Annotated in this window: 45 protein-coding genes and 4 pseudogenes (1 of these 49 running past the window's edge); 30 read left to right on the forward strand and 19 right to left on the reverse strand. The window is 46.1% G+C overall.

Features of this window, described 5'->3' with window-relative positions; translation table 11 throughout:
• Positions 1-646: 646 nt before the first annotated feature.
• Together I6E38_RS03635 and I6E38_RS03640 are read left to right on the forward strand one after the other, a co-directional pair.
• Positions 647-991, forward strand: a pseudogene (locus I6E38_RS03635) (glycoside hydrolase family 97 catalytic domain-containing protein); the annotation flags it as partial.
• A gap of 252 nt (positions 992-1243) precedes the next feature.
• Entirely contained in the window at positions 1244-2806 is a 1563-nt protein-coding gene (locus I6E38_RS03640) for an ATP-binding protein (protein WP_235392730.1), read from the forward strand.
• A 282-nt stretch (positions 2807-3088) separates the two neighbouring features.
• On the opposite strand, the gene I6E38_RS03645 is transcribed toward I6E38_RS03640, so the two are convergent.
• Both I6E38_RS03645 and I6E38_RS03650 read right to left on the reverse strand, forming a co-directional pair.
• Positions 3089-4024, reverse strand: coding sequence for a YitT family protein (locus I6E38_RS03645; RefSeq protein ID WP_235392731.1), 936 nt, complete (start codon positions 4022-4024; stop codon positions 3089-3091).
• A 123-nt stretch (positions 4025-4147) separates the two neighbouring features.
• Positions 4148-4771, reverse strand: a complete 624-nt coding sequence (locus tag I6E38_RS03650; RefSeq protein ID WP_235392732.1) for a lipoprotein — start codon at positions 4769-4771, stop codon at positions 4148-4150.
• Positions 4772-5561: 790 nt separating this feature from the next.
• Between I6E38_RS03650 and hsdR the strand changes: the two genes are divergently transcribed.
• The 7 genes and pseudogenes from hsdR (at position 5562) to I6E38_RS03685 (ending at position 12377) form a co-directional block, all read left to right on the forward strand.
• A complete protein-coding gene (gene hsdR, locus I6E38_RS03655; RefSeq protein ID WP_235392733.1) occupies positions 5562-7925 on the forward strand; it encodes an EcoAI/FtnUII family type I restriction enzme subunit R in 2364 nt (787 codons plus the stop codon).
• A gap of 14 nt (positions 7926-7939) precedes the next feature.
• Positions 7940-9451, forward strand: coding sequence for a class I SAM-dependent DNA methyltransferase (locus I6E38_RS03660; RefSeq protein ID WP_235392734.1), 1512 nt, complete (start codon positions 7940-7942; stop codon positions 9449-9451).
• Positions 9452-9493: 42 nt separating this feature from the next.
• Positions 9494-9862: pseudogene (locus tag I6E38_RS03665) on the forward strand (DNA-binding protein); the annotation flags it as partial.
• A pseudogene (locus tag I6E38_RS03670) lies at positions 9859-9996 on the forward strand (death-on-curing protein); the annotation flags it as partial. The pseudogenes I6E38_RS03665 and I6E38_RS03670, both read left to right, overlap by 4 nt.
• A 96-nt stretch (positions 9997-10092) precedes the next feature.
• The gene (locus I6E38_RS03675) at positions 10093-11250 is read left to right on the forward strand and encodes a PDDEXK nuclease domain-containing protein (protein ID WP_235392736.1); all 1158 of its coding nucleotides are present in this window, start codon (positions 10093-10095) and stop codon (positions 11248-11250) included.
• Positions 11251-11313: 63 nt separating this feature from the next.
• A pseudogene (locus I6E38_RS03680) lies at positions 11314-11523 on the forward strand (restriction endonuclease subunit S); the annotation flags it as partial.
• Positions 11524-11669: 146 nt separating this feature from the next.
• Complete coding sequence (locus tag I6E38_RS03685; protein WP_235392738.1) at positions 11670-12377, forward strand: restriction endonuclease subunit S; 708 nt, start codon at positions 11670-11672, stop codon at positions 12375-12377.
• Here I6E38_RS03685 and I6E38_RS03690 read toward each other — a convergent pair.
• Positions 12357-13742: a restriction endonuclease subunit S gene (locus I6E38_RS03690; protein WP_235392739.1), complete on the reverse strand. Its 1386-nt coding sequence runs from the start codon at positions 13740-13742 to the stop codon at positions 12357-12359. The genes I6E38_RS03685 and I6E38_RS03690 overlap by 21 nt on opposite strands.
• Positions 13743-13803: 61 nt before the next feature.
• Here I6E38_RS03690 and I6E38_RS03695 point away from each other — a divergent pair, with 61 nt between their 5' ends.
• A complete protein-coding gene (locus I6E38_RS03695; RefSeq protein ID WP_235392740.1) occupies positions 13804-14610 on the forward strand; it encodes a tyrosine-type recombinase/integrase in 807 nt (268 codons plus the stop codon).
• A 114-nt stretch (positions 14611-14724) separates the two neighbouring features.
• Here I6E38_RS03695 and I6E38_RS03700 read toward each other — a convergent pair whose 3' ends face one another.
• The 7 genes from I6E38_RS03700 to I6E38_RS03730 form a co-directional block, all read right to left on the reverse strand.
• Entirely contained in the window at positions 14725-15519 is a 795-nt protein-coding gene (locus tag I6E38_RS03700; RefSeq protein WP_235392741.1) for a gluconate 5-dehydrogenase, read from the reverse strand.
• A 17-nt stretch (positions 15520-15536) separates the two neighbouring features.
• Complete coding sequence (gene kduI, locus I6E38_RS03705) at positions 15537-16454, reverse strand: 5-dehydro-4-deoxy-D-glucuronate isomerase (protein WP_235392742.1); 918 nt, start codon at positions 16452-16454, stop codon at positions 15537-15539.
• 23 nt (positions 16455-16477) lie between these two features.
• A complete protein-coding gene (locus I6E38_RS03710) occupies positions 16478-17839 on the reverse strand; it encodes a PTS galactitol transporter subunit IIC (protein WP_235392743.1) in 1362 nt (453 codons plus the stop codon).
• A 38-nt stretch (positions 17840-17877) separates the two neighbouring features.
• Positions 17878-18552: a bifunctional 4-hydroxy-2-oxoglutarate aldolase/2-dehydro-3-deoxy-phosphogluconate aldolase gene (locus I6E38_RS03715; protein ID WP_235392744.1), complete on the reverse strand. Its 675-nt coding sequence runs from the start codon at positions 18550-18552 to the stop codon at positions 17878-17880.
• 101 nt (positions 18553-18653) lie between these two features.
• A complete protein-coding gene (locus tag I6E38_RS03720; protein ID WP_235392745.1) occupies positions 18654-19676 on the reverse strand; it encodes a sugar kinase in 1023 nt (340 codons plus the stop codon).
• A gap of 95 nt (positions 19677-19771) precedes the next feature.
• Complete coding sequence (locus I6E38_RS03725; RefSeq protein WP_235392746.1) at positions 19772-21001, reverse strand: DUF4861 family protein; 1230 nt, start codon at positions 20999-21001, stop codon at positions 19772-19774.
• A 698-nt stretch (positions 21002-21699) separates the two neighbouring features.
• A complete protein-coding gene (locus I6E38_RS03730; RefSeq protein WP_235392747.1) occupies positions 21700-23223 on the reverse strand; it encodes a sulfatase family protein in 1524 nt (507 codons plus the stop codon).
• Positions 23224-23521: 298 nt separating this feature from the next.
• Between I6E38_RS03730 and I6E38_RS03735 the strand changes: the two genes are divergently transcribed.
• From I6E38_RS03735 to trxA, 14 genes are all read left to right on the forward strand, one after another.
• Positions 23522-23926 (forward strand): hypothetical protein, encoded by a 405-nt coding sequence (locus I6E38_RS03735; RefSeq protein ID WP_235392748.1) that lies wholly within the window; start codon positions 23522-23524, stop codon positions 23924-23926.
• A gap of 62 nt (positions 23927-23988) precedes the next feature.
• Complete coding sequence (locus I6E38_RS03740; RefSeq protein WP_235392749.1) at positions 23989-24531, forward strand: DUF1599 domain-containing protein; 543 nt, start codon at positions 23989-23991, stop codon at positions 24529-24531.
• Positions 24532-24580: 49 nt separating this feature from the next.
• On the forward strand, positions 24581-26659 hold the full coding sequence (locus I6E38_RS03745; protein ID WP_235392750.1) for a BT_3928 family protein: 2079 nt from the start codon (positions 24581-24583) through the stop codon (positions 26657-26659).
• A gap of 74 nt (positions 26660-26733) precedes the next feature.
• Positions 26734-27432, forward strand: a complete 699-nt coding sequence (locus I6E38_RS03750; protein ID WP_235392751.1) for an SPOR domain-containing protein — start codon at positions 26734-26736, stop codon at positions 27430-27432.
• Positions 27433-27657: 225 nt separating this feature from the next.
• Positions 27658-28248 (forward strand): GTP cyclohydrolase I FolE, encoded by a 591-nt coding sequence (folE, locus tag I6E38_RS03755; RefSeq protein ID WP_235392752.1) that lies wholly within the window; start codon positions 27658-27660, stop codon positions 28246-28248.
• A 134-nt stretch (positions 28249-28382) separates the two neighbouring features.
• Positions 28383-29069, forward strand: coding sequence for a DUF4840 domain-containing protein (locus tag I6E38_RS03760; RefSeq protein ID WP_235392753.1), 687 nt, complete (start codon positions 28383-28385; stop codon positions 29067-29069).
• A gap of 40 nt (positions 29070-29109) precedes the next feature.
• Positions 29110-29859 (forward strand): exodeoxyribonuclease III, encoded by a 750-nt coding sequence (locus tag I6E38_RS03765; RefSeq protein ID WP_235392754.1) that lies wholly within the window; start codon positions 29110-29112, stop codon positions 29857-29859.
• Positions 29860-30061: 202 nt separating this feature from the next.
• A complete protein-coding gene (locus I6E38_RS03770) occupies positions 30062-30754 on the forward strand; it encodes a phosphatidylserine decarboxylase family protein (RefSeq protein WP_235392755.1) in 693 nt (230 codons plus the stop codon).
• 91 nt (positions 30755-30845) lie between these two features.
• Entirely contained in the window at positions 30846-31571 is a 726-nt protein-coding gene (locus I6E38_RS03775; RefSeq protein WP_235392756.1) for a CDP-alcohol phosphatidyltransferase family protein, read from the forward strand.
• 61 nt (positions 31572-31632) lie between these two features.
• Positions 31633-31905, forward strand: a complete 273-nt coding sequence (locus I6E38_RS03780; RefSeq protein WP_235392757.1) for a DUF4834 family protein — start codon at positions 31633-31635, stop codon at positions 31903-31905.
• Between the two features lies 1 nt (position 31906).
• A complete protein-coding gene (locus tag I6E38_RS03785) occupies positions 31907-32962 on the forward strand; it encodes a M20 family metallo-hydrolase (RefSeq protein WP_369681290.1) in 1056 nt (351 codons plus the stop codon).
• A 31-nt stretch (positions 32963-32993) separates the two neighbouring features.
• Positions 32994-34184 carry an ROK family transcriptional regulator gene (locus tag I6E38_RS03790; protein ID WP_235392759.1) on the forward strand — a complete coding sequence of 397 codons (1191 nt, stop codon included), beginning with the start codon at positions 32994-32996 and terminating at the stop codon, positions 34182-34184.
• Positions 34185-34226: 42 nt separating this feature from the next.
• Positions 34227-37967 (forward strand): DNA polymerase III subunit alpha, encoded by a 3741-nt coding sequence (gene dnaE, locus I6E38_RS03795; protein ID WP_235392760.1) that lies wholly within the window; start codon positions 34227-34229, stop codon positions 37965-37967.
• A 91-nt stretch (positions 37968-38058) separates the two neighbouring features.
• Entirely contained in the window at positions 38059-38373 is a 315-nt protein-coding gene (gene trxA, locus I6E38_RS03800) for a thioredoxin (RefSeq protein WP_235392761.1), read from the forward strand.
• 154 nt (positions 38374-38527) lie between these two features.
• Here trxA and I6E38_RS03805 read toward each other — a convergent pair whose 3' ends face one another.
• Positions 38528-39538, reverse strand: a complete 1011-nt coding sequence (locus tag I6E38_RS03805) for a class II fructose-bisphosphate aldolase (protein WP_235392762.1) — start codon at positions 39536-39538, stop codon at positions 38528-38530.
• A gap of 269 nt (positions 39539-39807) precedes the next feature.
• On the opposite strand from I6E38_RS03805, the gene I6E38_RS03810 reads away from it, so the two are divergent.
• The 3 genes from I6E38_RS03810 (at position 39808) to I6E38_RS03820 (ending at position 43128) form a co-directional block, all read left to right on the forward strand.
• Positions 39808-40764, forward strand: a complete 957-nt coding sequence (locus I6E38_RS03810; protein WP_235392763.1) for a glycosyltransferase family 8 protein — start codon at positions 39808-39810, stop codon at positions 40762-40764.
• Positions 40761-41870, forward strand: a complete 1110-nt coding sequence (locus tag I6E38_RS03815; RefSeq protein ID WP_235392764.1) for a glycosyltransferase family protein — start codon at positions 40761-40763, stop codon at positions 41868-41870. The genes I6E38_RS03810 and I6E38_RS03815 overlap by 4 nt, the downstream gene beginning before the upstream one ends.
• A 121-nt stretch (positions 41871-41991) precedes the next feature.
• Complete coding sequence (locus tag I6E38_RS03820; RefSeq protein WP_235392765.1) at positions 41992-43128, forward strand: hypothetical protein; 1137 nt, start codon at positions 41992-41994, stop codon at positions 43126-43128.
• Here I6E38_RS03820 and I6E38_RS03825 read toward each other — a convergent pair.
• From I6E38_RS03825 to porZ, 5 genes are read right to left on the reverse strand one after another with little or no spacing between them, the layout of a single operon-like run.
• A complete protein-coding gene (locus I6E38_RS03825) occupies positions 43082-44194 on the reverse strand; it encodes a glycosyltransferase family 4 protein (RefSeq protein ID WP_235392766.1) in 1113 nt (370 codons plus the stop codon). The genes I6E38_RS03820 and I6E38_RS03825 overlap by 47 nt on opposite strands.
• A 24-nt stretch (positions 44195-44218) precedes the next feature.
• Positions 44219-44932 carry a glycosyltransferase family 2 protein gene (locus I6E38_RS03830; RefSeq protein WP_235392767.1) on the reverse strand — a complete coding sequence of 238 codons (714 nt, stop codon included), beginning with the start codon at positions 44930-44932 and terminating at the stop codon, positions 44219-44221.
• 1 nt (position 44933) lies between these two features.
• Entirely contained in the window at positions 44934-45842 is a 909-nt protein-coding gene (locus I6E38_RS03835; protein ID WP_235392768.1) for a glycosyltransferase family 2 protein, read from the reverse strand.
• Positions 45839-47113 carry a hypothetical protein gene (locus tag I6E38_RS03840; RefSeq protein WP_235392769.1) on the reverse strand — a complete coding sequence of 425 codons (1275 nt, stop codon included), beginning with the start codon at positions 47111-47113 and terminating at the stop codon, positions 45839-45841. The genes I6E38_RS03835 and I6E38_RS03840 overlap by 4 nt, the downstream gene beginning before the upstream one ends.
• Before the next feature lie 11 nt (positions 47114-47124).
• Positions 47125-49191, reverse strand: a complete 2067-nt coding sequence (porZ, locus tag I6E38_RS03845; RefSeq protein WP_235392770.1) for a type IX secretion system anionic LPS delivery protein PorZ — start codon at positions 49189-49191, stop codon at positions 47125-47127.
• Positions 49192-49329: 138 nt separating this feature from the next.
• On the opposite strand from porZ, the gene I6E38_RS03850 reads away from it, so the two are divergent.
• Positions 49330-51612 (forward strand): GH92 family glycosyl hydrolase, encoded by a 2283-nt coding sequence (locus tag I6E38_RS03850; RefSeq protein WP_303645738.1) that lies wholly within the window; start codon positions 49330-49332, stop codon positions 51610-51612.
• 262 nt (positions 51613-51874) lie between these two features.
• Here I6E38_RS03850 and I6E38_RS03855 read toward each other — a convergent pair whose 3' ends face one another.
• From I6E38_RS03855 to I6E38_RS03865, 3 genes are all read right to left on the reverse strand, one after another.
• Positions 51875-52126, reverse strand: a complete 252-nt coding sequence (locus tag I6E38_RS03855) for a type B 50S ribosomal protein L31 (protein WP_235392771.1) — start codon at positions 52124-52126, stop codon at positions 51875-51877.
• A 137-nt stretch (positions 52127-52263) separates the two neighbouring features.
• A complete protein-coding gene (locus I6E38_RS03860) occupies positions 52264-54765 on the reverse strand; it encodes a TonB-dependent receptor (RefSeq protein WP_235392772.1) in 2502 nt (833 codons plus the stop codon).
• A gap of 386 nt (positions 54766-55151) precedes the next feature.
• Complete coding sequence (locus tag I6E38_RS03865; RefSeq protein ID WP_235392773.1) at positions 55152-56228, reverse strand: AI-2E family transporter; 1077 nt, start codon at positions 56226-56228, stop codon at positions 55152-55154.
• Between the two features lie 112 nt (positions 56229-56340).
• Between I6E38_RS03865 and rsmI the strand changes: the two genes are divergently transcribed.
• The gene (gene rsmI / locus I6E38_RS03870) at positions 56341-57150 is read left to right on the forward strand and encodes a 16S rRNA (cytidine(1402)-2'-O)-methyltransferase (protein WP_235392774.1); all 810 of its coding nucleotides are present in this window, start codon (positions 56341-56343) and stop codon (positions 57148-57150) included.
• A gap of 41 nt (positions 57151-57191) precedes the next feature.
• A protein-coding gene (locus I6E38_RS03875) for a Cbp1 family collagen-binding glycoprotein adhesin (RefSeq protein ID WP_235392775.1) crosses the window boundary here: on the forward strand, positions 57192-57671 show its 5' portion. Its footprint extends 375 nt past the window's final position; 480 of the gene's 855 nt are visible here — the first part of the coding sequence; the start codon lies at positions 57192-57194; its stop codon lies off the right edge, out of view.

Below are 57671 nucleotides of genomic sequence, written 5' to 3' on the forward strand. Positions count from 1 at the left end.
TAGATGATGCCAGCTTTATTTTTATCATAATATAAATATTTTTTTTCTATCTATGCATTTAACGGAAGAACCTTTTTTCTTATACGAAACGCTGACTTTTTACGTATTAGTGTTATGACGGTCGTATTATATTCAAAAGATACATCCGAAAAAACAAAAATCAATGAAACAGAGTTTAATATATGTAGCTGTATTGCTGCTAAGTTTATGCTCAACAGCATCGGCTAAGAAAAAGACCGACAACCCAGAAACTGTCAAGCTGAAGAACAAGATAGAGAATGTAATGCTGAAGGTGGATGCCCAACCCGATTGGCTCTACTCTCGTCTGCAGATGTTCTGGAACACGCATGCCACCGATGTATTCATCAATGGCGAGCGGTTTGACCATCCTGGTGGTGAGCGTGCAGCAGAACCTACGGTGAAATACAACGGCACGCGAGGAACGGAGTCGCAATACAATCGTCCGCGACTTGAAGATATGGTGCCTTACGACGATGACGAGCAGGGCAATGTGACCTATATAAATAAGGTAACAGGCAAGATGGAGAAGACTTCGCCTGCCAAGACGAAGTTCGTAACTAAAATAGAAGACGAGAAGGTGATTGAGGCAATGAACGGCCAGCGCAAGATAACCATGACAATGTGGATGAAGGTCGACACCGACCGTGTGTGGACAAAAGGGATGAAGGTGATAAACGTGTCGCGCCGAAGCGAGGACAACACTTGGAAACCGACGTATGGCGAATATGCACAGATACGCGACCACTACAACGAGATGACTATCCACCTTATGAAGGGTGGCTTCAGCGGCATCAAGTTTGGCTTTGTTCAGATAGGTTCGCAGGAGTGGACAACATGGCTGCATCGCGCCGTGCGCAAGTGTGCCGACCACCACATAATGGTAGACATTCACGACGAATATCGTACTACGGGATGGAGCCGCACCTACCCCAACCTCATGACTCAGGAAGGAATAGGCGGCAACGAGGACGACCTGCCCAATGTATATAAGGGTGAGACCCCACGCTCAATACACGCACCAATGTGTCGTCTGCCGTCATGAACATAAAGGCTGGCAAGACCCTGCGTCTGCATCTGCAGGCATCGGGAGGAGCAGCCTTGCGCTTCGTATTAATGGACAAATGACCCCTTGCGACCATAAAATAAGGAAGATAAGTCAACTATTCTTTGCTCTTCTAACTTTTTATTCGTAACTTCACAGCGCATTAAAGACAAGATTACAATGGAAGAGATAAGGAAATATCCTGTGGGCATACAGACCTTCTCTGAGATACGTGAGGAGAATTATGTTTATGTAGACAAGACCAAGTATATTGTGGATTTCGTAAGGAATGGATCCAAATATCTGTTTCTGAGTCGTCCAAGACGATTCGGCAAGTCTCTTTTTGTCTCAACGCTCCAAGCTTATTTTGAAGGAAGAAAGGAATTGTTTGACGGTCTTGCTCTTGGTGAATATGAGAATGAATGGACAAAACATCCTGTTTTTCACTTTGACATGAGCACAGCAAAGCACATGCAACCCTCCAACTTGATTAATGAGATAGAAGGCAAGCTGAGCCAGTTGGAACAGATATACGGAACGGAAGAATGGGCCATCAGTACCAACCAGCGTCTGGAGTGTCTTGTCAAACTTGCCTATAAGCAGACCGGACAAAAGGTAGTACTGCTTATCGACGAATATGATGCACCATTGCTTGATGTCGTACACGAAAAGGACAATCTGACAAAGTTAAGGTCGATAATGCAGAACTTCTATAGTCCTATCAAGTATCTTGACCCTTGGTTGCAGTTCGTATTTATCACTGGTATTACAAAGTTCTCGCAGTTGAGCATCTTCAGCGAAATAAACAACTTGGACAATATCAGTATGTACGACCATTATTCAGCCATTTGCGGTATCAGCAAGACAGAATTGCTTGACGACATGAAGCCTGACGTTGAGCAACTGGCAAAGCATTTGGGCAAGACAACAGACGAGACTGTCGACGAGTTGAAGTCGTATTATGACGGCTATCATTTCAGCGAAAAGTCGGAAGACATCTTTAATCCGTTTAGTCTTGTCAAAGCATTAAGAAATAAGAAGGTTGCTGCTTATTGGTTCAGTTCCGGCACTCCAAGCTATCTAATCAAGACCTTGCAGAAATATCATGTAGGCGTAATGGATATTGAGCAGAAGAGTGTTGGCGTGGACGACTTTGATGTCTCGCCAGAACAAATGACTTCGGCTCTTCCTTTACTATATCAGAGCGGTTATCTTACCATAAAGAAATACAACCCGTTGTTTCAGAGCTATCAGCTCGACTATCCTAACAAGGAAGTCCGCATAGGAATGTTAAAGTCGCTGGCACCAAACTATCTGTCGCCAGTACAATTAGCCAACAACAGTTTCATCTTCGACTTCCTGGAACAGCTCTATAATGACAATCTGGATGAAGCGTTGCGTAAGATGCAATCGTATCTTGCCAGTATCTCCAACCGCTTGTCTAACAAGAGCGAGAAGGATTTCCAAACGGTGTTCTATCTCATCTTCAATCTTATGGGGGCATACATATCAGTTGAAGAGGACAGTGCAATAGGCAGGGCTGACGCTGTGCTGCATCTGCCGGATACCACATACGTTATGGAGTTGAAGTTTGACAAGTCGGCAGAAGAGGCTTTGCAGCAGATAGACGACAAGGGTTATCTGCTTCCATATTCTGCAAACGGAAAACGATTGGTGAAGGTTGGAATAAATTATGACAGCAGTAAGCGAACCATTGGTGATTGGAAGATAGTTGAGGCATAGATTTTACGACAGCTTCAACCCGTAAGAATAAAACAGAAGTCCTAATTGCAGCGTATGTAATTAGGACTTTTTACGTATCGGCTGCTTCTCGTCCGAATTATTATAAATACGACATTACCAATATAAAAGGGCTCCTTTTATGTGCAGAAAAATGTAGTCAAACATCATTTTTATGTGCAGATAAATGTAAACCTCATTATGGAAAGACTTGTATTACAGCAATTTAGATAGTTTTTAATTAATAATGCTTGCAGACAAGCCTACTTATCTGCAAGCACTTGTTTATTCCTTATTCTGAATCATTTTCTCGCGAAGCTCTTTCAGATTGATTTTGCGGTGCGACTTCACGTGGTCGAAGCCCGTACCGTATACACCAATCACAGCCGACTGAGCCACAAATGCGTGGGGGTCGATTTCGTCGATTAGCTCGAATATGAAGTTCGACTCGCTCTTTTTGGCTATACAGAAAATCACCTTTATATCCTTCTTGGTGTAGAAGCCGCTGCCGTCGAGCATAGAGCAGCCACGGTCGGCTATCTGGTTGATAGCCTCGCCAATCTCCTGATACTTGTCGGATATGATGAAGAACTGCACGCTTTGGCGCAATGAATTGACCAGATGGTCGACTACAAACGAGATGACAAACAGCAGGACGTAGCCATAGAGCACCTTTTCCCAGTCTTGCAACACCACATACGAAGAGGTGATAATGGTGAGGTCGCAGAAGAGGATGATATGGCCGAGCGACACGTCACGATACTTATGCACCATAGCAGCAATGACGTCCGACCCACCTGTAGAACCTCCTGCCGACAGACCCAGTCCGACGCTGGTGCCCAAGAACACGGCTCCTACCATACATGCCATGAACTTCTGGTCGGCAAGCAGATGCAAGTCGGGCGGCATAATGCTCTGCAGTATAGTAGAGGCAAGCGTGAACACCACAACTCCATAGATGGTCTTGGCACAGAAACGCCATCCCAGCACCTTCAATGCCACGATAAGCAGCACAGCATTGAGCGCAAAGAAGGTGTCCTGCACGGGTATGCCCGTGCCCCAATACACAATCGAAGCCACACCGATGATGCCGCCCGTAGTGATTTCGTGGGGCAGCAGGAACAGATTAAGACCTACTACACCTAACAACATTGCAATGGTGATGATGCCATAGTCGCGCAACTGGCGCAACATCTTGCCTTTGTTTCTTCTTGAATGCATAAATTGTTGATTTGATTAGATCAGTTTTCCAACTAAAAAATGTTGGTATGCAAAGTTAATAAGAATTACTAAAAACGACAAGAAATATGGCTCAAAAACTGCGAGCTGAACGCACAAAGATTTCTATCTCAAGATATTAATATTCAACAGTTTTAATTCCTCATTATTCATGCGGACCCATTCATCCCAGTCTTCGTCAAAAAATTTTAGCAATGGGCTTGGATGTGTCCTTAATAGTTTTGACAAATAAATCTTTGCTTTCTTTTCTCCATCGCGCAGATAAATTGCCTTAATCTTATTAATAGCCATATCTTCATTATACTCATCATTCAAAGAACTGTCACAAACAGCAATTGTCTTTTCAATGTAATAAGCAGCCGAGTCTTTATTATGTTCCCTTAAGTATTTTTCCGACATAAAGATAAGCCGTAACGGATTGTTTGCTTGAAGAGTCAAAACTGCATGTTCAGCGTTGACCATAGCCTCATCCATGCGTCCTAAAGAAGAGAAAATTATGGAACGATGACGATAATAAAGCCTCTTGCCGATGTTCGTAGTATCAATACTAAGTAAGAAGTCTGAAAGTTTCAATGCTCTTTCGAGCATTGTCGTATCGTTACGCAGACTCCCTCTAAGAACCATGTTGTCTAAACTATCACGAAGTTTATTGAGTTCTTCTTTATTCTGTCCTTTGGCGCATCCCGTAAGCAATACGAGGACAACAAAAAAATACAATATCTTTTTCATAAAGAGTATTCTGACTTCTTACCTCCTATTTTGAATTCTACTCCAAACGCACCTTCAATATCTATATCGGAAATATTGGAATATGACGTTTATTGTGCAAAAATAAATAACTGAAATGGAAAAAGCAAGAGAATAGAAGAAAAAGTTTACTTTGATTGAACAATAAAATTTCTGTTTTTACAATGAAATATAGCGATTTTACAACCCGTCACAGAGCGACATTGCAATTGAGAGCTATACAATATTTGCATTTTCCATCGCTCAAAACTGCGAGCTGAACGCACAAAGAAATCTTTGACTCGAAATTCGTGAGTTTTAAGCGGTTAGCATCAAATCGTTGGTTTTCAACGACTTGCAATATTACCGTCCAAAACAGGCAATGGAGAGCCTCGCAAAAACAGTCCTTTTCATTTAAAATGGACTCCTTTTGCCAGGCAAAACGAATACAGTTGCAACGCAAAACGACTACAGTTGCAATGCAAAAGGACTACATTTGAAGACAAAGAAGGCTAAAATGAAAAATTGAAGGGCAACTGACAAGCAAAAAAGCAATAAAAACGCTCATGTAATTCTCCAGAATCGATTTTTGATTTGTAACACTTTTTTACTGCATGTACGATATTTGCATCGTTTTTAAAGTATAAAACTGACTCTGAAATAGAGATGTTAAATAAAATAGCTTAATTTACAAAGAATATCACAAATCTAATGTATATTTGCAGTAAAATTCAGTGAATTTATCTAAACAATGTATGTAATATAACTTCTGATAATAAAGTATTATTTGAACATGGGCATAAGCAAAGATTTAACAGAAGAGGATGTCAAGTTCCGCTATATCAACGAAGCCATCACAAACAAGGGATGGTCGAAGGATAGTATATTCATGGAACAGAAGGTTAAATTTACTGACGGTAAAATTAGTCTTCATGGTAATCTTGTGCATAGAGAGAAGCCCAAGTTTGCCGATTATGTACTTTATGTGAACAAAGCGACACCGATAGCCATTGTAGAAGCAAAGGACGCAAACCACTCTGTTTCTCATGGCTTGCAACAAGCCATGACCTATGCCCAAATGCTTGATGTGATGTTTGCATACAGTTCAAACGGTGAAGGTTTTGCCGAACATGATTTTTTGACAGGTAAGGAACGCACCTTCGCTATAGATGAATTTCCAACAAAGGAGGAACTTATCGAAAGATACAAAAGAGAGGCTAACGATGGCAGTGGGCTTAATGAGCAAGAGTTGTCTGTTATTGAGCAGCCTTTCTGCACAGGTCAGAACATTTTTCCGCCACGATATTATCAGCGCAATGCAGTAAACCGCACAGTTGGTGCCATTGCTAAAGGACAAAACCGTGTGCTCCTTGTCATGGCAACCGGTACGGGCAAGACTTATACAGCCTTTCAGATTGTATGGCGTTTGCTTAAAAGCGGATTAAAAAAGAAAGTGTTGTATCTTGCAGACCGAAACATACTGGTTGACCAATCAATACAGCAGGACTTCAAACCGTTGGAGAAGGTAACACACAAGATAGACTTTTCAAAAGATAAGAACCACTTGGAAGAATTAGGTTCTTATCAAGTGTTCTTTGCACTCTATCAACAGTTGATTGGACAGAATGATACCAAAAACTATAAGGAGTTGTTTCCTAATCCAGACTATTTTGACCTTGTTATCGTTGATGAGTGTCATAGAGGTAGCGCAAAGGATGATAGCAACTGGCGAAACATATTGGAATACTTTTCTTCTGCTACCCATATTGGTATGACTGCCACACCAAAAGAAACCAAGTATCAGTCGAGTATTGGCTACTTTGGTGAGCCTATATATACATACAGCCTTAAAAACGGAATTGAGGACGGTTTCCTTGCTCCTTTCAAGGTTATCAACATCACAACCAACATTGGCGATGAGTGGAGACCGACAAAGGGACAAAAGGATATATACGGCAACGAGATAGAAGACCGCATCTATAACAATAGCGACTACGACTATAACATTGTTATTGAAGATCGCATTAGGGAAGTTGCGCAAGAAATAACCAATTATCTGAAAAGCACAGACCGCATGGCTAAAACCATTGTGTTCTGTGCTGATGAGACTCATGCGGAACGTATGCGCATGGCTTTGGCTAACGCCAATGCTGATATGTGCAAGAAAAATCCTGATTATGTGGTTCGTATAACAGGTAGTGACGAATACGGAAAAGGCAAGTTGGACTATTTTATTTCTGTTGCTGAGAAATATCCAGTCATAGCAACTACAAGTAAGTTGCTTTCAACTGGTGTTGATTGCAAAATGACAAAACTGATTGTGCTTGACCAACAAATCGGCTCTATGACAGAGTTCAAGCAGATTATCGGTCGTGGCACGCGTCTACGTGAAAAAGAAGGAAAGACATATTTCACCGTTATGGACTTCCGCAATGTTACACGATTGTTCGCTGACCTAGATTGGGATGGACCGATAGAAATAGATCCTAACTATCAATCCAAACATAAAGAGCCAAAACAGTATGTATTTCCAGATGAAGACGACGAACCTAAAGGCCCGAAAGAGCCTGACCCCAAACCACGACCGAAACCGATTGTTGCCAAGGATGGTTGTCAAGTGATGGTTATTAACAAGGTCGTTTCTGTCTATGACACAAATGGTAAGTTGCTTCGCACGGAGAGCATTACCGACTATACGAAGAAAAGTATCATAGACACATACGCTACGATTGACACGTTCACTTCCAAGTGGAAAGAAACCAAGAAAAAGTCAGACATTGCCGAAATGCTCAAAGAAAGTGGCATTGACCTTGCTGCATTGAAGCACGACCAAGACATGGACGATGTTGATGATTTCGATTTCATCTGCCACATAGCCTATGGCAAAAAGACGCTTACACGGCATGAACGTGCCGAACAAGTGAAGAAACGCGATATTTTCAGCAAATATGGCGAAAAGGCACGGCTTGTACTTGAAGCCTTGTTGGACAAGTACACCAAGGAAGGTGTGTCAGAATTGGAAAGCCTTACTGTGCTTGAAAATGACCCATTCCGCAAATTGGGTTCAAAGGCAAACATCGTGAAGTTCTTTGGTGGCAAGCAAGGCTATCTTGACGCCGTGAAGGAACTGGAGCAAAACATATATAGTATAGCATAAAGTAAAAGCAAAATATGAGTTTATCAAATTTCGTAAAACGAGTACGCAATATAATGCGCAATGATGCCGGTATAAATGGTGATGCGCAACGCATAGAACAAATGGCTTGGATGCTGTTTCTGAAGGTATATGACGAGAAAGAGAATGACTGGGAACTGGACGACGATGATTACAAGTCTATCATTCCAGAAGAATGCCGTTGGCGCAACTGGGCACATGATGATGGAAGCGGCAATGCCTTGACTGGTGACGAACTGCTTTCGTTTGTCAACAACACATTGTTCGTGGAACTCAAAAACATAGAGGTAACACCAACTACCCCTATCCGTCAGGCGATTGTAAAGACCACATTTGAGGATGCCAACCAATATATGAAAGATGGAGTTCAACTTCGTCAAGTACTGAATGTGATTGACGGATTGAACCTTGGTGACTATGAAGAGAGTCATGCTTTCGGTGAGATATACGAAACTATACTTAAAGAAATGCAGTCGGCAGGTTCCTCTGGTGAGTTCTACACCCCAAGAGCCTTGACCGAATTTATGGCAGAGATAGTCAATCCGCAGATTGGTGAGAAAATGGCTGACTTCGCCTGTGGTACGGGCGGCTTTATCACCAGCTGGTTGGGCGAATTGGATAAGAAGGTCAAGACTGCTGAAGACCGCAAAGAGTACAATCATTCTGTATTTGGTATCGAAAAGAAACAGTTCCCATATATGTTATGTGTAACAAACCTGTTGCTGCATGGCATAGATACACCATTGGTATATCACGACAATTCGCTTACAAAGGATGTTCTCAACTACACAGACGAAGACAAGTTTGATGTTGTGTTGATGAATCCACCCTACGGAGGTAATGAAAAGGCCGACGTGAAATCTCACTTTCCTTCAGATATGCGCAGTAGCGAGACAGCCGACCTCTTCATGGTGCTTATCATGTATCGCTTGAAGAAGAATGGTCGTGCAGCGGTCATTGTTCCAGACGGTTTCCTGTTTGGAGCGGACAACACAAAGATAGCCATCAAGACTAAGCTGCTCAGAGATTTCAACTTGCATACCATTATCCGTTTGCCTGGCAGTATCTTTGCACCTTACACTTCGATTGCCACGAACATTTTGTTCTTCGACAATACCTGTGCGGAGGGTGCTCCAGAAGGTTATTCTACAAAGGAAACGTGGTTCTATCGTTTGGATATGCCAGAGGGTTACAAGCATTTCTCCAAGACCAAATCAATGAAATCTGAGCATTGCAATCCTATCCGTGAATGGTGGAATGACAGAAAGGAGATTATCATTGCTGATGGAGACGAGAAATCACGCAGCTATCCTGTACAAGAGTTGATAGATTCTGATTGCAACTTCGACTTGTGCAAGTTCCCGAAAGAGGATGAGGAGATTTTACCGCCAGCCGAACTGCTTGCCGACTATTTCAAGAAGCGCAAGGCTCTTGATCATGAAATCGATAAGACATTGGCGGAGATACAGCGTATATTGGGGATTGATGTGAAGGTAGATGATTTGTAAAATGTGGGACGCTGTCCCACAAATTCAATATAGACTATAACGATGAAAGATTTGACAATATCAAATATAGAACGACAAAACGTACTGAACAACCGTTTTGCAATAGAAAAGATACAAAAGACATTGGACATTACTGGTATGATGTTTGATGGAGAATACCGTTTTACGAAAAAAATGGTGGCCGATTTCTATGAAGTTGAAGAAAGAACAATTGAAAGATATCTTGAGAATTTCGGTTCTGAATTATCTGGCAATGGATATGTTTTATGTAAAGGTAAACGCCTGAAAGACTTAAAGTTACAATTTGCTCCCGTCATCAATGTCGGGAGCAAAACCACACAACTCGGTTTGTTCAATTTTCGCTCGTTCCTTAATATCGGAATGCTGTTGACAGAAAGCGAGAGAGCCAAAACTTGCTTCTCCGCATAATGACTTCTTTCATGAATGGTGAGGATTACGATGAGGAATTGAAGATTGACATTGCCAATGCGATGAGCAAAGGGGAGTTAGGAATAAATGGAGAAGATTATAAAGTGAAGGATTGAGCAAGTGCTTGACAAGATTCGCAATAGAAGTGAAAATAGATCAATGACAAGATTAGTGAGACGCTGTCTCACTAATTCAGAAAAGGATTGGATAATATGAAAAAATCTGCATTAACAAACATAACAGAAAAGCTGACTCAAGCAGAGAAAAACTTTGTCTCTGATTTGAAGCATTTAGCCGGTGAAGCACGTCGGCAAGCCTATCGCAGTGCAGACCATCTATTGGTGGTTCGCAACTGGCTTATCGGTTGGCGTATCGTGACACAGGAACAAAATGGAAAGGAACGTGCGCAATATGGCAAATATGTCATAAAATTGGCCTCCCAAACCCTTACTGAAGAATTCGGAAGGGGATTCGGACTGACAAGCATAAAGAACATGCGCTCTTTTTACCTAATGTTCAGTAAATTACAAATTGGTCAAGCATTGCTTGACCAATTCAAACTTACAGACGAACCAATTCGTCAAGCACCGCTTGACGAATCTACGATACCATTCTATCCTAACCTATCTTGGCTTCACTATGAACGTTTACTGCGTGTAAAAGATGTGGATGCAAGGTTGTGGTATTTGAAGGAGGCGGCTCGTGAGCAATGGGATTACCGTACCTTGCAGCGTAATATCTCCTCACAATACTATTATCGTTTGTTGCAAACCCCTGAGCATCTGCGCAAAGAGGTAAGTGACGAGATGCGTTCGCTGACTTCAGATTTCGAAAAAGACAAACTCTCTTATCTCAAGAATCCTGTGATAGCAGAGTTCTTAGGATTACCACAGAACCCTGCCTATAGTGAATCGAAACTAGAAACTGCCATTATCGACCATCTGCAGACTTTCATCATGGAGTTGGGAAAAGGCTATGCGTTTGTGGCTCGCCAACAGCATATCAAGACGGACATGGGCGATTTCTATATCGACCTTGTGTTTTACAACATCATCCTAAAGTCCTATCTCATTATTGATTTAAAGACTACGCAGATAACTCATCAGGATGTGGGACAGATGGATATGTACGTCAGAATGTATGACGAGTTGAAGAAAGAGGAAGGCAATAATCCTACTATCGGTTTGGTTCTGTGTTCTGACACGAGCAAAGACCTTGCACGTTATTCCATATTGAAGGACAGCAAGCAGCTCTTTGCCGCTAAGTATCTTACTTATCTTCCTACAGAAGAAGAGTTGAGCCGAGAAATCCGTGAGCAGAAAGAGTTTTTTGAATTACAAAAGGGAAAAGAGGCAGAAGATGAAGATTAGAAATAGTATATAATTCGCCAACTACTTGTTGGCGAATTGATGCTTTACGATAAAACTTATGTTATGAACGGAAAACAATTAAAGAACAGCATATTACTATGGGCGATACAGGGAAAACTTGTACCGCAAGACCCTAATGACGAACCTGCAAGCGTTTTGCTTGATAAGATTCGTCAAGAGAAAGAACGCTTGATCAAGGAGAAGAAAATCAAGCGTGACAAGAACGCATCCATTATCTACCGTGGTGAGGACAATTCCTATTATGAGAAGATGTCCCAGCCTATATTCAAAACAGCATAATTATGGAACATCTGACAAAGAGATTAAATCAACTTTTAGAAAAGAAAATAGAACTGGATAATTATTTGGCTAAATAATTACCCAAGGCTATTCTACAAGAGGCAATTCAAGGAAAGCTTGTGCCTCAAATAGCTGAAGAAAGTACTGCCAAAGATTTGTTGGAGCAGATAAAGCTAGAGAAGCAAAATTTAGTAAAAGAAGGCAAACTGAAGAAGTCTGCTTTGGTTACTTCTATCATCTTCCGTGGTGACGATAACAGGTACTATGAGAAGATTGGGAAAAAGTGTGTAGATATAACTGAAGAAATACCATTTCCTATTCCTGCAAATTGGCAATGGGTAAGGATTCGTGATGTATTTCAATTAAATCCAAAGAATGAGGCTGATGATGAGACTTTAGCAGCTTTTATTCCAATGGAAAAGATAAGGGCAGGCTATAAATCAGATTTCACTTTTGATTTGGTCAAATGGGGAAATATAAAAAAGGGATTTATTCATTTTGCGAATGGTGACGTTGCTTTTGCTAAAATCACGCCATGTTTTCAAAACAGAAAGTCTGCAATTTTCCATGACTTACCTAATGGAATCGGGGCAGGAACTACAGAATTAAAAGTGTTGAGACCCTATGGAAATACAATAGGTAGATGGTATCTGTTGTATTTCTTAGAGTCTCCATATTTTATTGATGAGGCTACGTTTAAAGGAACAGCTAACCAACAACGTATTGTCGTCGGGTATTTGGAAAACAAGTTGTTTCCTTTACCGCCAAAAGAAGAGCAGCAACGCATTGTTGCCCAAATAGAAAAATTATTTGAGCAACTGCATTAATTGCTCTATCTTTTCAATTATACGCTTTTGCTCTAATAGCGGAGGCAAAGGAATGACGATACTATTTAAAGCAGATTTTGTAAAATGCTTTATTGTCATTCCCTTGCTTTTTTTGTCTAAAAGTCCAAGTGCTTTGTATAACGATAGGATATACAAGAAGAACTTGGGGAATATTTTGCCATAAAAACGTACCCTATGCAATGCATTTTGATAATACATAGTTTCATTTATATCCCAGATGGCAGCCCGACCGATGTCGCCTCCCTCACAAATCAACAAGTCATTTTTTTGTAATAGGTATTTAGCAAGTTCAATCTCTGTAAATTGAGCTTGCTTTATTTTTGATAAGTCTATTTTATTCCAATAAACATTTATAGAGCAGAGATATGGAACTAATTCTCCTAAATTTTGTCCTTTATTCATTGTCTTGCCTAAATCACTTTCTGCAATATCATTTAAATGACACCAAGCCCAACTGGCAGGTATCTCAAATGGGATTTCCTCAGTTATATCCACGCATTTTTTCCCAACCTTCTCATAGTACCTGTTATCGTCACCACGGAAGATAACAGAAGTTGCTAAGGCAGACTTTTTTAGCTTGCCTTCTTTTACTAAATTCTGCTTCTCTGCCTTTATTTGTTCAAGCAGTTCATACGCTGTACCATCTTCGATTATTTGTGGCACAAGTTTGCCTTGTATGGCTTCTTGAAGTATAGACTTTTTTAAAAGCGTATATATTTCATTGTTTAGTTTTGCTAATTTATCACCGTAACAATTATACTTGTCAATTAACGACAACAATTCTATAAGTTTATTGACGATTTGCTTTTGTTCGTCAATAGGTGGTACGGCTATCAGATATGGACGGAAATCTGAAAGATTAACATGAGCTACAGTTGTACCAGATGATTTTTCCACAAGATTTTGTTGTGAAGATGGGGCAAGAACATAATATGCCAAATATTGTGGAAGAATACAATCTGTAATAGGCCTGAGCAATACAGTACGTTGCCCAAGACAAACCTTTTCATTTTGAATAACTGCGATATTCCCAGCAGGAGCTTCACGTGCAAATATTAAATCATCCTTTTGAGGCACAGCTCTAACATTCCGCTGATTATAAACTTTTTCAGAAACCCTATGTACACCATTTAATTGTAAAAAGCCAAAACCAATATTAGGTGTTCTCACTAATGGATAGCCTTTTCCTTCATCTTTAGCTGTTGAATGGGGACAATCTTCAATAAGATAAGTTACATGGGTTAATCTTGCCCAACTCCAAGATGCAGGTATCTCAAACGGCACCTCCTCATCAATACACTTCACCTCTCCCGTAGCAAGTATCTTCTCATAATAGGAACTCATAGAACAAATTTATGTCTATTTTATTAGGACAACTTTATGTTTCACTAATAAAAGAACAAAAATGGAATTAGACAAATTTGAAGAGTTCCTAAGCCAAGGCAATATGGCTAAGAACACGATTTCGGCATATCTGTATGCCGTGAAGGAGTTTGGCTCACGACACAAAGAGTTGAACAAGAGAAACTTGTTGGTTTACAAAACCTACTTGATTGAGACTTACAAGCCAAAGACGGTGAACCTCCGTATTCAGGCGATGAACAAGTACCTAGTATTTGTGGGCAAGACTAAGCTCCGCTTGAAATCGGTCAAGGTGCAGCAGCGTTCTTATCTGGAAAATGTAATCAGCAATGCTGACTACACGTTCTTAAAGAACAAATTGAAGAAGGAAGATAACTTGGAATGGTACTTTGTGGTGCGTTTCTTGGCTGCTACTGGTGCCAGAGTGAGCGAACTTGTGCAAATCAAAATTGAGCATGTGCAAGTGGGCTACTACGACATCTATACAAAAGGTGGCAAGATACGCCGTATCTATATCCCTAAGACATTGCGAACGGAAACTGAAAAGTGGTTGCAGACAGTCAACCGCACAAGTGGCTATCTCTTTCTCAATCGCTTTGGCGAGCGCATCACAACAAGAGGCATATCACAGCAGTTGAAGAACTATGCGGTAAAGTATGGCTTAAACGAGAAAGTGGTTTATCCTCACTCGTTCCGACATCGCTATGCCAAGAATTTCTTGGAGAAGTATAACGACATAGCTTTGCTTGCCGACCTTATGGGGCATGAAAGCATAGAGACCACACGCATCTATCTGCGAAGAAGTAGCTTAGAACAACAGGAAATCGTAGATAAGGTTATCACATGGTAACGTAGCAATATTGTTTTATCATATATAATGCATATTGCTTGAAAACATAAAAGCCCAGAGCACAATGCCCTGGGCTTTCTTTTATATATAAAGGCTATTGCCTAAATAATCTTATTAAGGCTGCTTGCCGATGTAAGCCAAGATACCGCCGTCTACGTAGAGAACGTGACCGTTTACGAAGTTTGAGGCATCGCTGGCGAGGAACACTACAGGACCCATCAAGTCCTCAGGTGTACCCCAACGTGCAGCAGGAGTCTTAGCTACGATGAAGCTGTCGAACGGATGACGTGAGCCGTCAGCCTGACGCTCGCGCAAAGGAGCGGTCTGAGGAGTAGCGATGTAGCCCGGGCCGATACCGTTGCACTGGATGTTGAACTCGCCGAACTCAGAGCAGATGTTGCGTGTGAGCATCTTCAAGCCACCCTTGGCAGCTGCGTATGCCGAAACAGTCTCACGACCAAGCTCTGACATCATTGAGCAGATGTTGATAATCTTGCCATGGCCCTTCTCCTTCATGCCAGGAATAACAGCCTTAGACACGATGAACGGAGCGTTGAGGTCGATATCGATAACCTGACGGAAGTCCTCTACAGACATCTCAGTCATAGGAATACGCTTGATGATACCAGCATTGTTAACGAGGATGTCGATAACACCGAGCTCCTTGTTGATGTCGGCTACCATTGCCTTTACCTGCTCTTCGTCGGTAACGTCGCAGATATATCCATGAGCCTCGATGCCCTTAGCCTTATAGTCGGCAAGAGCCTGGTCCATGTGGTGCTGTGAACGGCAGTTGAACGCAATCTTTGCGCCTGCATTGTACAGAGCCTCAGCCATAGCAAAACCGATGCCGTAGGCTGCTCCAGTAACGAGAGCTACCTTGCCCTCAAGTGAAAACATTTTGTCCATTGTTGTTACTTTTAGTTTTATTTCAAGTCAGTTGTTTGGATTTTCTGCATATCGCCGTAGTCGAGGTTCTCGCCTGCCATACCCCAGATGAAAGTATAGTTGCTGGTACCTGCTGCGCAGTGAACTGACCATTGCGGAGAGATGACAGCCTGCTCGTTGTTCAACCACATCGGGCGTGTCTCCTGCGGCTCACCCATGATGTGACAGATGCGCTGACCCTCGGGCACGTTGAAGTAGAGATAGGTCTCCATACGGCGCATGTGTGTGTGAGCTGGCATTGTGTTCCATACCGAACCGGTCTTCAACTCAGTGACACCCATCTGCAACTGGCATGTGCGTACACCTGCTACACCGTTGATGATGAGCTGGTGGATAACACGGTCGTTGCTCTCTGCAAGCGAACCAGCCTTGATGTTCTTAGCCTCCTTCAGAGTGACGAGCTTTGTGGGGAATGAAGTGTGAGCTGTAGCACTGTTCATATAGAACTTGGCAGGATTCTTCGGGTCCTTGCTTGAGAGTGTGATGTTGTTGGGGTTCTTCTCGGTAGAACGGCCCACGTAGATGCCCTCCTGGAAGTTGAGGTCGTACTTCTTGCCGTCAACAGTAACGACACCGGGTCCGCCGATGTTGATGATACCCATTTCACGGTTCTCAAGGAATGTCTTAGCGAGCAGCGGCTCGATAGGCTCAATCTTGATAGGAGCGTCAACAGGCTCGGCACCGCCTACGAGGAAGCGGTCGTACATAGTGTATGTCCAGTTAACTTTGTTGGGAGCGAATACCTTCTCTACCAAAAACTCCTTGCGCAAACGATCAGTTGTGTAGTGCTTGGCATCCTCAGGATGATTTGCCCAACGTACCTGATAGTTTACGGTCTGTGCCATTGCCGACATTGACATGAGAGCAACAGCTGCTGTGATGAATAATTTCTTCATTTATCTATTTTTTGTTTTTAGATTTACTTGCGTGTAACATCCTTAACGATGCGTGTGCGGTTGTACCACATCATACCCAATGTGATGACTACGAGAATGGCAGGACCTACGTACTTGACATGGCATGAAAGCTTGTAGATGATCCAGCCGAATGACGAAGCTGCGAAGTCGAGAGCACCACCCGAGAATCCTTCAGGAATGTGAGCAGCAGAATCGCCTGTGGCTGCATATACCTGATTGGCTGCCATGGTGAAGTCGGGAGCCATGTCCGTTACGAAGTACAGACCGATGATGAGCGTTACAAGACCGATGATGAGGGTCTTCACAACGTTGCCCTTAGTGAAAGGCAGAACCATCGGGAACAGATAGAACATTCCGGCAAGCGATGCCAACGGAAGGAACTGGTTGCCTGGGAGGAACACTGCCAATGCAAGGATTACGGGGATGAGGATGACCGAAGCTACGAGTGTGGTAGGATGACCGATAACGAGAGCGGGGCTCATACCGATGTAAACCTTCTTGCCGTTGAACTTCGACTTAACCAGCTCCTGTGTCTTCTCCGAAATAGGCTTCAATCCCTCAATGAAGAGTGATGTGATACGTGGGATAAGCTCCATAACGGCACCCATTGTAACGCCGAGGAAGAGCACCTTCTTGATGTCAAGCTGTGCAGCCCAACCGATGAGCATACCTACGATGACACCCAAAACGAGCGGTTCGCCGAGCACACCGAACTTCTTCTTCATACCCTCTGCGTCGATGTCGAGCTTAGAGAAGCCCGGAATGCGGTCGAGAGCCTTGTTGAAGATGATGGCGAAAGGCATGAAGCTCTGGCAGAAAGGCTGCGGAATAGAGATGCCTTCGAGGTCGTAGTGCTTTTGGAACTTCTCTGCTGTGAGGTCGGCACATACCAGAGTGTTGATGTAGCAGATGATGGCTGCGAAGTAGCCCCACAACAGGCTCTCGCCCATCACGAAGTAGACAACCGCACCGATGAATGCAAAGTGCCAGTAGTTCCAAAGGTCGATATTGACAGTACGAGTGGTCTTGGTGATGAGCATGAGGAAGTTCACGCCAAGACAGATGGGGATGATGAGCGCTCCGACAGCGGTGTTGTAAGCCACAGCGGCAGCAGCAGGCCAACCCATGTCAAACACGTTGAGCTGCAAATGATAGATTTCGGAGATGCCCTTGAGCGGATCGTTGAAGTTGGAGGTAAGCAATGCTGTAACTACTCCCAAACCAACGAAGCCCACACCGACATAAAGTCCTGACTTGAATGCCTTGCCGAACTTCATGCCGATGCCCAGACCGATGATGGTGAAGAGTATAGGCATCATCACCGATGCACCAAGACTAATTATGTAACTGAAAACTTGATCCATTTATTTTAATATAAGGAAAGATTATAGTTGCTATATAATTACTTAGACTCGCGTGCATTGGCTACATACTGCAACGACTCGCGGCACTTGTCGCTTACAGCCTTCCAGTCGCCTGCAGCGATAGTGGCTTTCGGGAACAGCTTTGAGCCCATGCCTACGCAGTTGGCACCTGCCTTAATCCAAGAAGCGATGTTGTCAGCGTCGGGCGAAACACCACCGGTAACCATAATGAGCGACCAAGGCATCGGAGCCTTCAAGCCCTTAACGAAGTTAGGACCGAGAACGTCGCCAGGGAATACCTTGCAAAGGTCGCAACCCATCTCCTGAGCCATACCAACCTCTGTCACTGAACCGCAACCCGGTGTGTAGGGGATGAGGCGGCGGTTGCACACCTTAGCTACGTCGGGGTTGAACAACGGACCTACTACGAAGCAAGCACCAAGCTGAATGTAGAGCGATGCTGTAGGAGCGTCGACGATTGAGCCTACACCCATAGCCATCTCAGGACATTCCTTGGCTGCGAACTTAACCACCTCGGCGAACACCTCGTGAGCGAAGTCGCCACGGTTGGTGAACTCAAATGCGCGCACGCCACCCTCGTAGCATGCCTTTACTATATTCTTTGCTGTCTCTACGTCGTTGCTGTAGAATACAGGTACCATACCGGTTCCGGTAATCTTAGCAAGTACCTGCTGTTTGTTGAATTTTGCCATAATAATGAATATAATTAGAAGCCCTACCCCCAGCCCCTCCCCCGTAGGGAGGGGAGTGGTATGTTAGGCTACTTAAAGATTTTAAAGTTATTTTTAAAGTCCTATCGCTGTACTCTACCGTTAGCGTTTCCAGCAGCCAATGCCTCTACCTCGTCAACTGAAACAAGGTTGAAGTCGCCGTTGATAGTGTGCTTCAGAGCCGAAGCAGCTACTGCAAACTCAAGAGCTTCGCCCTGAGTCGGCTTGGTGAGCAAGCCGTGGATGAGGCCGCCAGAGAAAGAGTCGCCACCACCTACGCGGTCGATGATAGGCATGATGTCGTAACGACGGCTCTCGTAGAACTCCTTGCCGTTGTAGATAAGAGCCTTCCATCCGTTGTGTGTAGCCGAGAAGCTCTCGCGCAATGTAGAAACAACGTACTTGAAGCCGAACTCCTTCTGCATCTGCTCGAAAATCTTGTGATAGCCGCTTGCGTCAGTCTGGCCACCCTCTACGTCAGCGTCGGGCTTGAAGCCGAGGCAGAGCTGTGCGTCCTCCTCGTTGCCGATGCAAACGTCAACATACTGCATCAATGGACGCATAACCGAGATAGCCTTCTCTGAAGTCCAGAGCTTCTTGCGGAAGTTGAGGTCGACGCTCACTGTAACGCCATGACGCTTGGCAGCCTCGCAAGCGAGACGTGTCAGCTCGGCAGCCTTGTCGCTGATAGCTGGTGTGATGCCGCTCCAGTGGAACCACTGTGCGCCTTCCATGATAGCGTCGAAATCGAAATCCTCGGGATTAGCCTCAGCGATAGAAGAGTGTGCACGGTCGTAGATAACCTTCGACGGACGCATTGAAGCACCGGTCTCAGCATAGTACAGACCTACACGTTCGCCACCGCGAGCGATGAAGCGTGTGTCAACGCCATAACGACGCAATGCGTTGATGGCAATCTGTCCGATGTCGTGCTTCGGAAGTTTGCTCACAAAGTAAGCCTCATGTCCATAGTTGGCCACACTTACAGCCACATTAGCCTCACCACCACCAGGGATGATACGGAACATTTCTGACTGGATGAAACGATCGTTGCCGTTAGGCGACAGGCGGAGCATAATCTCGCCAAGAGTAATAATTTTTGCCATTGTTGTTATATATGTTAATTTCTTTAGTTAATAAGTATACGAGTTTATTGAAAAACCTACTGATATAAGAACTGATATATACACTCTATACTGTCTTATTTAACAGTTACGGCAGTCTGCAGCGGCTGCTTAAGGTTGTTCATGAAGTCTTCTATCTGCATGTACCACACACGCTGGTTGGGTGTTCCGCTCTTGCACCATGAGGCACCGAAGTAGTAGGTGAAAGGTTCGTTGTTCTTCACGCCACGCTTTACGCCGACGGCGTTGCCAACGATGCCTGACTTCTTGTGCCATGGGTCACGTACGAGCTGGGTAGCATCGGCTCCATTGGGGAAGAGAGCTGCCACATAAATCTCAAACTGATGGCGTTCGGCAGAATCTGTAGGGTCGGTATAGGCTACATAGTTGGGCGCGAGCTTCAGGTCGGAAGCCTTCTCGGTGTGCACCACTACTCCACCGCAAACGTCCATCGGCTTCTTGAGTCCGTCGTACCATACGGTCATCTTATTGAAGAACGACCACTTGTCAAGGCTTATGATACGGTGTTCGGTCACGTTCTGACCGTCAATCTTCTCGGTGTTATAAACAAGTTCGAGTGTGAAGCGCAGCGGACCATTGTCCAGCACGCGATATTCCTTGAAACAATACGGCATTACGATGCTGTCGCCGAGCATAATGGCAGGTGTGCCGCATCCGAGGCTTGGACCTACGTTGTAGCAGTCGAGTCCGGTGCCATGGTCGAGGTGGAGCGAAACAACCTGGTCGAGCGAGTCGGCCTCCTGCTTGCGTCCTTCCTTGCGCATCTGTGCCGAGTGGCGATGGCCGTTGTATACAACAGCATAACGTTTCTCTACATCAGGATAAGGAGTGCTCTTGAGCCACACGTCCATACCAAACGCTTTCTCGCCGGTGCGCTGCAATGCTGGACCGTAAGCTCTGTACGAGCAGCGGTCGTTCTCCCATACAAAGTCGTCGACACGCCAAGGATACAGTTTTCCTACGGTATAGCTCTGTGTAGGGTCGGGTGTGCCAGCCTTGACATAGAACTTGGCTGTGCCGCCAGGGATAACAGTAGTCTCGACAAGCAGCTTGTTGTCGTGTGTTATCTGGCATGCCTCTGGCAGTCCATAGGGGTTTAACACTCTCACGGGGCTGCCTTGGGCTACTCCGAGAGCCTTCCACACTTCGTTGGCATCAAACTCAGCCACCTCAAGTCGTTGCTCCTGTCCGCTGTTTTTTACGGTGAGCACAACGTCGGCCATGCATTCAACCCCTTGAACCATTGCAAGGAGAAGCATGAACGCATACTTTATTTTCCGTATCATTTTCTATATATTAATATGTAATAGATATCATCTAAACGTACCAAAATTGATTATTTTCATTTGATATAAGCTTGATAGCGCTTTCAAATATACTAATAATTATTCTATTTAAGAATATTGTATTTTGGTTTCCCGATAGATTTAATAACTGTTATACATTTATTATCTATAATAGTACGTCTCAGTTTACAAAATTACGGCAAACCGATTATTTTCGAGTATAAAAACGTACAAACGACATACGAATTTCGTACACGGATATAAAAAAAAAGGGATTGCCCCATATCACATGGAGCAATCCCGAAAAAGGAGTTTTCTAACATCAACTTTTAACTTAGGGCGTAATACACATTTACCATAAGCCCTAAATATAAACTAATTATAAATAAACCATTTAATACAAAAAATCCCTATTTTCCATTTACATATGAAATATCACTATTTCTATCTATATTACCAATCTAAATCTTGCCGCCCTTGACTGCCGCCAACGGCAGCAGACACTTCCCAATTGACTTGGGAAGATAAGGGGTGTACATAAAGAATTGTCTGCTTGTTTGACTTTTAGTTTTTAATTAATTTGATATAAGTGTGTGTGCTATTGAATTACGATGCAAAGGTAGCAGGAAAACACCAATCGGACGGTACATTTTTGTCCGAAAGGTGTATCTGCCTGTTCACTTTTGAGCTTTTAACACTTATTTGAGCGCTACTTTAGCCAAAATGCCTTCTGTAGCCCATGGATCTTCGATTTCTTTAAGAATCTTGCCCATTCGCTTGGTGAGCTGCTTAATCAGCTTGCGATTCTCAGGCTTGTCGGCAATATTGTTGAGCTGATAAGGATCGTTCTGGTCGTCGAAGAGCAGAATCTCCTTACGCTTGTAGTCGCGTGTGATGTAGATGGCCATTGTGTAGCGGTGGGTCTTGAGTCCACGTGCTGCCGGGAAATAGTTGACAACGAGTCCGTCCTTATCCTTGTCGCCGTCCATATTCTGTATGTACAGCGCAGCGTCGGGACGCTCAACCGTCTTAGATGTCGGGTCGAGGAAGAGGCTTGAATAGTCAACACCCTGAGTTACCGACGGAATCTGGTCGTGCAGACCTACAAGACCGAGCATTGTAGGCATGATGTCGGGCGACGAAAGCAGCAGATTGTCGGTACGCGGAGTGAGATGGCCCTTATATCTTATTAAGAATGGAACGTTCATCGACTCTGAATACGGCGAGTTCTTAGGGTCGTCGGTATTCTGCGAACACATTGTCTCGCCGTGGTCGGATGTGAACACAACGATTGTATTGTCATCAAGACCTGCCTCACGCAGTGCGTCGAGAATCATGCCGAAGGCGCGGTCAACGCCTGTAACCGATGCGAAATAATAGCGAACCGACTCTGCCTTGCGCATTTCGCGGTTTGCATTCTTACGAACGAGGAGCTGATCGAGCGGCTGCTTGGCATACAGATTATAGTCTTCTTCCATACAGTCGGTGAGCGAACGATACGGGCTGTGAGGCGGGTTCATGCCCACCATGAGGAAGAACGGCTTGTTGGAGTCGCGCTCGCCGTTGCGGTTGAGAATGTAGCTTACAGCATGCTTTGCCTCATATATAGGCGACCACTCGTGCGGATCGTGACGATTGCCGTTGTTGTCCCAGTAGTGCGGGTTCTTGTGCTCGTCGAATGTGCCGTACGACAACCAGTAGTTGAATCCGTGACGCTGCTGCGGCTCGGTGTAGGCATCCCATACGGGGCGCTGTGTCTCTACGTATTCGCCTGGGTTCTGTGGCGAGTTCTTGGTAGGGAACTGCACATGAAGCTTGCCGATGTATCCGCAGTCGTAGCCCGCCTGGCTCATCACGTCGCTCCAGCTTACGGGGTCGGTAAGCCAAGAAGATATAGGACGGCTTGAGTTGCAGTTGAGAGGTACACCGCTCTTATTAGGATACATACCGGTAAGCAGCGAACCACGGTGGGGGCTGCTCAACGGACAGTTGCTCTGTGCCGATGTGAGCACTACCGATTCACGAGCGAAGCGGTTGATATTGGGGGTATGCACGGGGTCGTTCTGCGAGTTGATGGATCCCTCAAAGCCTGGCTGGCTCCAAAACTCCATAGCGTAATTGCGCATCTGGTCGGGGAATACATACACTACATTAGGACGCTGCTGTGCGGCAGCTGTTGTAGCGAACACCGAAAGTATAGGTGTTGCAACGTTCTTTAGCATAGACAGCTTGCTAAAAAAGCTTGAATTAGACATATATATTATTGTTTTTAGGTTTTACTATTGAGATATAAAGATTCCGTTCAAAAGGTTGTTCATCACGTTACAAAGTTATGAAATCATTGTGAAACAAACGTATATTTTAGTACAGAATCTTTATTATTTAGTACCCATTTGTATGGTTTTTAGACATTTTTTGCAGTTGGCACCCAAAAACAAACGTTATTAAAGTTGTACGCGTGCTGTTAAAAAAACTTGATTGTTTGCACGTTGCGCCATAAAGTAGTAATTTTGCAACGCAATGAAATACATATTATTAACAATCATCACGCTGATGCTGTTCACGGCGTGCGCCAAGACCGATGACGAGAAGGCCCAGGACCTGCTCGCCCAGATAGACCAACTCTATGCCAAAGGCAAGTACAAGGAGACTCTCGACTCAATAACCGTACTGCGCGACCGCTTCCCTATGGCACTTGAGTCAAGACGTAAGGCGCTCGTGGTATGGCAGAAAGCATCGCTCGCTATGGCGCAGAAAGACGTAGCAAACACCGACATACGCCTGCAGGAAGTGGCACGACAGATAGAGGAAACCACCGACCGACTGACACGCAACATGCTGCTTGTAAAGCGCGACTCGCTCCAGGCACGATACGAGGCTATGTGCGGTGTAGTGAGAATGATACACGCAAGGCAGAAACAATAGCATAGGATAAACTTGTTTATTTGACAGGTTTTTTGTATTTTTGTGCCGACTTATAAACAGACATGACAAAAACAGAAGAACAATTCAGAAGCGTGATGCAGGAGTGCCGGACGTTATTCGGCAAGAAACTGCACGACTATGGGGCATCGTGGCGCATATTGCGCCCGTCGTCGCTCACCGACCAGCTCTTCATCAAGGCCAAGCGCATACGCTCAATCGAAATCACTGGCACTACGCTTGTAGGCGAGGGTATACGCCCCGAGTTTATCGCTTTGATAAACTATGGCATCATCGGACTTATACAGCTCAAGAACGGATTCACCGACACCGTGGACACCACGCCCGACGAGGCGATGGCTATGTACGACGAGTTTGCCAAAGAATGCCTGGAACTGATGCTGCGCAAGAACCACGACTATGCCGAGGCATGGCGCGACATGCGCGTGAGCAGCTATACCGACTTTATTCTGACCAAAATACAACGCGTCAAGGAAATAGAAAACATCAACGGCAACACTCTCGTATCGGAAGGCATCGATGCCAACTATATGGACATCATCAACTATGCCTGCTTCGGAGCCATAAAGACTGCAGAGAACGAATAATACCCACACACTGCCAACATACGACAGCAGAAATAATTCATCAACAAAAATGTCCAAACTCAGAATACTCGCCGTAAACCTGTGCCGACTGATACTTGCACTGACATTCATTCTGTCAGGATATGTCAAGGCTATCGATCCGCTTGGCACACAATACAAGCTGAAGGACTATGCAGCCGCGTTGCATCTGGCGGAGTACATACCCGACTGGATTACGCTCACCGGAGCGATAGCATTGGCTATGACGGAGTTTGCACTGGGCATGTTCATGCTGTTTGCCATACAACGCCGACTTGTGTCAAAGTTCACGACGGCAATGATGGTGGTGATGACTCTCATCACGGTGTGGATATTCATAGCCAACCCTGTAAAGGACTGCGGATGCTTCGGCGATGCCATAAAGCTGACCAACGGCGAGACTCTGCTCAAGAACATTGTGTTGCTGGCAGCAGCAATAGTAACTATGTTGCGCCCTATGGACATGGGCAGACTAATATCGAAGTCGAACCAATGGATTGTGACCAACTACTCGCTGATATACATCGTGTGCACAAGCGTATACTGCCTGTATGCCTTGCCTACGTTCGACTTCCGTCCGTATCACATCGGAGCCAACATCAAGAAGGGCATGGAGATACCCGAAGGAGCCGAGCAGCCGGAGTTTGAGACCACGTTCATACTTAAGAAGAACGGACAGACGCGCGAGTTCACGCTCGACAACTATCCCGACTCTACTTGGGAGTTTGTCGACTCGAAGACCATTCAGACACGCCAGGGCTACGAGCCGCCAATACACGACTTCAGCCTGACAGACACTGAAACCGGCGAAGACATCACCGAGAATGTGCTAAATCACAAGGGATACACATTCCTGCTCATATCACGCTCATTGGCATACGCTGACGACAGCAACTTCGGTGACATCGACCAGATATACGAGTATGCAACGGAATACAAGATACCGTTCTACTGCGTCACAGCATCTACCGACAAAGACATCAACCGATGGCGCGACCTGACAGGAGCCGAATACCCCTTCTGCACTGCCGACGAGACAACACTCAAGACCATAATACGCAGCAACCCCGGACTGCTGCTCCTCAAGGATGCAACCATCATAGGCAAGTGGAGCCACAACCAATTGCCAGACACAGAAGAGCTGACGGCAAACCCCGACAAGCTGCCAATAGGACAACAGCAGGACGACGGAGTGACCAGAAAACTGATTAAGGTGTTGCTGACATTCCTGCTGCCTCTGGCTGTGCTGACCATTGCCGACCGAATATGGGCATGGTCGAAGTGGGTGCGCAACAAAGAAAAGAAAGAATCGGACAAAATATTTCAAATCTTTAAAAACAAAAGGAAAATGAGAAAGAAAATTGTAGCAGGTAACTGGAAAATGAACCTCAACCTGCAGGATGGCGTTGCTCTCGCTAAGGAAATCAACGAGGCACTTGTAGCTGACAAACCAAACTGTGAAGTTATCATCTGCACTCCGTTCATCCACCTCGCTTCTGTAGCTCAGGTGCTCGACCAGAACGTAGTAGCTCTCGGTGCTGAGAACTGCGCTGACAAGGCTAAGGGTGCTTACACTGGCGAAGTTTCAGCCGAAATGGTAAAGAGCACTGGCGCTCAGTACGTAATCCTCGGCCACTCAGAGCGTCGTCAGTACTACGGCGAGACAGCTGAGATCCTGAAGGAGAAGGTAGACCTCGCACTGGCTAACGGCTTGAAGATTCTCTTCTGCTGCGGCGAGACTCTCGAGGAGCGTCAGGCAGAGAAGCAGAACGAGGTTGTAAAGGCAGAGCTCGAGGGCTCAGTATTCCACCTCGACGCTGAGGCTTGGAAGAACATCGTTATCGCTTACGAGCCGATCTGGGCTATCGGTACTGGCATGACTGCTACTTCTGACCAGGCTGAGGAGATGCTTGCTTACATCCGCTCAATCGTTGCCGAGAAGTACGGCCAGGAGGCTGCCGAGGAGACTTCTATCCTCTACGGTGGAAGCTGCAAGGCAAGCAACGCTCCCGAGCTCTTCTCTAAGCCTAACATCGACGGTGGCCTCATCGGTGGCGCTTCATTGAAGTGCGCTGACTTCAAGGGCATCATCGACGCTTGGAAGAAGTAACCAGGACTCAACAAGACTAATTCAAAACAGTGGAGCTGCCGCAATTGCCGGCAGCTCCACATTATAATATATATATGAAACGCTTTCTATTCATTCTGAACTTGCTATTATGCATAGGCTCCGCCGCACAGGCGCAGACCTACACACAACACCTGCAAGAGAAAAAGCAGGGCAAGGCAAACGTCACCGTGACTCAGAGTCGCGAAATAGAAACGCTTGTCAACGGGGCAAACGTGAGCGCACGCAAACCTGCCATCGACAACCATACGACCAATAACGCACACAAGACCGACAACGCCCCAATCAAAAAGCAGAACAATCAGGAGCAGGCGCAACAAAAGCACACTGCCAACCCAAATAAAGGCGAAAACAACAACTACGCCCACCGCGAACAGCACGCTACTCATGAGCAGCATGCCGACAACCGCAAAACCGAAAGCGCGGAGAATAACGACAACGAGATGGAAATCCCGACTGTCGACATGCGCAAGAAGGTGATGCGACGCTCATACAAGGTGAACGGCTACCGCGTACAGGTATTTGCCGGTGGCAACTCGCGCAACGACAAGATTAAAGCTCAAAACGCTGGCAACGCCGTAAAAATGGCATTTCCAAGCCAGCCCATATACGTACACTTCTACTCGCCGCGATGGATATGCCGCATGGGCAACTACCGCACCTACGCAGAAGCCAACGCCATACTGCAACAGGTAAAGAAGATGGGATACAAGCAGGCTTGCATCGTAAGCGGAAAGATTACAGTGGCGTATTAGGAATTAGGAGTTTTGAATTTTGAGTTTTGAATTATTCTCGGCTTCGCCTGCGATTAGGAATTAATCAATTTTGAATTGAGAATTAAAAGCTAAAAATTCAAAACTCAAAATTCAAAACTCAAAACTCAAAATTGCCAAAGGCAACAATTCAAAACTCAAAACTCAAAACTCAAAATTGCCAAAGGCAACAATTCAAAATTCAAAACTCAAAACTCAAAATTCAAAATGATAACTCCCGAATACCGCGAGGGTCTCGACGACCTCGCATCACACTACAAAGAAGTGCTGACATTGCTCGGCGAAGACCCCGAACGTGAGGGACTGCAGAAGACTCCTATGCGCGTAGCAAAGGCTATGCAGGTGCTCACACGCGGCTACTCACAGGATCCGCACAAAGTGTTGACCGACGCCCTCTTCAAGGAAGACTACAACCAGATGGTGCTCGTCAAGGACATCGACGTGTTCTCGCTCTGCGAACACCACATGTTGCCCTTCTACGGCAAGGCACACGTGGCTTATATCCCTAACGGCTACATCACCGGACTAAGCAAGATTGCACGCGTTGTGGACATTTTCTCACATCGTCTGCAGGTGCAGGAGCGTCTGACACAGCAGATACGCGAGTGTATCGAGGACACACTCCATCCCCTCGGAGTGATGGTAGTGATTGAGGCAAAGCACATGTGCATGCAGATGCGTGGCGTGGAGAAGCAAAGCTCCATAACCATGACAAGCGACTTCTCGGGCGCTTTCGAGCAGGCAAAGACACGCCAGGAACTGATGAATCTCATCAATTCAAACTCGCACAAATTCTAATCAACAAAAAAATTCAAAAAAAAGTTGATATATCCGTGCAATGTTTTCCAACAGCCTGCATTATAGTTAATGTAAGGCAATAAAACAATAACATTGCAACGAATATATAAACAATAAAAATCAAAACAAACAAAATGAAAAATTTCAAGAATCTTCTCATGACATTCATCGGCATCATCGCCGTAGCCATGTGTGCAACATCATGCCTCAACAGTGATGACGACTCTATCGACGCTGTAACCCAGAATCGCTACCAGAAATTGATGTCTGGAATGTACTCGGGCAAGGCTCGATTCTACCAGCTGAAATCTACAGGAAATTTGTCAAGCCAAAAGACTTATGTAAAGTACGACTCTATCCATACATCATGGGACGTAAGCGCTGACTCTACATTCAGAATCAAGAACTTCCCCGTATTTATGCTCGATAGCGCTGTGGTAGTAGAAAAGTCTGCTACTGGCACCGAAGCCGAGAAGTATCGCGCACTCAACCAGGCAATCCGCGCATTGAAGAACAGCTCGGAAGGATATTTGATGTGGACAAAGGCAAGATATGTTATTCCCTCAACAAGCTGGGTAAGCGAGAACGTAATCCAGTTCTACGTACAGCCTTACACCATCGAGCGCAAAATCAACTTCGACGGAGCTGAGCACACGGTATACTTCGTATTCAGCCCATACACCACTGGAGCTTTCTCTTCTACCAACCGTAAGTTCCAGGCACAGCTTGCTCTGAGTGCAGTATGCATCGACAAGCTCGATTCATCACACACTGTTCCGTCACAGTTCATGAATAGCATTGTTGTGACATTGGCTGACTAAACAGCGACGACACCACAAATATAACAAGCAAAATATATCGATGAAATTCATTTCATGGAACGTAAACGGTCTGCGTGCGTGCGTGCAGAAAGGGTTTGAAGACTCTTTCCGCACACTCGACGCGGACTTTTTCTGTCTGCAGGAGACAAAGATGCAGGCAGGTCAGCTCGATTTGCAGTTTGAAGGCTACAACTCCTACTGGAACTACGCCGACAAGAAGGGATATTCGGGCACTGCCATATACACACGCCACACACCTATCAGCGTAAGCTACGGCATAGGCATAGACGAGCACGACCACGAGGGACGTGTCATCACGCTCGAGATGCAGGACTTCTATCTCGTGACATGCTATACGCCCAACTCACAGGACGGACTGCGCCGACTCGACTATCGCATGCAGTGGGAGACCGACTTCCTCAACTATATCAAGCAGTTGGACGCAAAGAAACCCGTCATCCTTTGCGGCGACCTGAACGTGGCACACGAAGAAATCGACCTCAAGAACCCAAAGACCAACCGCAAGAATGCCGGATTTACCGACGAGGAACGCCAGAAAATGACAAAATTCCTTGCCAATGGATTTATCGACACCTTCCGCACGCTGCATCCCGACGACCCTACCTACTCATGGTGGTCGTACAGATTCCGCGCTCGCGAGAAGAACGCAGGATGGCGCATCGACTACTTCATCGTGTCGGAACGACTGCGAGCCAACATCGCCTCGGCAGCAATACATACTGAAATATACGGCAGCGACCACTGCCCAGTAGAGCTCGTCATAGAATGACGGGCTTATTTTTTATAATGTGATACGCATAACCTAAAGAAACATTAAAATATTTGTCATTTCCGCAAAAAGTAACTATCTTTGCACAGATAAACTGTGTCCGTGTATACATCTGTTTCTTGACATTTCTATCTGGACATACAACAATTCATAAAAAAAGATTAAAACAACAACCAAATACAGCCTAACCCCATAACTTACAATGATTAAAAGAATAAAGAAATTCAAGAAAATACGCTTACACCGTGAAGGAACCGACACTCTCGTATACGGATTCATATTCATTGCAGCTATCGCACTGTTATTGTGGCGCTTCTGCGACAACAAAGCCCCATTCTGGTGCTTCACTCTCATATTCGCTGTAGTATACGGTATCGTCATCAACTTCTTCCGCTGCCCTATCAGATTTTTCCCAAGCGAAGACACAGAGAAGATTGTAGTAGCTCCAGCCGACGGACGTATAGTAGTGATTGAGGAAGTAGACGAAGACACATACTTTCACGAGCGCCGCATTATGGTGAGTATTTTCATGAGTCTCTTCAACGTACACGCCAACTGGTTCCCCGTAGACGGACGTGTGAAACTCGTAGCACACCACAACGGCAACTTCCACAAGGCATGGCTGCCCAAGGCAAGCGAAGAGAACGAACATTCTGACGTTGTCATAACAACTCCTGATGGTGTTGACATCCTGTGCCGACAGATAGCAGGTGCTGTGGCGCGACGCATCGTGACATATGCCAAGGAGGGTGAGGATTGCTACATCGACGAGCATCTCGGATTTATCAAGTTCGGATCGCGCGTTGACGTGTATCTGCCGCTCGGCACCGAGATATGCGTGAAGATGGGACAGGCCACAACCGGCGACCAGACTATAATAGCTAAGCTCAAGTAGAGATTGGCTAATAAAAAATACGGAACAACAATGAACTTGAATAATCGCGGCAATGCCGCGATTTTGATTTTATAAATTCAAAATTCGAATAATGGCAAACTTCATTACAAGTAAGATACCAAACACCATGACATGTGGCAACCTCGTATCGGGCTGCATAGCTACCTACTTCGCCTTATGCGGCGAAGCAAAACTGGCGCTCATGTGGATTGTAGCAGGAGCCGTATTCGACTTCTTCGACGGAATGAGCGCCCGTCTGCTCGGAGTAAGCTCGCCAATAGGCAAGGAACTCGACTCGCTTGCCGATGATGTGACGTTCGGTGTTGCACCATCTGCTATGGTGTTCACACAACTGTCGGTAATGGAATATCCGTCGTTTATGGAACCGATTGCGCCTTATGTACCGTTCTTCGCATTCGTAATGGCAGCATTCTCGGCATTGCGACTGGCTAAATTCAATCTCGATATACGACAGACAACATCGTTCATCGGACTCCCTACACCTGCCAATGCCTTGTTCTGGGCATCGTTGCTGGTATCGCAACCCGACATCATCGAGAGTTCTTCAGTGATGGTATTGCCAATACTTGCAATGATATGCGTAAGCAGCTGGCTATTGATTGCTGAGATTCCGATGTTCGCCCTCAAGTTCAAGAACTGGGGATGGGCAGGCAACGAGTTGAGATATTCATTCATCATATTCTCTGCCGCCATGATAATATGGCTGGGCATAATGCAAAGCTTCTGGGTTATCATTACAGCTTACTTCCTGACATCGGTTATAGCAAACACTGTAAACAAAACTGCCAAGCAATAAGTAGCGGAAATAGCTCAAGAGAGGCACAAATATAATTATTAACTTCAAACAGACAACGAAAATGGTATTTGTAGGACTCTTTCTGAAATCTATATTTCTCATCTTGCTGCTGAGCGCTTTCTTCTTCATTGGCATCATATTGTACTTATATGTACGCGTGAAGAAGATGGCAAAGACATTCAACACCAAGTCAACAAAGCGCTCCACCAACGAGAACAAACAAAGCTCGACAAACGAACAAATCTACGACGAACGTCCGGAGAACCAAGCCAAGCGAAAGATATTTGCAAAGGATGAAGGCGAATATGTCGACTTTATCGAAGAAAACAACTGATATGAGCAATTATACAAACGAAGCCATAACACTGCTGCAAAAACTCATAAAAACTCCGTCAGTAAATCGCGACGAGAAAGACGCAGCAGACATCATGCAGGGATATATCGAAAGTCTCGGCATGAAGACGTGGCGCGAGGCTAACAACGTTTGGACTATGTCGCCATGGTTTGACGACAACAAGCCTACCCTGCTGCTCAACGCTCATATCGACACCGTAAGACCGGTAAGTTCGTGGACTCGCGACCCGTTTGAGCCAACTATCGAAGACGGCACACTCTACGGATTGGGCAGCAACGACTGTGGAGGCGGACTTGTATCGCTATTGCAAGCAATGCGCATACTGTGTGAGCATGAACAACGATACAATATAGTATATCTTGCATCGGCTGAAGAAGAAGTATCGGGCAAGGACGGCATAAGCCGCGCCATACCACTGTTGCCACACATCGACGTGGCCATCGTAGGCGAACCTACCGGCATGCAACCAGCTATAGCCGAAAAGGGCCTGATGGTGCTCGACATCACAGCACACGGCAAGAGCGGACATGCAGCACGTGGCGAAGGCATCAATGCCCTGTATGCTGCGCTCGACGACCTTGTGTGGATTCGCGACTATAAATTCGAACGTGTAAGCCCACTACTCGGCCCTACCATAATGAACGCCACAGTCATAAATGCAGGCACACAGCACAATGTAGTGCCTGACGAATGCCATATAATTGTCGACGTGCGCACAAACGAACTCTATACCAACGAAGAGGTGTGCGAGTTTGTAGCCAAGAACATACATAGCGACTGCAAGGCACGGTCGTACCGCCTGCACTCGTCGCACATCCCTACCGATCATCCGCTCGTAAAGCGTCTGACCGACATGGACAAGACTCCGTTCGGGTCGCCAACACTGAGCGACCAGGCACTCATGCCATGGCCGTCGCTGAAACTTGGTCCAGGAGACTCGGCACGATCGCACTCAGCCAATGAATATATACGCATTGACGAGATTAACGATGCAATAAACACGTATGTAAAACTACTCGATAGAAAAGATATCTGAATTCCAATAATATAAAATCCCGCAATCTATTATGCTGAATAATTTCAAGATAGACAACGAAAGCAAAAGTGGACAGTGCAAGAAAGGCATACTCAACTATTTCGTTGCTAACGGCAACTCTACTATACAGGAGTTGGCCAAAGAAGTAAATCTTAGCGTACCCACCGTTACCAAAGCGTTGGGCGAACTGCTCAATGTGGGATACATCAACGAGTATGGCAAGCAGGAAACCGGTGAGGGACGCCATCCTACGCTATACGGACTGAATCCTGACTCGGGCTATTTTGTTGGCGTTGAGATAAAGGAAGGATTTGTCAACCTTGGAATGATAAACTTCAGAGGCGACCTCGTGGATATCGAGAACGACAAGCCATGCCGCATCGACAACACTATGGAGTCGATTGAGGAACTGTGCGAACTCGTAAAGCTGTTTATCGACAAGTCGGGGGTTAACAAGGACAAGGTACTCAACGTACTGTTCAGCATTGCCGGACGTGTCAACGCCAAGAGCGGATACAGCCACACAATATACAACTTCACCGAACAGCCACTGACAACGCTCTTCTCCGAAAAGCTTAATTATCCGACAAGCATCGAGAACGACACACGTGCCTATGCCTTTGGAGAATATATGGTAGGCAATGTCAATGGTGAACGAGATGTACTCTTCGTCAATGCAAGTTGGGGATTAGGACTCGGCATTATCATCAATGGCGAACTGTACACAGGTCGCTCAGGATTCGCTGGCGAGATAGGACACATGCACTTGTACAACAACGAGATACTGTGCCACTGCGGCAAGAAGGGATGTCTTGAAACCGAGGCTTCGGGACGAGCTCTCTACCGTATAGTGAAAGAGCGCATTAAGGCAGGCGAATCGTCGTCATTGACCCAAACCAAAGGCAACGACTTCACTCTCGAAGACATCATCGATGCCGTCAATGCCGAAGACCCACTGTGCATTGACGTTGTGGAAAGAATAGGATACGCAATAGGCGAAACCGTAGCCAACCTCATCAATGTATTCAATCCCGAACTGGTGGTAATAGGCGGTATACTGGCACGTACCGGCATTTTCCTTCAGCAGGCTGTCAATGCGTCGGTGCGCAAGTACACACTCAACCTTGTCAACAAGGACACCCGCCTATGCCTGTCAAAACTCAACGAACGCGGAGGCATAATAGGAGCATGCCTGCTGGCACGAAAAATAGTGCTGGGATAAAGAGCCGACGAAAAATGCCGCCGACGATAATATCAAAATAACATGGAAGATTTCATTCACCTACACGTACATACATATTACTCCATTCTCGACGGACAGTCGCCCGTACAGAAACTTGTGGACAAAGCGGTAGCCAACGGCATGCGCGGCATGGCCATAACCGACCACGGCAATATGTTCGGAGTGAAGGAATTGTTCAACTATTGCAACAAGATAAACGGCAAGCTGAAGGACGAGGGCAAAGAACCCTTCAAGCCGATATTCGGATGCGAGATGTATGTGGCTCACCGACGCAAATGCGACCGCGAGAAAGAACGCGGCGACATGGGCGGCTACCACCTCATCGTGCTCGCAAAGAACTATAACGGCTACAAAAACCTCATCAAGCTGGTGTCACGTGCATGGGTGGATGGATATTATATGCGTCCTCGTACCGACCGCGAGGACTTGGAGCGATATCACGAAGACCTTATCGTGTGCTCGGCCTGTATAGCCGGCGAAGTGCCAGCCAAGATTCTTAAAGGCGACATAAAAGGAGCACGCGAGGCTATTGAGTGGTATAAGCGCGTGTTTGGCGACGACTATTATCTGGAACTTCAACGTCACGAGGTGAAGGACCCGCATCAACGTGCCAACCGCGAGACTTTCCCACTACAGCAGCGCGCCAACAAAGAATTGATTGAACTGTCGAAGGAGTATGGCATAAAGCTTGTTTGCACCAACGACTGCCACTTTGTCGATCAGGACAATGCCGAAGCCCACGACCACCTGCTGTGTCTGGCTACCGGCAAAGACCTTGACGACCCCAACCGTATGCTCTACTCCAAGCAGGAGTGGTTCAAGACGCGCGAAGAGATGAACGACATCTTCGCCGATGTGCCCGAAGCACTTTCCAATACACTTGAAATATTGGACAAGGTGGAGTTCTACTCCATCGACCATGCGCCCATTATGCCTTTCTTCCCCATTCCTGCCGAATTCGGTAGCGAGGAAGAAACGCGTAAACGCATCACACCCGAAGAGCTGTTCCGCGAGTTTACAACCGACGAGAACGGCAACGAAATCATGTCGCACGAAGAAGCCGAGAAGAAAATCAAGAAACTTGGCGGACTGGATAAGCTCTATCGTATCAAGTTTGAAGCCGACTATCTGGCAAAACTCGCCTACGACGGTGCCAAGAAGTTGTATGGCGACCCGATACCCGACGAAGTTTACGAGCGTGTGAAATTCGAATTGCACATTATGAAGACCATGGGCTTCCCCGGCTACTTCCTTATCGTGCAGGATTTCATCAACTCTGCACGTGACGAACTTGGCGTTATGGTAGGTCCTGGACGTGGTTCAGCAGCCGGATCGGTTGTTGCCTATTGCTTGGGTATTACCAAGATTGACCCAATCAAGTACGACCTGCTTTTCGAACGATTCCTTAACCCCGACCGTATTTCCCTCCCCGATATCGATACCGACTTCGACGACGACGGACGAGGCAAGGTGCTTGAATGGGTTGAGGACAAATACGGACACGACAAGGTTGCACACATCATCACCTACGGTACCATGGCCACGAAAAACTCTATCAAGGACGTGGCACGTGTGGAGAAATTGCCGCTCGATATAAGCAACCGCCTGTGCAAAGCCATTCCAGACAAGCTGCCAGATGGACTGAAGATGAATCTGCCCAACGCAATCAAGTGCGTACCAGAGCTGCGCGAAGCCGAAGCAAGCGCCAATCCTCAGATGGCAAACACCATCAAATACGCCAAGATGCTTGAGGGAACGGTGCGCGGAACGGGTATTCATGCCTGCGGAACGATTATATGTCGCGACGCAATTTCGGATTGGGTGCCAGTGTCAACAGCCGAAGACAAGTCCGACCCAGGCCACAAACTTCTTGCTACACAATACGACGGACACGTCATTGAGGAAACAGGTCTCATCAAGATGGACTTCCTCGGACTCTCCACACTGTCAATTATGAAGGAGACAGTGGAGAATATCCGACTGACACACGGCATCACCGTCGACCTGGACACGATTCCTATCGACGACGAACTAACATACAAACTCTATCAGGAGGGCCGCACAATCGGTACGTTCCAGTTTGAGTCGGCAGGTATGCAGAAGTATCTGCGCGAGCTGAAGCCTACGGTTTTCGAGGACCTCATCGCCATGAATGCCCTCTACCGCCCGGGACCTATGGACTACATCCCGTCGTTCATCGCCCGTAAGAACGGTAAAGAGGAGATTAAGTACGACATCCCCTGCATGGAGAAGTACCTCAAGGACACCTACGGCATTACTGTCTATCAGGAGCAGGTGATGCTCCTCTCGCGCCAGCTTGCCAACTTCACCCGAGGCGAATCAGACGCCCTGCGTAAGGCAATGGGTAAGAAGAAGAAGGCAATCGTTGACGCAATGAAGCCTAAGTTCATCGAAGGCGGTCAGAAGAACGGTCATGACCCTAAGGTACTCGAGAAGATTTGGGCCGACTGGGAGAAGTTCGCATCATACGCATTCAACAAGTCGCACGCCACATGCTACTCATGGGTGGCATATCAGACGGCTTACCTCAAGGCGCACTACCCTGCCGAATTCATGGCAGGCAACATGAGCCGATGCATCAACGACATCACGAAGATTACGAAGCTCATGTCGGAATGTCAGGCAATGGGAATACCATGTCTCGGACCAGACGTAAACGAGAGTCAGCGAAAGTTCTCAGCCAACAAGAAGGGCGAGGTACGCTTCGGACTGTCGGCAATCAAGGGTATGGGCGATGCAGCAGCTGTCAACATCATAGCCGAACGCGAAAAGAACGGACCATATAAAGATATATTCGACTTTGTACAAAGAGTCAACCTCTCAGCTGTAAACCGTAAGGCACTTGAATCGCTTGCTCTGAGCGGCGGATTTGACTCATTCGGCATCAAGCGCGAGCAATACTTCGCCCAGAACGTCAAGGGCGACACCTTTATAGAGACCATTCTGCGCTACGGCCAGGTGTATCAGACCGAGCAATCGTCGATGCAGAACTCGCTGTTCGGCGATATGGGTGGCATAGAGATAACCACTCCGCCAGTGCCAAATTGCGAACCTTGGAGCACAATGGAGCTGCTCAAGAAGGAGCGCGAACTCGTTGGCATATACCTGTCAGCACATCCGCTCGACGACTATGCCGTAGTGCTCAACCATATGTGCAACCTCAAGTGTCCGCAGGTGGGACGAGAAATGGACAAGAAAGACCTTGCCCGATATGAAGAACTCACGTTCGGAGGCATCGTTACAGCCGTGTCATCACGCTGGACCAAGACCAACAAACCCTTCGGAATAGTGACAATCGAAGACTTTGAGGGCGCAGGCGAAATAGCATTGTTCGGCGAAGAGTGGACAAAATGGCAGAGTATGCTGCAGGAGGAATATCCTGTGTACATCACGGCAAAGTGTCAGCAACGTTTCCGCAACAATCCCGATGCCTACGACTTGGTAATAAAGAAGATAGAGTTCCTGAGCGACGTGAAGGACAAGTCGATAGACAAGCTCACTATCTACATCGACTCCACAATATTCAAGGATGCCAGTATCACTGACCTACAGACTATGTTGCAAAACAATAAAGGCCAGGTGCCGCTCTACTTCAACATTCACGACTCTGAGCACAACACCAACATCGAGATGTACAGCAGCAAAGTGACGGTCGATGTCAACAAGCGTCTGCTCAACTTCCTTGACGACATGGACAAGCAGTCGGGCGAATTGCACAGCGTGCGCTACGCCATCAATTAGCCGAAGGCAAGATGCAAGAAATAGCCAAAGATATTTGGCACAGACTTTGATATTAATTATTCATTAACACCAATATTAAAATCAAAAGACAATGGAAGTAAAGATTACAACCGAGAACATTGAGCAGTACAAGAGCGGCGAACTGCCGTTGGTAGTTGACCTTTGGGCTACATGGTGCGGACCATGCCGTATGATTGCCCCTATCGTTTCTAAGCTCGCTGAGGAATACGATGGCAAGATTGTAGTAGGCAAGTGCGATGTTGAGGAGAACGACGACGTAGCTGCTGAATACCGCGTACGTAACATTCCTACTCTGCTGTTCTTCAAGGGCGGCGAACTCGTAGGCAAGCACGTAGGTGCCATCACCGAGGGCGACCTTAAGGCAAAGTTCGACGAGCTTCTGTAAGCTATAACGAACTATATTACATCCCTAAAAAAGGTGTGCTATTCAGTTATAGCACACCTTTTTTTTGTATATTTAGCATTAAAGCAAACGCGCCCGAAACCGTTTGGTTTCGGGCGCGTCTTTTTTTATATTTGGGCTTTAAGCCGCAATATTATTAGTCGAGCTGAGCGAGCTTGCCGTCAGAACCGAGCACGTCAATGATCTTGTGCTTGTACATCTGCTCCATGAGATCGCGAGCAGGACCGCAGTACTTACGTGGGTCGAACTCACCTGGTTTGTCATGGAATACCTTGCGAACAGCAGCTGTGAATGCCAGACGAGAGTCAGAGTCGATGTTGATCTTGCAAACTGCAGAAGCAGAAGCCTTGCGGAGCTGCTCCTCAGGAATACCAACAGCGTCAGGCAACTTGCCACCGTACTCGTTGATCATGTCAACATACTCCTGTGGTACAGAAGAAGAACCGTGGAGAACGATTGGGAATCCAGGGAGCTTCTGCATGATCTCGTCGAGAACATCGAATGCCAATGGAGGAGGAACGAGCTTGCCAGTCTTCGGGTCGCGTGTGCACTGCTCCGGAGTGAACTTGTAAGCACCGTGTGAAGTACCGATAGAGATAGCCAATGAGTCAACACCAGTGCGGCTTGTGAAGTCGATAACCTCCTCAGGCTTTGTATAGTGGCATACGTCTGAAGAAACCTCATCCTCTACACCAGCCAATACACCGAGCTCACCCTCTACAGTTACGTCGAACTGATGAGCGTACTCTACAACCTTCTTTGTAAGAGCGATGTTCTCCTCGTAAGGAAGAGCAGAACCGTCGATCATTACTGAAGAGAAGCCAAGGTCTACACAGCTCTTGCAAAGCTCGAAGCTGTCACCGTGGTCAAGGTGAAGAACAATCTCAGGATGCTTGCAGCCAAGCTCCTTAGCGTACTCTACAGCACCCTCAGCCATGTAGCGGAGAAGAGTCTCGTTAGCATAGTTGCGTGCACCCTTAGATACCTGGAGGATAACCGGCGACTTCAGCTCTGAAGAAGCCTTGATGATAGCCTGAAGCTGCTCGAGGTTGTTGAAGTTGAATGCAGGGATTGCATAACCACCCTTGATGGCTCTTGCGAACATATCACGTGTGTTCACCAAGCCCAATTCTTTGTAGTTTACCATAATTGTTTATTTGTTTTATAAAAAACGTGTAATCTTTTTACATCTGCAAAGTTAACATTTTAATTTGTCACGACAAAGCATCGAAACGTTTTTTTATGTTTCCTTTACCTTACTGTATCATTACTTTCTGATTTTGTAATATTTACTTTACAAAAGTATTAGTATGCTAACCGTCCGTACGGCATACGCCTGACTTTGTACAGCCGGACAACACAATATTAACAAGCAATGTGCGTTATGATTATATAATAATGTATATGGCAATAAGTATGGATATCGTATGCTCTACCGACTGCTGCTACGTCATGCAGACCGGAATAATGCTCACCTCGCTGTTCGAGAACAACCGCGAGGCTGACATTCGTGTGCATGTGCTGCACAACGGCATCGACAGCAACAGCATCACGCTGATTGAGCGAATAGCAAGCGATTACGGGCAGAAGATAACGTTCTGCCATGTTGACGAGACTCTTTTCAGCGCCTTTCCAATAGGCCGTGACGGGCAGAACACTCATGTTGGCACGTCGTATGCTACATACTATCGGCTCTTACTAAGCGAGCTGCTGCCTGACGACATCAACCGTGTATTGTATCTCGACGGCGACATAATCGTCACGGACAGCCTCAACGAATTGTGGGCTACCGACATGCACGACAAGGCAATAGCAGCCGTGCCCGACAGCTATAACAACAAGATCGAGCATTACAACCGTCTGCATTATCCGCAGCCAATGGGCTACTTCAACGCCGGAGTGCTACTCATCAACCTGGATTATTGGCGTGACAACAATGTGGCTGATGCCTTCTGCCAATACGCTTCAGCACGCCCCGACTCTCTATATTGCCACGACCAGGACATTCTGAACTACGTTTTCCGTGACTGCAAGATTGTGCTGCCCTTAAGATACAACATGCTCAACGAGTATTGGTTTGACATACGCCACTCAGTTGTGTCATGGGAGTTTGAAAGTCAAATGCTTTACGGCCAGCAACATCCCGCTATCATACACTTCACGGGGCTGCCTAAGCCATGGTTCAGCAACTGCCGTCATCCTATGAAGCCTGAATTTGAACACTACCGTGCCATGACACCGTGGCGTGATGTAAAAGAGCGGAAATGGTGGACACTAAAATATTGTTTAGAGAAAATGGCTGTAATAACTGTTGTGGCACTCGGAATGCGCCCGCAAGAATACATTGACGAAAACAAATACATAAGACTATGAAGATATTGTTGGTAGGCGAGTCGAGCATGTTGCACAACACACTTAAGAAAGGACTCACTGAACGGGGCCATAATGTCACTCTGATGTCCGACGGCAACGACTGGCACGACTCACCGCGCGACATCGACCTGCGCCGTAATATGCGTTGGGGCAAATTGAGCGGACTGAAAGTGCTATGGAACATTTTCTACAATATATCTAAAGTTTGCGGCAACGATATTGTACAACTACACAACTACACATTTGTGCCATTATTAGGCGGATGGAACAGAATCATGTTCTGGTTCTTGAAGCTCACCAACAGACGCATAATAAAAGGTTGTTTCGCCGACGACCCGTTTCTGTTCGAGCGACAAGCGGCAGGAGTTCCAGCCTATTCCGATACCTATTGGAACAATAAGCCACAGAATATGGAAGCCAACCGACAACGCATATTCGAGCACACACGCCCGCAATTCATACGTTGCTGGCACGATGTGGCATACAATTCAGACGCTCTTGTGGCTTGCCTGTACGAGTATTGGCTCTGTTACAATACGCCACAGTTTACCAAACGGCTGCATTACATTCCGCTACCGATGGAGATTCCTCACGAGTCAAGCGCAAGAATCAAGGGAATGGGGCGCACTATAAAAGTACTTGTAGGCATACAGCCCAAGCGCGACTACCTGAAGGGTGCCAAGCGCATAGCCTCTTTCGTAGAATCTGTAGCCCTACGCCACCCAGGCAAAATAGAGATTAAGTATGTCGAGGGCGTGCCTTATGATGAATATATGCACATGCTCGACGAGGCAGACGTGCTTGTCGACCAGCTATACAGCTACACTCCCTCTATGAACTCGCTCGCAGCAATGGCCCGAGGCACAGTTGTCATAGGTGGAGGTGAAGACGATTATTACAATTTTATAGGCGAATCCAAAATGCGCCCAATAATAAATGTACGCCCCGACATCAGCGACAGCGAGAACGAAGCAGCCATTGAGTGTGCCTTCTTCACCAAAGGAAAGCTTCAACAGATGTCGCGCCAGAGCATTGAATTCACAAGAAAACACCACGACTACCGCCGTGTGGCAGAGCAGTACGAAAGACTGTACCGCTCGTTATAACATCTACTGTCATTTACGTATGAAAGACAAAGTGCTGAATACAATAAAGAGCATCAAATTCTTTAATTGCTGGTCTCTTTTTTATGCCGTAATATTGCTTATTGCTGCAATATATAATTATGTGTATAATTTTCAGTATTATTGTTTTTCTGATGTATTCATCAACTATCAAGGTGGTTTTGTACGCCGTGGTTTAATGGGCGAAATGCTGTATCGGCTGCACGGATTAGGTTTCAATCCGCTGCATACAGCATTGCTGGTATGCCTTGTCGCCTATTTGACGATAGTAATGTTTATGGTGAACGGATTCAAGCGCAGGGGCTATTTATTAGGATTGTTATGCGTATCGTTCTTGGTAGGAGGAGTAGGAATATTCGGAATATGCATTTTCCGTCGTGATTTCATCGAACTGTGCATTCTGCTTATAATTGTAAAGTCGTGGACAAAAATGGATTTTCGGCTTTGGCTGGTGCTTGCCAATGCACTTACCGTAATTGCAATATTATCACATGAACCTTATGCATTCTACGGTCTGCCGATAGTTTCGCTATTGACATTCTTGAAAACAAACAAAATAACCAGGTCATTGCTTTGTTGGCTCCCATCGTTTGCAGCCTTCTTGCTATGTCTGAAATATTCGGGCAATGCCGAAGTGTATGCAGCCATAATGCATAGCATAAAACCTTATGCCGACTATCCCAGCGTCATTGAGTTTTTCACCCTTGACAACATAAGTGTAATGCGCATGCATCTACATTACAACTTCTTTGCTGTCCTCAACCATTTGCCTACAATAATCGGCGGCATCGGTAGTATATTGGTTACGCTTTATTATGGAGCCAACGCCACATCGCAATATACTAATTCGTGCGTCTCGCCGCAAGAAAGTACCAACTATTTTGCACTACTGTCATTCTTGATGTTGTGTCAAATACCGATGTTTACGGTTCTTTCGACTGATTTCACCCGAACCTGTGTATATGCATCCATATCTGCTTATATAGTATTCTTCTGTCTGGATACAGAATCGTGTACGAAGCTGCTGCCGCTGTGGTATCGCAATATGTCAGAAAGAGTTCTAACAACAATGAACCGCATAGTTCCACCAACTCGGTTAAAGATTTTAGCTATAGTGCTTTTTATCGGTACTGTTGAACATACTGGTCAAAGCACTCTTGGACTTTTCCGAGATTCCGAATTCGGCAATACATTTATGGTGTTATACAAGATGGTGCGTTTGTTGATTGCAGGCTGCTAATGAGTTTCACCCATTTGCATATTATATTATCCTTTGCATATTTCTGTGCAACAATACGGGCGTTATTGCCATATTCCTGACGTAGTTTTTCCGAATCCATCATTTCAAGAATGGCATTTACCATAGCCTCCTTATCACCCTGCCGAACAAGTATTCCGTTAAATCGACTTGTCACTATGTCAGAAGCACCATATATATAGTCGGTCACAACAGATGGTAATGCGCATGCTTGAGCTTCAATAAGCGCAATGCCTTGACCTTCATAACGCGAAGGCATGACATGCAGGCTGTAGTGTGGATATACATCCATTATATTCTCATTGCGTCCACACAGCTTAACATCATCTTGCAGCTCCAATCGGTTTATTTGTAATTGCAGTTCAGCACGCATCGTTCCCTCTCCATATATGTCAAGATGCCAGTTGGGATGCTCTTTTTTTAATTCCTTCCAACAGTCAATGAGTATGTCAAATCCTTTAACCCATTCCAATCGTCCTACAGCTATTGCTTTTCTAACGGAATAATCCTTTACACTATACAATGGTTCGTCTATAAAATTAGGAATTACTTCAACTCGACGAGCTATCTTATATTCATTCGCATCCCCATCTGTCAAGCACACTATAGCATCGGCTTTCAGCTCTGTAAAGAAGAAGAAGTGGTTGAAAGGAGTAAATCGTCTTGCCGTATGCGACTCATATACCTTATACGCTTTCGTGCGACACCATGGCAATAGCAATGCTCCAAGTGTTGTAGTGAAGAATATTATGTCAGGATTTACCAGACTGACAACCCTATTTAAACGCCTTATTGCAATAATAAATATAGACAAACGGCTATAAAATGTTGTAAACTTACCTTTCTCTTTATTAGCAAAAGGCACGTCAAGCGAAATGAATTTTACATTTTCATTTATTGAATATTGAATTTTTCTACTGTCACGGTATACAGAAACTATCGTTACATCATGGTTGTATTGTGAAGAAAATATGTTCGCTTTTTGCGAAACGATACGTTCTACACCACCATTTTCAGCAAAGTCTTCTACAATATACAATAGTTTCATTGCACCAACCAGTTATATTTATTATTAAAACACATGCCTAACTGCTAATCGCAATAGACCACGTATTGTATTAAATCTGATTAAAATTCTTCTTACTATAGAGTATCCACTGCCCTTACCGTTGTACGACACGACATTATCATGTCTGCGAAACTTCACGAGCTGATGTCTTACGAATGTAACAGAATAATAGAATGCTGCAACATTGCCAATCCATATATCATGCATAGGAATTTCATTCGGAAACGGTAATGCTCTTTCTAATACTTTACGCTTGAATGCCATACAGCAACCGGAATAGCCATTATGACATAACAGATTGTACAGCCTGCCATGTTTTACATTAAGCATATTGTACATTGACGTATTCATGACGTTAAGTTTCTCGTCGGTTACAATAGCATCACTCACCACGCAATCGCTCTTTTCCAATGCTTTCATACACACCTTCACCTTATCTGTAGTCCAAACATCGTCCTGATCGGCAAGAAATATAACTTCTCCTTTAGCATGATGCAGCGCATTCTCGAAGTTGAGCGTAGGCGAATTACGATGCGGCCCATCTACAACACGGATGCGATTGTCGGCAAAGCCACGCACCACTCGTAATGTATCATCAGTTGATCCGTCATCACTCACTATCACCTCGTCTTCGCTTGAGAGTTGCGGCAGAATGGAAGCAAGTTGCTCGCCGATGTATTTTTCACCGTTATAGGTGGCTATACACACTGTTGTCATGTCACTTTCTATTATTAACGACAAGTTCGTACAACTGTCTATGTTTCTGCGCAACAACTTCAAGGATAACTCCACAGAAGAAAGTCAGCAAGGAAGCCATAAACATAAAGCCGCTGACAATTAGTGTCGGAAACCTCGGGACCAGTCCTGTGTGAAGATACTCTGCAAACACTGGAACAAACAAAGCTATTGCCGCCAAAAGCATTATAGCACTTAATATACTGAAAAACAAGAACGGTTTGTAGTCACGAAACATTCTAAACACGGTACCAATTACCTTTATGCCATCAGTAAATGTGTTAAGTTTGGAAACACTACCCATAGAGCGGTTACGATAAGCAACTGGTATTTCCTCTATTACATAGTTCTTGTCAAGAGCATGCATTGTCATTTCTGTTTCTATTTCAAATCCTCGTGACACGATAGGCATATTCTTGGCAAACTGAAAACTCATGGCTCGATAACCAGTCATTATATCATGTAAGTTCGAATGGAATATTTGATTTACAAGAAAGAGCACCAATCGATTGCCGGTGTTATGAAACATACGCTTGTTTTCTTTATAATATGTACTCGTCAACCGGTCGCCGACAACCAAGTCTGCCCCCTTTTCAACAAGACAACACATCTGCCTGGCATGTTCAGCAGGATATGTATCATCCCCATCAACCAACAGATAGCAGTCAGCATCAATATCGCGCAACATCCTTCTTACCACATTACCCTTTCCTTGTCGGCACTCATGACACACAATGGCACCAACACGGCATGCCTCTTCAACAGTATTGTCAGTAGAATTATTGTCATATACATACACATTACTATCTGGCAAAGCCGTACGGAAGTCTTCGACAACTTTAGCAATCGTCCGTCCTTCGTTATAACATGGTATAAGCACAGCTATTTTCATAATCGTTGAAGTTCTTTGTTATTCTCTTGAAACTTTAAAAACAACAGCATTACGCACCACAGCGTCAATATCCAATCACGCCAAGTGAAGAATATGTGTTGTATGGAATGGTTCTTTAGCACGACAAACCAAAGCAATGGCATCAATGCCACAAATGCTATACATGATTCACGCTGCAACAAACACCTATACTTATATATCATTAATATTACCGCCAACACTATTGCAAGCAATACAAGCAACAATACATAAGGACTGACCATTGCCTCTATTTTGCCAATAACAATATCAAAGAATCTTGTCATTGGCATTTCTTCTCCTCCAAAGAAGATGTTATCTCCTACTCTTATCTTTACTGCATCCATAGCATCGCTAATGACATCCATGCCCGTTACGCCACATGTGACAATCCATTTGGTCACCCACAATGAAGCATATCCTAACAACCAGAATACACTATAGCTTATAGCAGTCTGCAATTTCGTATCCTTATATTTCAGACACAATGCAACGACTGGCAATCCAAGCGTCAAGATTGGTGTCGTCAGCAAATCCATAAATGAACATACTGCTCCTATCAGAAAGAAAACAAGTATGCGATCTTTCGCAGTTTCTGTAAATCGTGACCCCATAAGGAACAAGCAAATCGCCCCAAATGCTATATAGTAACATGTGCTGAACTGCAATGCCATTGGCACAATCATAAAATTGCTTATCAATAACGTCACAGCAAAGGTCAACGCAAATTTAGCCCCTACTTCACGATACAACAAGAACACCGTAAACATTGCCAGCAATGACAGCAGAATATAATTGATCATTCTTATTTGCCAATAGTTGAACACACAAAGCAATGGACGTAACAACACTGTATATCCATGCCAATAGCGTGCATATGCTCCATACATCATTTTTTCTTTGTTTTTGCCAATAGCGTATTGATAAGTTATCTCATCAATCAGTTTATACGATGTTGTGATATCATCCGACTTTGGCATTGGATGTTCGGCAAGCAAGGCACGATTTACAGCCGAAGGCTGGTTGTCGCATGCACATATGCCAAGCATCAGACAGTCGGTCATATTATCTATCTGAAACAGATACACGCCCATAGGTTTCCACCACAAGTCTTCATTGCTTATCTGTTGAGCAGACACAGCCACATTCTTCTTTATTGTAGAACTAGGCAAACATGCTGAAAGCGTAATCAACAGAGTGAATAATAATGCGAGCAATGCATATAATATTACCGTCTTCTTTAAAAGATTCATAGTCCTTGCTTTTATTTAACAATAGCGATTTTACATACCACTCCTTTACCTCCGTCTGCAGTAGCTGTCTCAACCATATAGATACCACTTGCCACTTTGCGTCCATTCAAATCACATCCATTCCATCGATACATGCCTCCGTTGCTTCTACCTTGATTGATGAGCGCTCCGTTTGACGTTACTATCTTCACATCTGCATTACCACTCAATCCTACAATTGTTATTTGTCCCGAATAATCTGGGGTTACTGGATTAGGATATGCATATACATTGTCCTTATCCATGGCCTCAACAGGTTCTGTAGCATCGCTTGCATACGAACACAATCCATTGTCTGTAGCAAAATACACGACATTTGAATTAGGATCAACCAATACGTCGAGCACTACATTTGACAACAATGGGGAGTTGTCGGTAGTAAAATGATGAACCAATTCATTGCAATCATCACTTACAAGAAACACTCCAGATGACGTTCCTATCCATTTTCGGTTAGCACCATCAATTGCTATGCATCGAGTCACAATATCAGACAGCAGGTAATCGGCAAGGTTGGTACCGTCATTACGCGCCACTTTATGCTGAGTGAATATACCCGTTTGCAAATCGGATGGAGTTATATACAACGGACCGGAAGATGTAGCCATCCATATATTGCCATTCCTATCTTCTGCAATCTGGTTTATCCATATAGGTGTTATACTCGCATTGTCTTCATTGACATATGTGGGACCGAAGTGATAGACAAGTTGCTGCTTCTGTGTATCGTATCCGTACAATTGTGTAACTTGGTAATAGTTGTTGACAAACCACAAAATGCTGGAGTTGCTACCAAAGAACTGACTTACAAGAGAATTGTCATAGAGATTGTTTATATCTTCCGATACCTGCAAAGCAGTCCAAACATTGTCTCGGCTGATACTCCACACGCAGTTTTCAACCGAAGAATTAAACACTAACAATGTTCCATCTTTGTCGTATTTGACTCCTGAAGCTATAATATAGTTGTCATTGTCAACACATGACTGCAAAGGACTGTTGCCACGATTGTAGCATTTTACAAATCTTCCATCCTGATATTCATATACACCAGTTTTCGCACCTACCATCACATGACCTTCTTTCATCGGATCAAAGTCCATACAAAGAAAATCCTGATTACTATGGCTCTGCGGTGGGACCGACTCAAACTCATTCCATTTTTCACCATCCCACACATGTACTTCATCTTTGAAGCCACCTTCGAATTCCTGCGAATATCTTCCCCCTACACTATACAGCTTTCCCCCGTGCATATACAGGCGGTAGAAATGGTTGGAGGCGGGACCGTCGGGCAGCACTCCCTCGGTCTTGTATGTACGTGTGCCGTCAGCGGCAAGGGTATAGCAAGCCAATAGTCCGGCATCGTTGCGTGTCCACCAGAGTCCGGTGGAGGCATCGCGCACGTTCAGCCGGTCGTCGGTGGAGGCAGTATATCCACCCACACGCTGCCATCGGTTCTTGTCGAGGAGGTTGTCGGTGAGCAGTCCGCGCCATGTGCCTTGTGCTTTCGACACCGCATACAGATAGCCATCCTTGACATATGAATGGTCAACGGCAAAACCCAACTGGTATGTATCGGCAATGACACCCTTCTTGGCATCAAGCTTCATCACCCCAACCCCAATCGACATGTAGGCAAATTGACGGTCGATATAGATATGATTGATGGCTTTGTCGCTCACGGTTTCGGACATATAGAGTCCGGGCACATTAGTGATGTCGCCTGCAGTAGACACAAGGTCGATGTTGCCGTCGCTGTATGCCACAACGAGGCGCTTTGCCTGCTGCGACCATGCTATATGGTTGATTTCAATGCCTGCCAATCCTGTGGTCTTATTGAAGACTGTCATCTCGCCTGTTGCATTGTTGTAGGCGAACAGACTGCCCGAAGCGAGTCCGAAGCACACGTCACCGGCTGGCGATATCTCTGTCAGGTTGGCGTAGCTGGGATACACCTGCCATGTGCCCACAGCCGAGGCGAAGGCATGAAACACGGTTGATATATATATAAATAATATTAATAAGATTTTGCGCATTGTCGGTTGTCTTTATATATTATAAACTCTAAAAAGACTTATTTATTGCCTTAGAGGACTGCCTTTGTATTTATAGTTTCGCAAAAAATTCCTAACTTTGCATCATAAATGACTAAAACAAACAATAAATAAACCATAATGAACAAGAAACATCTATTTTCTATGCTTATTGCGCTGGCGTTGTGCGTCACCGCTATGGGCCGCCACTACGAACCTGTAGACTATGTGAGCACACTTGTCGGAACACAGTCGTCGTATGCTATTTCTACCGGCAATACCTATCCTGCCGTTTGTATGCCGTGGGGCATGAACTTCTGGACTCCGCAAACCGGAAAGATGGGCGACGGATGGACCTACACCTATACTGCCGACAAGCTGCGCGGATTCAAGCAGACTCATCAGCCAAGCCCGTGGATCAACGACTACGGCCAGTTCACCATCATGCCCGAGACGGGCGAGACTCCAATATTCGACGAGGAGAAGCGTGCTTCGTGGTTCTCACACAAGGCAGAGGTGGCTACACCTTATTATTATCGTGCATATCTGGCAGACTACGACGTGGTGACCGAGCTTGCTCCGACAGAGCGCGCTGCCATCATGCGCATCACCTTCCCCGAGAACAAGAGCTATGTTGTAGTTGACGCTTTCGACAAGGGTTCGTATGTCAAGATCATGCCGAAGGAGCGCATGATTGTGGGATATACTACAAAGAATTCGGGTGGCGTACCGCAGAACTTCAAGAACTATTTTGTGATGAAGTTTGACAAGGACTTCACCTATACCGCCGCCGTTGCCGACGGACATATCAATACGGCTGACATTAAGGCTGAATGCAACCATGCCGGCGGCATCGTGGGCTTCAAGACTATCCGTGGCGAGCAGGTGAACGTGCGCATTGCGTCGTCGTTCATCTCTGAGGAGCAGGCTATTGAGAACCTGAAGGAGCTTGGCTCTGACTCGTTCGACGAAGTAAAGGCACGCGGACGCAATACATGGAACGACATTCTGGGTCGTATCGAGGTGAAATCGGACGACATCGACCATCTGCGCACATTCTATTCGTGCCTGTATCGTTCGGTACTGTTCCCACGCTCGTTCTACGAGAAGAACGCCAAGGGCGAAATCGTACACTACAGTCCGTACAACGGCGAGGTGTTGCCGGGATATATGTTCACCGATACGGGCTTCTGGGACACCTTCCGCTGCCTCTTCCCTCTGCTCAACGTGATGTATCCGTCGATGAACGAGAAGATGCAGGCTGGTCTGGTCAATGCCTATAAGGAGAGTGGATTTCTGCCTGAATGGGCTTCGCCGGGCCATCGGGGCTGCATGGTGGGCAACAATTCGGCTTCGATAGTGGCTGATGCCTATCTGTGCGGACTCAAGAACTACGATGCCGAGACTCTGTGGAAGGCTGTAGTGCATGGTGCCAGTGCCGTACATCCTACGGTCAGCTCTACCGGCCGACTTGGTTATGAGTATTACAACAAGTTGGGTTATGTGCCGTACGACGTGAAGATTAACGAGAACGTGGCGCGTACGCTTGAATATGCCTACGACGACTGGTGCATATACGAGTTCGGCAAGGCGCTGGGCAAGTCGAAGAAGGAGCTGGAACCGTTCCGCAAGCGCGCCTTCAACTATCGCAACGTGTTCGACAGCGAGAGCAAACTGATGCGCGGCAGACTGAAGAACGGCAAGTTCCAGAGTCCTTTCTCGCCGCTTAAGTGGGGCGACGCCTTCACCGAGGGCAACGCATGGCACTATACATGGTCGGTATTCCACGACCCTGCTGGCCTCATCCAACTGATGGGTGGCAAGCAGACATTCAACAACATGCTCGACTCGGTGTTCAATGTTCCGCCACTCTTCGACGACTCTTACTACGGCAGCGTTATACACGAGATACGCGAGATGCAGATTATGAATATGGGCAACTACGCCCACGGCAACCAGCCCATCCAGCACATGATTTATCTGTATGGCTATTCTGGTCAGCCCTGGAAGACGCAGTACTGGATTCGCCAGACCATGCAGCGCATGTACAACGCCAATCCCGACGGCTATTGCGGCGACGAGGACAACGGTCAGACTTCGGCATGGTACGTATTCTCGGCTATGGGCTTCTATCCTGTATGTCCGGGAGCTGGCGAATATGTGCTCGGAGCACCTTATTTCGACGAGATGACACTGCATTTGGAGAATGGTTGCACAGTCAGCATCAAGGCCAATGGCAACACCGACGACAATTGCTATGTCAACACTCTTACACTCAACGGTCAGCCCTACTCCAAGAACTACATCAAGCGTACTGATCTCATGCAGGGTGCACAGTTCGTCTACACCATGTCGCCTACTCCCAACTACAGTCGCGGCACTGCCGAGAGCGACGCTCCCTACTCGTTCTCGAAGATTAAGTAAATGGGACTGTCCGCAATTTGAACCCTCAACATTCAAAAGAAATTCTTTTGCACTTCATACGTTGCACGTTTGCACTTCAAATGTAGTCCTTTTGCACTTCAAAAGGACTACATTATTTTATGTAATACACTGGAATGAATAAGGCACAAAAAAAGTGCGTTCAACTCGTATATGCAACTACGATTGAACGCACTTTATTTGTTTTATCTGAAAATAGAACGAGTCTATTTCGAAAGGTCTATATGTAAAATCTCGCTTTTCCTTACTTGCGAACCTTAGCGTAACGGCTCATGAACTTGTCTACGCGACCGGCTGTATCGACGAGCTTGCTCTTACCAGTATAGAACGGGTGAGATGTGCTTGAGATTTCGACTTTTACCACCGGGTAAGTTTCGCCTTCAAATTCTACTGTCTCTGTAGTCTTGCATGTAGACTTTGTAAGGAACATATCGCCGTTGGACATATCCTTAAATACGACGGGGCGATAGTTTTCTGGATGAATTCCCTTCTTCATTTTGATTTTATTGTTATATTGTTAATAAAAAATTCGCTTAATATAAGCATTAGCGGCTGCAAAGGTACGAGTTTTTTTGCTCACTGCCAAATTTTATCGAAATTTCTTTGCAGTTTACTTTCAAGTGTCTCAGCTATTTAGAAGCTGTACGTGATATTCAGCATGCCGCTTGTACCGAATGCGTAAAACTTGCGCGGGTTCTTTGCGAAGTTATACAGCGATGCTCCGCTTGCATCTGTGTTGGGCTGACGCACGTCGTAGTTGCTCTCGTAGCCGCCAGTGCAGATGTTGCGGTTGTTGGTGAGGTTGGTTATGCTGAGGTTGATGTCGAGCAGTCCGCCCATCACACGTGCGGTGCGTCCTATTGAGCAGTTGAGCATAAATCCGCCCTTACCCTTTGCCTGGTCGAGGCTCTCACCGTCAGCTATCTGCTGCAGACGGTTGTACGTAGAGTAGTCGAGATAGATGCGGTCATAGTAGTTGCAATCTACGCCTACAGTCCATCCGCGCTGATGATAGTTGACACCGAGGCTTGCCGCTGTGAGCGGAGTGCCAGCCTCGTGCATGTCCTTGCTGAGCAGTACGTCGTCGTTGTATGTGCCGTGGCATGCAAACATGTAGCGCGAGAGGGCATTGTCGGTTGTCTGTGCCTCGCTTATGGTGCCTACCAGCTTCATGTCGAGAGTCTTGCAGATGTCAAACTTCAGTCCTGCCTCGAGTCCGTAATACTTCTTCTTGAGTCCGGTTATTGAGTTGTACACCAGTTCGTTGGTATTGTCCATGTAGAAGCTCTGCCAGTCGGAAGCGTCCTTCACGTACGAGTAGTAGCCGTTAATGTTGGCATGCAGCCACGAGCCGTTGTACATATAGCCCACCTCGGTGCTGAATAGCTTCTCGTTCTTCAGATTGACAGCGATTTCGTTGTTCACCTCAGGCGAAGCAAATACAGCTGCAGCCTGTGGTGCGCGCTGCTCATAGCCCATACCGAATGTCAGCGTATGTCCGCATCCCATATCGAGTGACGATCCGAACTTCAGTCCGCCATCGAAGAAGTCCTTTGTACGGCTCTTGCCGAATGAGTTGTCGGCAGCCATACCGTTGCGCATCTTGCCGTCGCGCTGCATCGACTGATAGCCCATGCGTGCCGAGAGACTGTAGTGCAAGGGTCCGAAATCTTCAATATATGCGCCCCACACCTTAGCCTTGTTCATCAGTATGTTGTAGTCGTAGCCCATACGGTCGCCCTTACCCAATACGGCATCACGGTTGTTGAGGTCGTATTGCACCTTGTCCGAAGCAGCCGGATAATGAGCTATGGCATACGTATTTACGTTGTGCATCTGAGTGGCACCAAGCAGACTGTTTATAGTCTGATAGTGCATGCCCTTGTTTGTGGCTAAGTTGAATCCGGCGCGCAAGCTGCTCTTGTTCGTAAGGCGCCTGTCGAGAGTAGAGGCTATCGACACGTTGAGGTTGTCGTTGTGGCGTGCCTCAAGCCAGTACATGGCATCGGTGCCCTGTGTTGCCACCTGCTCGTTAAACCAGTACATGCGCTCCCAGTCAAGCTGTCGGTTTGACTTATCGGCAGCCCACTCCGTGCATGCCTTCTCCCATCGTGCCTTGGCATCGGCAGTATTGGCAGGGTCAGACGGGTTCCACACGTTATATATCGAGCTTGGCATCTTCAGCCATGAGTCGGCATAAGGATTCTCACCGTTGTAGTTCAATCGGGTGCAGCGATACCAAGCATATTGTCCCTGAAGCGACGTGCTCAGTCGTGTCTTTTCATTGATGTTCCAGTCCCATGTCAGCAATGCTGTAGGCGCAAAGTCGCGCACAACACGCGAACTACGCTTCTTGTCGTTGTAGTATCCCCAATACGGATTGTACTGATGGTCGTCCGAGAGTTGGAAAGCCTCATCTGTAGATGCGCCATATTGAGCACGCTTAGAGGGGCTGCCCCATGTGGCGAAAGCCAATGAGTGAGTGTCGCCCCACATCTTCTGCACGCTGAGATAGTACGATAGCGACTTCAGCGGTGTGCCGTCTACATATCCCTGCTTAGCCCATCGGTAAGACAATGTACCTGCAAATGCCCATCCGTTGGCGCTCAGTCCCGAGGCATACGAGTAGGCTCCGCCCATAGTATAGTTGCGGTTGGCACCGGTCCATTCTATATGGTGGCCACGTTTCATGCCGGCTGCGCGGAAGTTGTAGTTGTTCGATCCGCCCAAAGCCGTCATTCCATAGCCGAACGATTCGAAAGGCAGCGACGAGTCGAAGTACAGTCCTTGAAGTCCTATGCCGCCTATGGTAGGATAGCGGAATTGTCCTGTCTCAACGTTGTTCATCAGTACGCCGTTGATGTACACCTCGTTGTACATAGGATTGTAAGCACGGAATCGCAGATGGGTCGGTGCGAAGCGATAGCTCACTTCCGATGCGAACACGTTACGTTTAGAATTGACCATCGTAACGCCTTGTGGCATGTCGGCATTCTGTCCGAGTTGCTGCTCGGCAAAGGTATAGGCTGCCTCCACATCAAGTTTGCCGTGCTGACCAATCGAGTCGGTATAGGTCTGTGCCCAAGCAGGAGCGCAGCACATAGCCAACAGTGCTATATTTAGTTTCTTTTGCATGTTTGTTTTATTCAGTTTGTTTTTATTGTCCTTACAAAGTAAGGCATTATATTCCAATTGCGAAAATAATTCGGTCGATATTTACCTTCCGTTCGACTTATCCCCTTTGTTTTCCGTCATTTAGAACAATTAGCGGAGCTGCCCCATTCAAAATTCAAAATCCAAAATCGCAGGCACAGCAGCCCAATTCAAAATTCAAAATTCAAAATCGCAGGCACAGTCGAGAATAATTCAAAATTGAACAATTCAAAATCGCAGGCAAAGCCGAGAACAATTCAAAATTGAATAATTCATAATAGCAGGCGTAACCGAGAACAATTCAAAATTGAACAATTCAAAATCGCAGGCAAAGCCGAGAACAATTCAAAATTCCTAATTCCTAACTCCTAATTCTCTTCGTGTTCCTTCGTGACGTATCTCTGCCAGTAGGCAATGATGAGTGTGGTCAAGGGGAGGGCGATGATGAGACCGATGAAGCCCAGCAGCGCGCCCCACACAGACAGCGAGAGCAGCAGAATGGCAGGGTTCAGCCCCATAGCCTTGCCCATAATCTTTGGCGTTACTATCATGTCGGTGATTATCTGCACCACACAGAAGAGTCCGACAGCCAATCCGAACACCACCCAGAAGTTCTGTCCGGTGTCAGCCGCTTTAAGCATGGCAAGGAAAGCGGTAGGAATTATGGCGAAGGTGTGCAGATAAGGCACCAGATCCATTACTCCGATGAGTATGCCCAGACCTATTGCCATAGGGAAGTCCATTATGCTGAAGCCTATGCAGAACATCACGCCCATGCAAAGCGCTACCAGACACTGGCCTCGGATGTAGTTGTTGAGTTCGCGCTCGACGTCGCCCGCCAGTTCATGCCAGAAAGGTCGGTTCTTCTTGGGGAATATCTTTATCCAATTGGAGGTGAGATATTCGTAGTCGAGCAGAATGAAGAACATATATAATAAGGTGATGCACGATGCCACAATGCTCAGCACTATGTTGGCAGTCTGACCTATCACGGCAAACACCTTTGGCATGCTGGTGCGTATGGCATCCTTGAAATCGTTGCTCTTGAAGAATCGTTCCACCTGTTCCTGGTTCTCCTCAATCCAGTTTTTCACAAGCGTCGTAAGGTCATTGGTGTGTGTTGTCTGGTGGAGCCAGTGCATCAGAAACTCGTAAAGCTTCTGAAACTGCCCTATCATGGGCGGAATGATGAAGTAAATCATCAGTCCCACCACGCCCAGCACTACAGCCATGGCTATGAGTATAGCCAGTGCGCGCACCTTGACATGCATGCGATACTGTATGAACTTCACCATCGGGTACATAAGATAGGCGAAAAGCCACGCTATGAAGAACGGCAGCAGCACGCTACTCAGATAGTTGGTCACGGCAAACACAGCCACTGTGATGAGCGAAATGGCCGTCCAACGTATGAATTTGTCAAATGTGATTTTCTGTTCCAACATATATAAAATGCGATTTCAATGGGTACAAAATTACGAATACGTTTTAAAAATTGCAAAGAAAGGGCTTCTTTTTTTGCCATTCTTGATTAATATAGCTATATTTGTCGCCAATATGGGGATATTGTATATAGTGCCCACTCCGGTGGGAAACATGGAGGACATGACAATGCGTGCCATCCGTATATTGAGAGAGGCCGATCTTGTGCTTGCCGAAGACACTCGCACATCGGGCATTCTGCTCAAGCATTTCGACATACAGAACCGTCTGATGTCGCACCATAAGTTTAACGAGCACGGCACAAGCGCCGCCATCGTCGAACGGTTGAAGGCTGGCGAGACGATAGCTCTAATCAGCGACGCCGGCACTCCAGGCATCAGCGACCCGGGATTCTTTCTCGCACGCGAGGCTGCCAAGGCTGGAATAACGGTGCAATGTCTGCCAGGTGCTACGGCATTTGTGCCAGCCATTGTCAGTTCCGGACTGCCTTGCGACCGCTTCTGCTTTGAAGGTTTCCTGCCACAGAAGAAGGGACGCCAGACGCTTCTCGACGCTTTGCGCACCGAGACGCGCACTATGATATTCTACGAGTCGCCCTACCGGCTGGTGAAGACATTGGAGCAGTTTGCCGAAGTATTCGGCGACGAACGCCAGGCAAGCGTCTGCCGCGAGATATCCAAGTTGCACGAGGAGAGTGTACGCGGTTCGCTCAAGGAGATAATAGCCCACTTCCACCAGACAGAGCCGCGTGGCGAGATAGTGATAGTGGTGGCTGGATGCGGCGAAGGCGAAATGTCGGCACTCAAGGCATTGAAGGCTCAGGCCAAGGAGAAGAAGCCGCGACTGAGCAACAAGGAGCGTTACGCCATGCGCGAAGCCGCCCCCGAAGAATTCAAGAAGAAGAAATTCCGAGAAGAAGAATAACAATCGGTAACATACTGAATAATAACCAAACCCTGACAAATATGAAAAAGTTTAAGTTTTTATTATTTGCATTGGCAGTAGTTGCCTTCGCATCGTGTGGCAACAGTGACAAAAAACAATCGGTAGAGGGCACTGTACAGAGCGACTCACTGCAACGCGTGATAACTCAGAAGGACAATGAAATCAACGATATGATGGAAACCTTCAACCAAATACAGGAAGGTTTGCGCGAGATTGACGAAGCCCAGAACCGTGTGAGCATCGTGAAGAACGGCGAAGGAGCCGACAAGCGCCGTCAGATTGTAGAGAACATACAGTTCATCTCCAATACAATGAAGCAGAACCGTGCCCTCATCGAGAAGCTGCGACAGCAGATGCGCGAGTCGAGCGTTAAGGGCGACCAGCTACGCAAGACCATTGAGGACCTCGTAAAGCAGATTGACGAGAAGGACAACCAGCTCAAGCAGCTGCGTGCCGAACTCGATGCCAAGGACATACACATTGCCGAACTCGACCAGACT

Origin of the sequence: Leyella stercorea (assembly GCF_021531355.1) — a bacterium.
Lineage (GTDB): Bacteria > Bacteroidota > Bacteroidia > Bacteroidales > Bacteroidaceae > Prevotella.

Excerpts from the sequence above, each read along its gene's own strand:
- rsmI (WP_235392774.1), top strand. The coding sequence starts at position 56,341 with ATGGGGATATTGTATATAGTGCCCACTCCGGTGGGAAACATGGAGGAC.
- I6E38_RS03855 (WP_235392771.1), bottom strand. The coding sequence starts at position 52,126 with ATGAAGAAGGGAATTCATCCAGAAAACTATCGCCCCGTCGTATTTAAG.
- I6E38_RS03645 (WP_235392731.1), bottom strand. The coding sequence starts at position 4,024 with ATGCATTCAAGAAGAAACAAAGGCAAGATGTTGCGCCAGTTGCGCGAC.
- I6E38_RS03700 (WP_235392741.1), bottom strand. The coding sequence starts at position 15,519 with ATGGACAAAATGTTTTCACTTGAGGGCAAGGTAGCTCTCGTTACTGGA.
- I6E38_RS03780 (WP_235392757.1), top strand. The coding sequence starts at position 31,633 with ATGGTATTTGTAGGACTCTTTCTGAAATCTATATTTCTCATCTTGCTG.
- I6E38_RS03640 (WP_235392730.1), top strand. The coding sequence starts at position 1,244 with ATGGAAGAGATAAGGAAATATCCTGTGGGCATACAGACCTTCTCTGAG.
- porZ (WP_235392770.1), bottom strand. The coding sequence starts at position 49,191 with ATGCGCAAAATCTTATTAATATTATTTATATATATATCAACCGTGTTT.
- hsdR (WP_235392733.1), top strand. The coding sequence starts at position 5,562 with ATGGGCATAAGCAAAGATTTAACAGAAGAGGATGTCAAGTTCCGCTAT.
- I6E38_RS03850 (WP_303645738.1), top strand. The coding sequence starts at position 49,330 with ATGAACAAGAAACATCTATTTTCTATGCTTATTGCGCTGGCGTTGTGC.
- I6E38_RS03860 (WP_235392772.1), bottom strand. The coding sequence starts at position 54,765 with ATGCAAAAGAAACTAAATATAGCACTGTTGGCTATGTGCTGCGCTCCT.
- I6E38_RS03740 (WP_235392749.1), top strand. The coding sequence starts at position 23,989 with ATGACAAAAACAGAAGAACAATTCAGAAGCGTGATGCAGGAGTGCCGG.
- I6E38_RS03730 (WP_235392747.1), bottom strand. The coding sequence starts at position 23,223 with ATGCTAAAGAACGTTGCAACACCTATACTTTCGGTGTTCGCTACAACA.
- I6E38_RS03830 (WP_235392767.1), bottom strand. The coding sequence starts at position 44,932 with ATGACAACAGTGTGTATAGCCACCTATAACGGTGAAAAATACATCGGC.
- trxA (WP_235392761.1), top strand. The coding sequence starts at position 38,059 with ATGGAAGTAAAGATTACAACCGAGAACATTGAGCAGTACAAGAGCGGC.
- I6E38_RS03790 (WP_235392759.1), top strand. The coding sequence starts at position 32,994 with ATGCTGAATAATTTCAAGATAGACAACGAAAGCAAAAGTGGACAGTGC.
- I6E38_RS03715 (WP_235392744.1), bottom strand. The coding sequence starts at position 18,552 with ATGGCAAAATTCAACAAACAGCAGGTACTTGCTAAGATTACCGGAACC.
- I6E38_RS03765 (WP_235392754.1), top strand. The coding sequence starts at position 29,110 with ATGAAATTCATTTCATGGAACGTAAACGGTCTGCGTGCGTGCGTGCAG.
- I6E38_RS03720 (WP_235392745.1), bottom strand. The coding sequence starts at position 19,676 with ATGGCAAAAATTATTACTCTTGGCGAGATTATGCTCCGCCTGTCGCCT.
- folE (WP_235392752.1), top strand. The coding sequence starts at position 27,658 with ATGATAACTCCCGAATACCGCGAGGGTCTCGACGACCTCGCATCACAC.
- kduI (WP_235392742.1), bottom strand. The coding sequence starts at position 16,454 with ATGAAGAAATTATTCATCACAGCAGCTGTTGCTCTCATGTCAATGTCG.
- I6E38_RS03805 (WP_235392762.1), bottom strand. The coding sequence starts at position 39,538 with ATGGTAAACTACAAAGAATTGGGCTTGGTGAACACACGTGATATGTTC.
- I6E38_RS03695 (WP_235392740.1), top strand. The coding sequence starts at position 13,804 with ATGGAATTAGACAAATTTGAAGAGTTCCTAAGCCAAGGCAATATGGCT.
- I6E38_RS03750 (WP_235392751.1), top strand. The coding sequence starts at position 26,734 with ATGAAACGCTTTCTATTCATTCTGAACTTGCTATTATGCATAGGCTCC.
- I6E38_RS03785 (WP_369681290.1), top strand. The coding sequence starts at position 31,907 with ATGAGCAATTATACAAACGAAGCCATAACACTGCTGCAAAAACTCATA.
- I6E38_RS03810 (WP_235392763.1), top strand. The coding sequence starts at position 39,808 with ATGGATATCGTATGCTCTACCGACTGCTGCTACGTCATGCAGACCGGA.
- I6E38_RS03675 (WP_235392736.1), top strand. The coding sequence starts at position 10,093 with ATGAAAAAATCTGCATTAACAAACATAACAGAAAAGCTGACTCAAGCA.
- I6E38_RS03835 (WP_235392768.1), bottom strand. The coding sequence starts at position 45,842 with ATGAAAATAGCTGTGCTTATACCATGTTATAACGAAGGACGGACGATT.
- I6E38_RS03840 (WP_235392769.1), bottom strand. The coding sequence starts at position 47,113 with ATGAATCTTTTAAAGAAGACGGTAATATTATATGCATTGCTCGCATTA.
- I6E38_RS03815 (WP_235392764.1), top strand. The coding sequence starts at position 40,761 with ATGAAGATATTGTTGGTAGGCGAGTCGAGCATGTTGCACAACACACTT.
- I6E38_RS03690 (WP_235392739.1), bottom strand. The coding sequence starts at position 13,742 with ATGAGTTCCTATTATGAGAAGATACTTGCTACGGGAGAGGTGAAGTGT.
- I6E38_RS03745 (WP_235392750.1), top strand. The coding sequence starts at position 24,581 with ATGTCCAAACTCAGAATACTCGCCGTAAACCTGTGCCGACTGATACTT.
- I6E38_RS03775 (WP_235392756.1), top strand. The coding sequence starts at position 30,846 with ATGGCAAACTTCATTACAAGTAAGATACCAAACACCATGACATGTGGC.
- I6E38_RS03825 (WP_235392766.1), bottom strand. The coding sequence starts at position 44,194 with ATGAAACTATTGTATATTGTAGAAGACTTTGCTGAAAATGGTGGTGTA.
- I6E38_RS03710 (WP_235392743.1), bottom strand. The coding sequence starts at position 17,839 with ATGGATCAAGTTTTCAGTTACATAATTAGTCTTGGTGCATCGGTGATG.
- I6E38_RS03760 (WP_235392753.1), top strand. The coding sequence starts at position 28,383 with ATGAAAAATTTCAAGAATCTTCTCATGACATTCATCGGCATCATCGCC.
- I6E38_RS03660 (WP_235392734.1), top strand. The coding sequence starts at position 7,940 with ATGAGTTTATCAAATTTCGTAAAACGAGTACGCAATATAATGCGCAAT.
- I6E38_RS03735 (WP_235392748.1), top strand. The coding sequence starts at position 23,522 with ATGAAATACATATTATTAACAATCATCACGCTGATGCTGTTCACGGCG.
- I6E38_RS03770 (WP_235392755.1), top strand. The coding sequence starts at position 30,062 with ATGATTAAAAGAATAAAGAAATTCAAGAAAATACGCTTACACCGTGAA.
- dnaE (WP_235392760.1), top strand. The coding sequence starts at position 34,227 with ATGGAAGATTTCATTCACCTACACGTACATACATATTACTCCATTCTC.
- I6E38_RS03650 (WP_235392732.1), bottom strand. The coding sequence starts at position 4,771 with ATGAAAAAGATATTGTATTTTTTTGTTGTCCTCGTATTGCTTACGGGA.
- I6E38_RS03865 (WP_235392773.1), bottom strand. The coding sequence starts at position 56,228 with ATGTTGGAACAGAAAATCACATTTGACAAATTCATACGTTGGACGGCC.
- I6E38_RS03725 (WP_235392746.1), bottom strand. The coding sequence starts at position 21,001 with ATGATACGGAAAATAAAGTATGCGTTCATGCTTCTCCTTGCAATGGTT.